Here is a 57,671-nt window from a genome sequence, read left to right as displayed (position 1 = left end):
ACGCTGAAGAACGTTGTCGTGGCGCTGACTCACCCCACCGGCAAGCGTGAGCTGTTGGTGATCGGCCTCCCTGGTGACCGAGAGGTTGACATGAAGCGTGTCGAAGCCTCCGTCTCGCCCGCCGAGGTTGAAATGGCAACGCCTGCCGATCTTGAGAAGCATCCTGAGCTTGTCGCCGGATACATCGGCCCGCAGGTCATCGGTCCGAATGCCTCCACCCGCGTTATTGACGAGGACGGTAATCCCTCTGGCTCGATCCGCTATCTGCTGGATCCTCGCGTGGTGGATGGCACCATGTGGATTACTGGCGCGAATGAGGTTGACACTCACGTCTTCTCCTTCGTGAAGGGCCGCGATTTTGACGCTGATGGCACTATTGAAGCCGCTGAGGTTCGCGAGGGCGATCCCGCTCCCGACGGTTCTGGCCCGCTTCACCTTGAGCGTGGTATCGAGATCGGCCACATCTTCCAGCTTGGCCGCAAGTATGCCAAGGCGCTTGGCCTGACCGTCCTGGACGAGAACGGCAAGAGCCAGATTGTCACCATGGGGTCCTATGGCATCGGCATCTCTCGCGTGCTCGCGGCTCTGGCAGAGTCGAACTGTGATGAGCGCGGTTTGGCTTGGCCTGCGCAGATTGCTCCCTTCGATGTTCACGTTCTGGCCACAGGTAAGGGTGAGGAAATCTTCGGCACTGCTGAGCAGCTTTCCGCTGAGCTTGACGCTGCTGGCTTGGACGTTCTCTACGACGATCGTGCGAAGGTGTCGGCAGGTGTGAAGTTCGCTGACTCTGAGCTGGTGGGTATCCCAATCACCTTGGTCATCGGTCGAGGTCTGGCCAACGGCACAGTTGAAATTCGTGATCGCGCCAGTGGGGATCGTGTCGAGGTTCCCGTGGGAGAGGCTGTTTCCGCCGTCCGTGACCTGCACGCACGTCTGCTTGGTAAGGAAGGAAAGTAAGATGGCGATCCGCGAGATTCGCATTATTGGTGACCCGATCCTTCGTACCCCCTGCGAGTGGATTACGGACATTGATAACAAGGTCAAGTCCTTGGTTGAGGACCTGCTCGAAGGTGTCGCCCTGGATGGTCGAGCCGGCTTGGCCGCCAACCAGATTGGTGTTGGCCTGCGCGCATTCTCCTACAACGTTGATGGCGAAATTGGCTACGTCCTGAACCCCAAGCTCGTTGAGGTCTCTGAGGACGAGTATCAGGACGGTGACGAAGGCTGCCTGTCCGTGCCCGACCTGTGGTACCCCACTCAGCGCGCTTGGTACGCCCGCGTTGAGGGCATCGACCTTGATGGCAAGCCGGTGGTGCTTGAAGGTGAAGAGCTCATGGCCCGCGCTCTCCAGCACGAGTGCGATCACCTAGAAGGCATGATCTACATTGATCGCTTGGATCGCGCGACCCGTAAGAAGGCTCTGCGCGACATCCGCAACAAGAACTACTGAGTGGAATACACAGAGTATTCCAAAAAATGAAGAGGGCTGCTACAGTGGGCGTATCAACGTAAGTTGATACGCCCACTGGCATTTTACTTTTACGTCAAAGGAGACGGAGAAATGTTTGCAAAAGGTGGGATGGTTCTCGACGTTGAGGGCCGATAGTTGCTGCGCAGTGAATCCCGTATATGCGCATATCTCCAGACGCACGTTATCGTGGGGCGTGTACCCGTGGGATATTGTCATCTCGCCATGGACGGTAACCTACCGTTCCTGGTAGTCCGTTAAGTCCGTGAAAGAAGCGTTTATGCGAGTGTTGCGTTGCTTCCCCTCCCTGCTCTTTCCTCTAGTTGGGGTCGTAATTCTATTGAGTTCATGTGTTAGCTCGATCGGATTTGCTCAGCCTTTGGAGAGTGTGGGGAGGGTTTCCCTTGATAAAATACTTTTTGCATTTGTCGCTAATCCATGGAGTAGTGACAGTCCTTTTGCGCGCGATAGTTACCTCGTTCTTATTGACGAGGAATTCAAGGCTACTGTTTTTCAGACCGACTTTTCTGAGGCTTCGCACCTAGTATGGGGCAAAGCTGGTATGTATCTTGCTGATTCCTCTAATGATTACCTGATAGATCATGATGGTCGCGTTCATGTGAAGAAGGCGAAGAAGGGGACTATCGCTAATGGTGCGGCTTTTTTGGCGCATGGAACCGCAGTGGTTTCGGTGACAAATGAAGGTTTTACTGATAGTGGCTATCGGCAGCACGTTGCGCTGTTAAATTCAGAGTCGACCGATCTTCGCACTATTGGAAAATATACAGATGTTTTTAGTGTCTGCGGTAATTCTGCCTATGTCTTGGGGGGTGAGCTCTCTAAGCTTCAGGATGAGGAAATTGAGCGTGAGAGAATATTCCTGCAGCAGGTGGTAAAAGACTCCGTCTTTGAGTATCGCGAGATTCGCCGTGTGTCTGCAGACCTGCATGAGGTAATATATGCCGGTCCTACTGCTCCTTGTGATGGGCGGAATATTTTTGTACTGGCGGATCAGGTCGAGTATCTGCCAGAAGAAAAGAAGCGCCTCGGTGACCCTGGGGAGTTTCCTCAATTTCAAAAAGATAGCCCTCTCACGCAATTTGAGCCGGGAAGTCATTCTTATGCGTCGATTGAACGCTGGAATGTTCAGACGGGGCAGAGGGATGTTATTCCTCTTCGTAGTGATGACGGTGAGTTTTTTAGGGTTGCTTCGGATGAAATATCGAATGCCTCGTATGGTGTCGGTTCGTACTTCGACGGAAAACTTCGCTGGATCTCTGGTGGAGGGATCCTTTATTCGACGGATGTGGCAACGGGAGTGACATCGCCAATCCATGGAATTAAGTTTCCCAATGCGTTCGAAAATAATAGGTATGCCATATTTTCGCAGGAGCGCGTAGATGTGTTGACTCACGCGCCCTATAGTGAGGAGCCGGTGGAAATTTTCAGTTATGACATCGCCTCGGGACATCTTCTTTCCCACCGCAAAGTTGATGGGCTCTGGGGAGACATTGATTACAGAACACAGATTATTCGAGGTTTTGCTGTTAATCCCACAACCTAGCTAGCCAAGTGGCGCCCTAGGAGACTATGATGGGCGTGTACACCGCGAAAAATCGTTGTGCAACCACCGCAGTGTTGTGACGAGGGCGTAGGGGAAGACGATCCTCACAACAAACCTGGAGGTCACAATGAGAGGGACATACACCCGTGGTGTACTTTTCGTGCATTCGGTTCCCCCTGCGCTCTGCCCACACATCCAGTGGGCCGTGGGTAATGCCCTCGAACAGGAGATCAAGCTCCAATGGAGCGACCAGCCTGCCGCCCCAGGCATGATGCGCTGCGAGTTCGCATGGGTTGGCCCCACAGGCTCTGGTGTCAGGATCGCCTCCGCATTGCGCGGCTGGGAGCACCTGCGATACGAAGTCACTGAAGAACCTACTGGCCAAACCGATGGTGGCCGCTGGTTCCACACTCCGTCACTGGGTATCTTCCACGCCCAGATCGACACTGTGGGTAATGTGGTCGTCCCGGAAGACCGCATTCGTGCCGCCATTGAACAGGCGACGGATATGCAGAGCCTGCGAGATGGCCTTGATCTCGCTTTGGGGCAAGCATGGGATGACGAGCTTGAACCCTTCCGTTATGCCGGCGCTGGGGCACCCGTGCGTTGGCTCAACCAGGTGGTCGGCTAAGCGTCCTTTCCATTCCACAAGCAGGGGCTACTTGCGTGATGCAGGTAGCTCCCGTTGTTTTCCCTGCAGGCATGACTGAAGACCCCTACGAGAGGGGCAGCCTCGCTTAGGCCCCTGGCAGGAGGCTACTCTAGTGCCATGGGCACTATTGGCGATCTCCTTGGCATTGATCTCGCGGCAGCCTTTGGGCAAGACACCCCCGAGGCAAGCGACCTCGACGAGGCGCAAGAAGAAGCACATGCGGCTGGTGTGCCTGTAAACGACGACTCCTTGCAAGCTCAAATGGGCCAGAGGGAGCAAAAACCCGACGCAGAGGGGGTCAACCCGCGTCACGAGGCTGTCCTTGCCGCCATTGTTGCCGAAACGAACCTTGAACCCTCCCGTGCTCGCCTTGACCTTACTCTTGCTGGCGATCTTGATCTTGACGACCTTGGACTGTATGCCGTTGTCGCCGCCATCGAACACGAACTACGTTTAACTTTCGCTGACGAGCACGTCCGTTCCTGGCAGACCTTGGGCGACATCCTCAACGCCGTTGATGCGGCGGAGAAAAAGAGCTAAACACTGAGCCACTTGAACTTCTGCACCCTCCACTCATGCACGCTACGCTGACTACAAGGGGGTGTTGCAATGGCGCACATTCACGGACAATATGCAGTCGCACGCCGCAGCGTTGTGCTGCCCACATGGCTGCTGAAAACGGCGACCGCAGTCACCGGCATGGCAATGGCAGCCTTCGTGCTCGTCCACATGCTCGGCAACCTCAAGGTCTTTCTCGATCCGCAAGGCGTTGACCTTTATGCGGCGTGGCTTCGAGAGGTCGGAGCCCCCGCGCTTCCACATGGCATGATCCTGTGGGCATTCCGCATTGTCATGGTCGGCTGCCTGATTATTCACCTTGGCGCAGTCCTCATTCTCTGGCAGCGCTCCGCATCTACACGCACGCGAGGTGCTCGCCGCATGGCGTGGCGCGGATACGGCGCAAAAGCGATGATGCCCACCGGCATCATCATGCTTCTCTTCATTAGCGCCCACATCCTTGATCTCACAGCGGGTGTCCTGATCGCCCCCGAAAGCTTTCAACACCCCACACCATCGGCTGACGGCGGCAGCGTCTTTCACGCAGTAGCAAACCTCAGTGCCTCCCTCGCCCGTCCCCTAGCGGCGATCGGCTACGGGGCTGCCCTCATTGCTTTAGGTATTCACCTTGCCCACGGCATAGGACTAGCCTGGCAGGACCTCGGCGGAGTGAACGAACGCGGGCGGAGGATCGCACGCCTGGTGGGCTATGCGCTTGCTTTGGCTATTGTCGCTGGAAATGGGGCCGTCATTCTTGGCGCGTGGATGGGAGTCTTCCAATGACAAATAGGAAACCGACATTACCCCCGGCACACGAGGCCACACGCCCTTGGCAGGACTACGTCCCGCTAGGGGAACAACGCATAGACGCCACCCAGGACGTGCCAACTTCTCCTCCACTTTTTCACCTCACTGAAGGCCACTCCCTTGACGCTCATCAACCTGAGGGGCCGCCTCGGAAGATGTGGGACGCCTTCGTTGCCCACGCCCGCCTGGTCAGCCCCGGCAATCGTCGCCGTTTTCGTATTGTCGTTGTTGGCACCGGCTTGGCTGGCGCCGGAGCGGCCGCAGCACTTGCAGAAATGGGATACCCCGTTGACGTTATCACCGCTCACGATACGCCCAGGCGCGCCCACTCGGTTGCAGCCCAAGGTGGTATTAACGCCGCTCGTGCGCGCCGAGTCGACGGGGATGCTCTAGCCCGCTTTGTTCGCGACACCGTTAAAGGTGGTGATTTCCGCGCCAGAGAGTCCGAAGCATGGCGACTGGGAGCTGAATCCACCCGCGTTATCGATCACCTCAATGCCCTGGGTGTTCCTTTTGCGCGCGAGTATGGGGGCTCTCTCTCAACTCGCAGTTTTGGAGGGGTGCAGGTTTCACGCACCTACTATTCACGAGGCCAGACCGGCCAGCAGCTTCAAGTGGCCGCTTCGAGCGCGCTCATGCGCCAGGTCGCACGCGGCCAAGCAACACTGTGGGTACGCCACGAAATGCTTGACATTGTCGTCGAGGACGGTCGTGCTCAAGGCGTCATTACCCGCGACCTGACAAACGGTGAACTCCGTTTCCATCCTGCGCACGCGGTGATTCTTGCCACCGGCGGCTACGGAAACGTCTACTTCCATTCGACTTTGGCAAAAAACTCATCAGCCACAGCTATTTGGCGGGCGCATCGGGCGGGTGCGGCTTTGGCCTCGCCGAGCTTCATCCAGTTCCACCCAACCGCGCTGCCAGTGTCGTCACAGTGGCAATCAAAGACCACGCTCATGTCGGAATCCTTACGCAATGATGGGCGTATCTGGGTCCCCCGCACAGTGGGGGAGGCGCGCCCGCCCTCGCAGATCCCCGAAGAGGAGCGTGACTACTACCTGGAGCGTCAATACCCAGCGTTTGGAAACCTTACGCCCCGCGATATTGCATCGCGCGCGGCGCGCGCACAAATCGACGCAGGACGAGGCGTGGGGCCTCTGCACAATTCCGTCTACCTGGACTTCCGTGACGCCCTCGAACGATTGGGGCGCACCGTTATCGCTGAACGCTACGGCAATCTCTTCGACATGTATCGGGACGCGACAGGTGAAGACCCCTACACCCAGCCGATGCGTATTGCGCCGGGCGCACACTTCACCATGGGTGGCCTATGGGTGGATTATCGACTCATGAGCACCATCCCAGGGCTTTTCGTCGCAGGTGAGGCCAACGCCGCCTACCACGGTGCCAATAGACTGGGCGCCAACTCTCTACTGGCAGCCTGCGTGGACGGTTCTTTTGTTATCCCACGGACGGTCCCTGACTATCTGGCAGGACTACTTGGTGAACCCCTTATCGATGAGGCATCTCCGGCAGTTGCCGACGCCTACCGGAGGGTCGAAGAACGCACGAACGCCCTCGTCAATAGTCAAGGACATACCCCGGCACAGCATTTCCACCGTGAACTTGGCGCGATTTTGTACCGAGACTGCGGTGTTGTGCGTGACAAAGCTGGCCTTGAGCGGGGGATCCGAGAGATCCGCAAGCTCAGGGAATCCTTCGCCACAGAAGTGCGGGTCACGGGGCATACGAAGGAATACAACCAGGATCTTGTCGAAGCAGCCCGCATTAGTGACTACCTGGAAATGGCGGAGCTGATCTGTGTCGATGCCTGGCATCGTGAGGAATCGTGCGGTGCTCATTTCCGTAGTGAATACTCCCGCGACGGTGAAGCAGCGCGTAATGACGAGCAGTGGATGAGCGTCTCAGCGTGGACAACAGTTGGGTGGGATAAAGTACCGCATTTCATTCACCACAGGGAATCCCTGTCCTTCGTTGACGTGACGGTTCAGCAAAGGAGCTACCAATGAGGCTGACACTACGTATTTGGCGTCAGGCAGGGCCGACCGCAAAAGGAGCCTTCCAGATCTACGAGTTGGATGGCTGCGATCCAGCGATGTCAGTGCTGGAACTCCTTGACCATCTCAACACCCAACTACGTCAACGCGGCCTTGCCCCGGTTGCTTTTGAATCAGACTGCCGTGAGGGAATCTGCGGTGCCTGCGGGCTGACGGTGGACGGACGCCCCCACGGTTGGCAGGATAATCTACCAGCCTGCCACCAGCGGATAGGGGACAGGCCAGAGAACACGACGATCACCCTAGAGCCACTGAGGACAGGGGTGTTTCCCGTGTTGCGTGACCTCGTCGTCGATAGAGGCGTGTTAGACGAGGTGACAATGGCTGGTGGCTTTGCCTCTGTTGATACCGGCCTTGCTGCAGATGCTGATGCGCTCCCTATCGCTCACGATGTGGCCGAGTACGCCCTCGATATGGCCGCCTGCATTGGATGCGGTGCCTGCGTGGCAGCCTGCCCGAATGGATCGGCCGCTCTGTATGCGGGCGCTCGAATTGCTCATCTCGCGGCCCTACCTGTGCCAGCTCTTGAACGAGGCCGAAGAGCACGCTCCATGGCGCTGACACTAGATGAGTTCTTTGGTTCCTGTTCAGGATACGGCGAGTGCGCAAAAGTCTGCCCTGCGGGTATCCCTCTGGGCGTGGTCGGGGCGCTCAGCCGGGAGCGGTGGGGAGCGTTCTTCCACCCAACGCGCACCTGACTGACGGAGGGCAAACCGGTAGGTTGATTCAAAGAAAACGCACTTAAGGCACTAGGATCGTCACCAGATAGACACCGGCGACGAGGCCCGTGACACGCGCGAAAGGACGACGCACATGGATGTGCGAATCGAACATGATCTCTTGGGCGACCGTGAGGTTCCCGCGAACGTCTACTGGGGAATCCACACCCTGCGAGCATTGGAAAACTATCGGATCTCAGGACATACCATCAATGAAGTCCCTGACTTAATCCGCGCCATTATCCAGGTCAAAAAGGCAGCGGCCCTGGCGAACAAAGAGCTACGTGTGATGACGCCTACGACGGCGGACGCGATTGTTGCCGCATGTGATGCGATCTTGCGTGACGGCCGGTGTATGGATCAGTTCCCTGTCGACCAATTCCAGGGTGGGGCGGGAACCTCGATGAATATGAACGCCAACGAGGTCATCGCTAACCTGGCGTGCGAACTTCTTGGCGAGGAACGCGGCCGCTACGACATTATTCACCCTAATGATGACGTCAATCGTTCCCAGTCCACTAATGATGCGTACCCGACAGCTTTTCGACTAGCGGTGCATGTTCGGGTTGCGGCGCTGCAGAAGGCTATTGATGAGTTAGCTGATGCTTTCGCACGAAAAGGTGAGGAATTTGCCCACGTACTCACGATGGGGCGCACCCAGCTACAGGATGCTGTGCCCATGACCTTAGGGCAAGAGATGACGGCCTTCGCTGTTACCTTGCGTGAGGAGGATGCGCGCTTAGTCAATAATGCTGATCTACTTCTGGAAACAAATCTTGGTGCTACTGCCATCGGCACGGGTCTCAACACGCCTCCCGGCTATCAGGACGCGGTAGTCCGACATCTTCAACGTATTACCGGCCTGCCGGTACGCGGCGCCGAATATCTTATCGAAGCAACCTCGGATACTGGCGCCTATGTGTCGATGCATGCGACCATCAAGCGCACTGCGGTGAAACTGTCAAAGATATGCAATGACCTGCGCCTTCTAGCTTCGGGACCGCGAGCAGGTTTGAACGAGATTAATCTGCCGGAAATGGCGGCGGGTTCTTCAATTATGCCGGCCAAGGTTAACCCTGTGATCCCTGAAGTCGTTAACCAGGTGTGCTTCAAGGTCATTGGTAATGATCAGACGGTCACGATGGCCGCCGAAGCTGGGCAATTGCAGCTCAATGTGATGGAGCCTGTGATCGCTCAGGCGCTCTTTGAGTCGATTCACTTGCTGATTAACGCCTGCGATACTTTGCGTGAGCGCTGTGTTGTGGGCCTGACAGCCAATGAAGAGGTCTGCCGTTCCTACGTCATGAATTCCATTGGTATCGTCACTTACTTCAATGACGTTATTGGACATCATCTTGGTGATGTTGTCGGGAAGAAAGCCGCAATGGAAGGGCGAAGCGTCCGTGACATCATTCTTGAAATGGGGCTGTTGTCGGAGGACGAAGTCGAGCAAATCCTTTCGCCAGAAAATCTTGCGAATCCTCAATATCGAGGCTCGGTCGTTGACGAATAGCCTGACTGTGAACTGCTAATCTCAAGACTTCCACCGGAAAGTGAGGACAAACATGGGTGCGTTGAGGATTCTTCCGATTGAGGAAACGGTGTCTTTCATTCAGGTGCTGGTAAATGCCCAGTGGCCACTTACAGTTGAGCGTGCACATGAATACGTCAAACAGGTGGGGTGGACCGTTGAACAACCAGACGCCGACGATGAGTATGTTCTGCCCGGAAGCTTCTGGATTGCCCCCGACGTTCGCTGCCGTCTGACTGTTCATTCCTACGGCGTCCCCGACCTGTTTTTTCACGTCTCGAATATCGTCGAACGGGAGGAACAACATCAGGCCACAGAAATTCTCACTGCTCACATGATTGGTCTCGAAAAAGAACTCACGAACCTCTACGGGCAGCCCTTCCGTTTCGCCAATGACGTCAATGCCCGAGAGTTCCGCTGGTGGAAGACACCCGCTGGCGTGTGGGTCCGCATCAACTACGGCACTGCCCGCCCCACGGTATCCATCACCGGACCTCGCCAAGAAAGCGAGCCAGAAGACCAGATTGTCGTTCCTGATACGAAGTCTTGTCTCCAAACGATCCAAACCTGGCTCAGCGCCCCGTGGCCGCTGCCAGTAGCGACCGTCCATGACTACGCCGACAGGGTGGGATGGACACCCGAGGAGGAGTCCTCAACAGAGTTTTACTCCACCCTCATATATGCCCTCTACGACGGAAACCTGCGCATCTTCTCGGAGGATTTCTTTGCCGAACCCGATGTTGGCGTCACCTATGGACGCCGCGGCGCAACACGGGTGCACTTCGATTTAGCGGCACATTGGTCAGAACGGACAGAAGCCGAGGCATGGCCTCTGATAAAAGAGCGCATGCGCGATGTTGAAGCTGCCATCACTGATCTCTACGGCCAACCCGAGAAAAGCACTCAAGGGGTCGACAATCAAAATTACGCGAAGTGGGACGTTACCCCGCATCTTTCCCTGTCTCTTTTCCACGGGCCGGGAAATAGCAACGTCACCATCGATTATCACGGTCCTGAAGATGAGCGGGCTACCGGCGTTCCGATCAACTACGAGGTTGATGACGTCCTGAGAATCATTGACGAGTGGACGCAGTCAATGGGCTCCATTGATCTTTTTGATGCGGCCGAAATTGCTAGCGGTATTGGCTGGTTCCCGGAAGACAGCAGCTGGCCCAAGATCTACTACACGCAGGTCTCTCCACCTGCCGAGCCTCGAGCGGCCATCCGGGATGAGAACCAGAAGGTGTGGCTGGTGACTTTTGACGTCGCTATGGGAGTCAAAGAACGCACGCCGGGACGTACTCCGGCAGACATTGAGCGAGTGATGACTTCGCTCGAAGTTGCGTTGACTCAGCGCTATGGCGTGGCGGAAGAATCCTCGCACTACGGCGGGCACTATCGCGATTGGGATACCAGGCGGGGGCTGCGGGTACGTATCGCCTATGGCCTGGGTATGAGCAGTGTCTGGATTTATGACCCGGCAAAGAAAGCCACGGTGGAGACCTTCATTACCGAACCTGCTGGGGTGAAGAAAACGCCACGATCTTCCGCTGCGACGGTTGAATCGCCTCAGGAAGGAAACACGTCGACTATGTCGACGGTGGCAATCGTGACGACTTTCCTGGCTGTCCTGGGAGGGATCCTGAAGTACTTTTTCTTCTGACAGAGCTTCCTCGCCACAGTGGCACAGGGGCTTTCCAGGAGTGCGCCCAAAGCAAGAGACACACCAGTGCAACAGGCAACCAGAGCGGGCGGCACTATGCCTATCGGCGCTTCCGTGCTCTTTGAGTGATACTGACTGGCTTTCAGTCCTGGAATAGTACGGGGGCTGCACCGTAACGGTGCAGCCCCCCGTAACTGTCAGGGTGCGACTACAGATCAGTCTCCGACCGGCCCAGCAGCCTCAATGGAGTTATTGAACAGGTCGTAACGCTGGATTGCCTGAGCAACCACGGAACGATCCATCACGCCACGGTCAGCCAGGGCCTTGAGGGTGCGGACCACCACGGACTCGGCATCAACCTTGAAGTAGCGGCGGGCGGCGCGGCGAGTATCAGACACGCCAAATCCGTCGGTGCCAAGGGTGATGTACTCGCCGGGAACCCACGGACGAATCTGGTCAGAAACCAGAGTGTCGTAGTCGGAGGTAGCAATGAAGGGGCCTTCGCTACCCGCAAGCTTCGAGGTCACGTAGGGCACGCGCTGTTCAGCATCGGGATTGAGGAAGTTGTACTCGTCAGCTTCGCGACCGTCGCGGCGCAGCTCGTTCCAGGAGGTCACCGACCACACGGCGGCGTCCACGCCCCATTCCTCAGCGAGGATACGGCGGGCATCGCGAGCCCACGGCACACCAACGCCTGAAGCGAGCAGCTGGACCTTGTGGCCATTGCCGGAGTGATCCTCCACCTTGTAGATGCCCTTGAGCAGGCCATCAACGTCAAGGTTCTCGGGCTCGGCAGGCTGCTGGATGGGCTCGTTGTAGACGGTGATGTAGTACAAGACGTTGGGATCGCGAGGATCGTTCTCGCCGTACATGCGCTGCAGGCCGTCCCAAATGATGTGGCGGATTTCGTAGGCGTAGGCTGGGTCGTAGGTGACGAAACCGTGGTTGGTGGCCGAGATGATGGGGGAGTGCCCATCAAGGTGCTGCAGGCCCTCACCAGTCAGAGTGGTGCGGCCAGCGGTAGCACCGATCACGAAACCACGAGCGAGCTGATCAGCGGCGGCCCAGAACTGGTCGCCGGTGCGCTGGAAGCCGAACATCGAGTAGAAGATGTAGAACGGCACCATCGGCAGGTTGTGGGTGGTGTAGGCAGTGCCCACAGCCTGCAAAGCAGCGGCTGAACCAGCCTCAGTAATACCCGTGTGGAGCACCTGACCCTGCTGGGATTCCTTGTAGGACAGCATGAGGTCAGCATCCACAGCAGTGTAGTTCTGGCCGTGAGTGTGGAAGATCTTCGCCGTGGGGAAGATGGCGTCCAGGCCGAAGGTGCGAGCCTCGTCGGGGATGATCGGCACCAGGTAACGGCCGATGTTCTTGTCCTTGAGCAGGTCCTTCAGTAGACGCACGAATGCCATGGTGGTGGCGACCTCAAGAGTGCCCGAACCCTTGGAAATAGCTTCGAAAGGACGAACCGGAAGTTCGGGGAGCTTGGGGTCGTAGTCGGTGCGACGCTCGGGCAGGTAGCCGCCGAGCTTCTCGCGACGTTCCTTCATGTACTGCAGGGCCGGGTGGTCCGCCGGAGGCATGTAGTAAGGCGGGCAGTAGGGATCGCGTTCAAGCTGCTCATCGGTGATCGGAATCTGCAGGCGGTCACGCAACTGCTTGGCGTCCTCGACGGTGAGCTTCTTCATCTGGTGGGTCGAGTTACGACCAGCGAAGGAAGAACCCAGGGCGTAGCCCTTAATGGTGTGGGCGAGGATGACGGTAGGCTGGCCGGTGTGCTCCATAGCAGCCTTGTAGGCGGCGTAGACCTTACGGTAGTCGTGACCGCCGCGCTGCAGAGCCCAGATCTGATCATCGGTCCAGTTCTGAACCATAGCCTTGGTGCGAGGATCACGTCCGAAGAAGTGCTCACGCACGTAGGCGCCATCGTTGGCCTTGAAGGTCTGGTAGTCGCCATCAAGGGTGTCATTCATGAGGTTAACGAGGGCGTTGTCCTTGTCAGCAGCCAAGAGCTGATCCCAGCCACGGCCCCAGATCACCTTGATGACGTTCCAGCCAGCACCCTTGAAGAAGGCTTCAAGCTCCTGGATGATCTTGCCGTTACCGCGAACCGGGCCGTCGAGACGCTGCAGGTTACAGTTGATGACGAAGGTCAGGTTGTCCAGGCCCTGCTGTGCGGCGAGCTGGAGCATGCCACGCGATTCGGGCTCGTCCATCTCACCGTCACCAATGAAGGCCCAGGTGTGCTGCTGGGAAGTGTCCTTCAGGCCGCGCATGTGCAGGTAACGGTCGAACCACGCCTGGTAGATAGCGGCAGCAGGGGCGATACCCAAGGAAACGCTGGGGAACTCCCAGAAGTCGGGCATCTGACGGGGGTGGGGGTAGGAAGGCAAGCCGTGCTCGGTGGAAACCTGCTGGCGGAAGCCGTCCATCTGCTCTTCGGTGAGGCGTCCTTCAAGGAAGGCGCGAGCGTAAGGACCGGGGGAGGCGTGACCCTGGAAGAAGATGTGGTCGCCGCCGCCGGGATGATGCTTACCGCGGAAGAAGTGGTTGAGGCCGACCTCGTACAACGTCGAAACGGAAGCGTAGGAGGAGATGTGGCCGCCGACCTTCACACCGGGGCGCTGAGCGCGGGTCACCTGGACGGCAGCGTTCCAGCGGATCCAACGGCGGTACTGGCGTTCCATTGCCTCATCGCCGGGGAAGTAGGGCTCTTGGTCAACGGGGATGGTGTTGACGTAGGGGGTGGTGTATTCCTGGGGGAGCTGCACGTCACGCTTGCGGGCCTCAGCCAGCATGTGCAGCAGAATGTAGCGAGCGCGAGGCCCGCCCTTTTCGTCGATAAGTCCCGACAGTGATTCCACCCATTCGGCGGTTTCTGCCGGATCGTTGTCAGGAACCTGGCTCAGCAGGCCGTTGACGACGGGATGACTATCGCTCATGTGGCTCATTCCCTCATTCCTTATGGCGACACGTTTTGGGCGCGTGCCGCACAGCGTCGTGCAGTACTGATGTTCCTATTGTCTCTTGTTCCGCGGGCTTTGGCGAGTGGCTGCGGGACTTAAAGCCCATGTGAAAAGTCTCAGTTTCCGGCGGAGGGACCGGCATGTCGTGGCAGCAGTGGCGGCTTTGTGGGCAGTGAGTGTGGGTGCAACGCTGCTAAGAGAGACGTATACCACGTTGATAAAGAGGTGCAGAAAAGTCTGCGCTTTGCTGACCAAAGGGGCCGCACTGCCTTACGATTAGGAGCGTGATTGCAATTCATGTGCCATGTGGGCATATTTTGGAAGGTGGTCGGAAGTCGTGGCGATGAGCCTTGGTTTCACAAAAGGACAAGTGATCCAGGAGTTCTACGTCGATGACGACGCCGACGAAGCGCTCCGCGAAGCAGTAGAGGCCGAAACCGGCAGCGAACTCGTTGATGGTGATTACGGTGATGTCGTTGACGGAACCATCATCTGGTGGCGAGAAGAAGACGCCGAAGAAGAGGACCTGACAGATCTTCTGGTTGATGCCATGTCCAATTTGGATGATGGCGGCCTCATCTGGGTGTTGATCCCCAAGCCCGGCCGCCCGGGCGCAATTCCCGTGGCAGACGTGGAAGAGTCAGCAAAGACCGCTGGCCTCAACACCACCTCCGCCGCTTCGGTGGGTGCCGATTGGGCGGGCATTCGCCTGACAGCCCGCTCGCGCAACCGCTGATTTCCCCTGACGTCGCCGCGTTCACCTTGTCGCCCCTGATTGACGAGGTGAACGCGGCCTTACTATGCCCTCAAATAAGATTGCGCGTTGGGTAATCTGTGTTGAGCTGGGTGCTCAGCGCTGGGCGTTCTGCGGCGGGGTGCCTTCGTGAGGTGGAGGGGGTTGTACGGAAATGTTGCTCTGCCGTGCTGTATTGGTTACCTGAGAGTTTGGGGACTGGGGTGTGTGTGGAGGTGTGGGTATCTGAGAAGACGATATTACGGCGACGGCAGGGCTGTTGTGATGCAGTTTGTGACCTAGATAAATGGCATGCAGACATAGGAACGGAATTGCTGCGCTAAGAAGGATATAGAGTCCGTAGAAGAGATAAGAAATATGGTAAATGTCGAATCCGGGAAGATAGCTGGATGCGACTCCCAGGAGGAGCATAAGAGGGGACGCGAAGCAGATGATTGAATAGATGGTGCGGTAGTTACCTCGAAGGGATATGAGGGCGCCAATGCCGGCCAAAACGTGGAGAATCCAGCCACCGTAAAACCAAAAAATTGCCCAGATCAGTAGGCCATATCCCTGTGTTGAAAAAGGGGCGTCGCGGGGGAAGGTGTCGGTAATTCCCACCAAGATAAGTGACAGAGGCCCAAGAAGGGGTGTGAGCAGTAGAAACGCACCGAACTTAGTAGCAAACCTAGAGGGTTGTATTGTCATAGAAAGCTCCAAAAAGGGGGGTCGAAAGGGGCACTGACGGGTTGTATCACTGCTCGGGCTACATCCTACTCAGAATCCAAAACAGTCGCGTTAGGTCTAAATCTTACGCAACACCACGCAAGATGTCCCCTGACGTGCACGATGGGAGTTGGGTGAGGTCTTGAGGGGCCGAATTTCCCTTAGGGTCTGACTGTGAGCTATACTTGTCCATTGTGCGCGTGAGCGCAACGGGCCTATAGCTCAGTTGGCTAGAGCAACTGGTTTACACCCAGTAGGTCGGGGGTTCGAGTCCCTCTGGGCCCACCATGATGGTCTTATACGAGCCATCGGCAACATGAATATCGGATGTAACTCCTTCGGCTGAAGCCGGGGAGTTTTTGCTATTTGCTTCCTGTCGGCTCAGGCCACCGTGGCCGCCTCACTTGTGGCCCGCACAGGCCTCGCCAAAAGAAGAAGGAGAGCGGCAGCAAGGAAGGCTAGCGGAGCACCTACTGCCGCATAGAGGAAGCCGCTTGTCCACGCGGGTTCTGCGGCCGAGGTGTCGGCTGCCTCACCAAGCGCCATGAAAGCACTCTGCGCGTACCCGAGGAAGCTCACGCCAAGCAGCCACAGAACAGCAACCGCGGCCTTTACGCTGCCGGTGATGGTGGCACTCGTTGCCAGGAGCCATGCGGCAGCAAGAAGGGCAAGTATTGCGAAGACCCACCCAAACGGCAGGATGAAGCCGAGCACGACAACGGCGAGAGGCCAGACAGCAAGGTGGATCCGCTGAATCGACGAAGACTCCGAATGCATGAAGACAGCTCACTTTCCGCCAGAAGCATGAGGTCGTCGTTGAGCTCAACACTGAAAGCCTATCGAGAGCGATTGACGGTGGGTAAGAGGGAGCGTTTTTCTTGTGTTGCTGCGTGCGGCTCGCCCCCGCGCGTTTGGATGTGCTGAGGCAATCGCAGTATGTGGGTGCTACTCTCGACGGACACTCTTCCTCGAACATACTCAGAAAGTGAGTCGTGCTCCATGCCAATCCGCAACTTTGTCAGCACTTTGCCTGTCCTCACTGTGCCCGATCTTGCTGCTGTCCAGCAGTGGTACGTTGCGCTCTTGGGTGAAGCGACCGTTGTGCCTGACGAAGGTGTTCTTGAATGGGAAGTCGCTCCTGGGCATTGGATTCAGCTTGCTGAAGAGACCGGCAGTAATTGTGCAGGTAGTGTGATTGTCGAAACCTCTGACCTGGCTGAACTACACGCCTCACTTCTTGGCGAAGGCTTCGACATCGGTGAGATTGTTGATTATGAGGTCGTGAAGTTCGCTGAACTCAACGATCCCGCTGGAAATACCATCCAGTTTGTCGAGGTCGTCGACAACGGTTAAGAAGTCGCAAAGGACCTTCCATGGCTCGTACTGTCGCCCAGGTGACGCCCGAACGTCTGGCAGAACTCGAAGCGGGTGCTCCCTCAACCCATCTCACCGAGATTTTGGCAATTACGCAGTCGCGGCTCGCTGCAAGTATTACTGACAATCAGATTCTTTTAGCGGCCATTGCACAGGTCGACTCATTGGGAATAGCCGCCCGAATGCGCAGCATTGGCCGGATTCTTCACGAACACCTCTCCGCTGACGAACTGGAAACACTAGCCAAGCATCCCTCAGACACCATTCGCGGGTGGACCTGTTTTGCCATTGTCCACGATGAGCGCGCCGCCAAGATTGATTGGCTTCTCGCAGCTCTCCGCCCGTTCGCCAACGACGAGCATTTTGGAGTGCGCGAGTGGAGTTGGCTTGCGGCCCGCCCTCGCCTTGTTGCCTCCCTTGACGAGGCTATCGCAGCCCTCTTTGCCTGGACCAGCGACGAATCAGCCAATATCCGCCGCTTCGTGAGCGAATCCCTACGGCCGCGCGGGGTGTGGGCGCAGCACATTGCCGAGTTGAAGTCCGACCCCCAGCGAGGACTGCCATTAATTGAACCCCTGCGCGCCGATCCGTCCGCCTATGTCCAAGACTCTGTGGCGAACTGGCTCAACGACGCTTCTAAAACTCAACCAGAATGGGTGGAAGAGACATGTGCGCGCTGGCTGGACGAGAGTCCCTGCGATAACACCCAGCGCATCGTGTCTCGCGCGTTACGCTCCCTCAAACGCTCATAGGAATACCGCTAGTAGGATCACCCGATGCACAAGATTTTTTCGATGCCCGTCGCCTCGGTCTACCCTCACTACCTCACGAAAGTCACGAAGAAAGGCCGCAGCGAGGAAGAACTCATGGCAGTCATCACCTGGCTGACTGGATTTACCGAGGAGGAGGTGCGAGGCCACCTTGCACAGGAAACCACCTTCGCTGACTTTTTCGAGGCTGCCCACCTCACTCCTCATGCTGTACTTATCACTGGCGTGGTGTGCGGCGTGCGGGTTGAGGAGGTTGAGGATCCCTTCATGCAAAAGATCCGATACCTTGACAAACTCGTCGATGAACTCGCCCGAGGCAAAGCGCTTGAGAAGGTTCTGCGGTCCTGACGACCACCTTCATGGGAAGTACGCTTTAGACAAGGCCCGCTGCCCACTGCGCGGCGCGTTCACTTTCTCCCGTCCGTAGGGGGCCTTTCATGCCTTCGACGAGGAAGTGCTCAAGGGGAAGATCGCTCTGGCGATAGCGTCGTGCCAAGAGTTTTCGACCCTCTTTCGCCGCCGATCCCGCAAACCAGCTTGTACTGGTGACCGTTGTGAAGAAGGCAATGCGAAGCTGCTCCGAGAAGGTGAGCGAGCTCAGCCATTCTCGTACACCTCGCTCCGCATCGCTGGCGCCGGTTTGGCGGCGAGTGTTTGTGCGCGATAGGCCGCGGCTGTGGGTCGGGGCTCCGATGATCAAGAGGCCGATCTCCGAAGGAATCTGATCGGGTGCCTCTGTCGCAGAACACTGGTCAACGTGGTGGCCAAGGGCGGACAGGGCATCGTTCAACACGTCTGCGATCTGTCGCGTGTTGCCAAACCATGACTCAACAACAATGAGTGTCTGCATCGCTTTCTCCCATCTTCATCCTTTTGGTACTGACAGTACCATATATAGGACTGCAAGTATCATATGGGTGAGGTCTTGCTACTCTGGGCGCATGCCTCGACAACGGATCAATGACCGCGAAACAGAACGCCGCATGCTCGATGCCGCCATCGAAATTGCCCAAGAGAGAGGCTTTCAGGCAAGCCTTGAGGGTATCGTCTTTGACGAGGTCGTACGCCGTGCCGGAGTCTCCCGAACGTCGGCTTACCGTCGCTGGCCTGCCCGTGAACTCTTCTACGGCGACATTCTCGTCGAACTCGCACACGGCACCGCACTCCGCGGGAGCGAAGAGAACGTGCTTCACCAACTTGTGCCAATCATCCGCGAGCGCGCTGCCTCATTAACAACTCACCAAGATCGGCAAAACCTCATCGTCGAAATCCTCAGAATCTCACTCCACGCTGACTACCGTGTCGCTAGCACCTCCCCTCAATGGAAAGCCTTTCATGCCCTGCTTGCCAGCCACTCAGGTCTTGCTGACCCAGAGCTGCGCGCACGTGTAGGCGAAGCGCTTCGCACCACACTTGAGGACTTCAACCAGAAGCGAGCACGCGTCTACGCCCAATTTGCGGCTCTCTTCGGGTACCGTCTGGTTCCACCCCTGGCAGGTCCTGATGGCTTTGACTTCATGAGCAGAGCACTTGGCGCGCTCTTCCTCGGACTCATCCAAAGTGAGGCCACATATGACACTAACGAGGCTCCTCGTCTGATGCGGCCTTTTGGAAGCAGCGAGCAAAGCGAATGGATTCCTGCCGTGTACATGCTGGCTGGAGCACTGCTGTCTTATGTCGAGCCAGACCCTCATGCGCAATGGGATAAGACCCGCGTCCAAGACTTTATTGCTGCGATGGAGTCATATCTCAACACCTCTGCGCACTCTTCATAGCGCGAAGAATGAACAAGGCTGGGGCTTTCACTTCACACTTGCCCCAGCCTTGTCTCATCTTTCTGTACTACTCCCACTCAACGGCCGCAGGATCAACGCCCTGTGCGCGAGCATTGCCATGAATGACCTCAACAAGCCACGCAGCCAAACCGGGAGCCACCTTCTCATAGTGAGCCTCAAAACGCGGATCCGCCGTGTACCCGCGAGCTATCAACACCTGCTTAGAGATGCTGACATCAAACCAGCGAGACAGATTCTGACGGTGCGCCTCAGCCAGGGCGTTGGCCTCGTCAGACCCGGGCTTCACCCCGCGCGCCATCGCATCAGCCAAACGCGACTCCAACTCGTCCAGCTCACGTTTTGCCTGCGCCCAATCCGCCGCCGACATGCTCGCCTGGCGGCGCTGACTCTCGGCCCAGTCCGGGGTATCGCCCCAACGAACGTGGGCCTCAGCCTCGTACTCAGGGGACCAATCCTCACCAAAAAGCGCGGCTTTTTCCTCGGTGGTCAAGGGCGTGTTACTCATCGTCATCTCCTCTAAAAGTGTCTCAACAGAATCCATGAGCGAATGCAGGTGCATGGCCTTTTCCCGCAGGAGTTCCAACTGCGCGCGCACATGTGACACCGCATCTCCTGGGGAGTCCAACACCTGGCGGATAACCTCCAGGCTCATGCCAGTCTCGCGATACACCAACGCATGACGAACCCGCTCCACATCAGCATCGGTATAGATCCGATGCCCCGCCCACGTTCGCTCAGATGGGCTGGCCAGGCCGATTGCATCCCAGTGATGCAGGGTACGTACCGTGATCCCGTACAGGCGGGCGACCTCGCCAATGGTGTATTCGCCAGAAGGCTGCGTTTCGCTCATGACCACCACTTTCGACTATGACGCAACGTCAGGTGCAAGTCTGCCAGTTCCAACGTGACATCACGCAAAACACTCCCCACGCGCTCAAGAGGTGAAGTCAGCAGGTTTACACTGACAAAAGCACACCCACAACACGCTGAAAGACCCTCCAAGGAGGCCACCAGTGAACACCACGTCGGCCACCACTCCCGCCACTGACAGGCGCACCCAAAAACTGCCGGTATTTCGATCAAACATGGCAGCCTCTTGGCGCTCCCTACTCTTCTGGAGCATCTTCCTCCTAGCCGCAGTGATACTTCTCCTGCCTTTTCACACGACCTTCACCACCCCATCGGTGCTTGCAGCCGTCAACCGTCTGCCTTGGGTCATCTACTGGACCCTGCGCTTTGACCAGATCCACACGGGGCCCGGCTACGTTCAAGCGATGATCTTCAGCGGTATAGGATTCCTGGCCATGATCGCTGCGGGAATCCAATGGGGAAGTGCAGCAATCGCAGGAGCTGAAGAGGACGGCACTCTTCATACCGTCATAGGCCGTGGCGTTGGCCCCATTCAATACTGCCTTGAGGCCAGCGCCGCAGTTCTAACACGTCTGAGCATCATCGCGCTCATCACCTATGTGGCGATTCGCTGGCTGAATAAGCCCCTTGGAGTCGGGCTCAAGACACGACTACTAGGGCAGACAACAATCGTGTGGCTAGGGCTTGGAGCACTCGTCGCTGCAATCGCCATCCTTGTCGGTGCCTATATCGGCAAGCGCCTTTGGGCAGTTACGGCGGGAATAATTGTCACCGTATCGAGCTACACGGTAGACGCCATATCGCGCCTGAATCCCAACTGGCATTGGATCGCTGATCTCTCCCCAGTGGATTGGGCATTCGGAGACAACCCGCTGTGGAAGGGCTTAGACGGCTGGGGCGAAATAAGCCTCTGGGTGTTAGCTCTCATGCTCACTGTCGCCGCGGCGATACTCTTCCGACAGAGGGAAGGTGGCGAGTGAATCAAGCAGATAAAAATCATTCACGAGGCGGACGCTTCAAACCCCCAGCAGCGCTGCGCAACCTCATTATCCGCACCGAGGACCACCCGTCTATGCCTCGGGTCATTATCGGTAGTCTCGGTGCCGCACTGACAATCGCATTGATCGCCCTATTGGACACGAGTTCGCACTACCCGCTGCTCGCAACTGCTTTCGGATCGTCTTGCGTGCTGGTTTTTACGCTGCCAGAGTCAACAGTTTCTCAACCCATCAACGTTGCCGGTGGGCACGTCGTCACCACCATCTGCGGCCTCGTGGCCGTGCATTTCCTGCCCATACGCTGGTGGAGCATCGGTATGACACTAGCCGTATCAATCATCCTCATGGCGCTGCTACGTGTCACCCACCCGCCAGCAGGAGCGAACCCTCTGGTTGTCATGAGTGCGGCTACCCCATGGAGCTACCTGCTGTGGCCAATGTGCGTGGGCATCGCAATCGTTATTGTGATGGGGCTGATCTACCACCGACTCACCGGAACGACCTACCCTGCACCCGTTGAGCGGTAGTCATACGGATCTGGCACGACAAGCAAGTAGACGCTGAAGTGAGCGACCCAAAGGGAGGGTGATCACTGCGTCGATCCGAGTTATCGACCCTGGAGTTCTTCGGCTGTATCAGTTAAGTATCCTCGAGCCTTACGTACCTCGAAAGGAGCTGAGCGCTCCCGGGTGATCATTGCACCTGGGACTGTGAGAACCTCCCCAGTGACAGGGTGTGTAACGGTGGCTGTCCATGTGGTTTCCAAGGCGACGGTCTGTGAGGTGAAGGGCTGTTGGTAGGTGTGGCGTAGTCGTGAAATGGGGTAGGGGCCTGACGGATCGGTGGTGATCAGGGGAGGGAGGCCATCACCGAAGTCGTACTTGTAGGAGCTTGCCGAAAAGCTCACGGTGACGTCGTAGCCCAGGATGTGGAGTGTTTCTGAGCGGGTGGGTTGGGTGGCATGGACCAGGGTGGGGACGCCAACGTAGGCGCGCAGGTGGGGTTGGACTTGTAGTCCTGCACCTTCGATTCTTGCTTGTGACAGGGCGTGGTAGAGAAGGTCGATGGGTGGGATCTCTTCTGGTGGTGATTCGTCGGGGAAGTTGATGGGGCAGATGTCGCTGTCTCCCCAGATGCCGCCGTTTATCTGGCCGCTGCAGCCCAGGTTGACGTTCTTAGGTAGTGCGCGTCGGCCAAGCTCGGCCTGAACTTCACCGGGAGCAAGATCAGGGGCGGAGTATGCTCCATCGCGGAGTTTTTCTCTTTCTAAGACGACATCAACGATGCCGCGATCGTTAGCACTTCTGGCAGAACCAAGAACGGAGATTTCTGATTCGTCGCCGGATTTATTGTCGTCGAGAGGAAAGAGTAGGGGAGCATCCGTAAACAGAATTGGAGCGAATAAGCATGTGAGTAAAGAGAGAGGGATGGAAGGCATCATTGACTTTGTTCATCCTCCGCATCAGCGCCCGTGATCTTCCATATTCCATCAAATTGACGCATCTGAACATGGAATTGAGCTTTCTCACTAGGGTATTGTTTTAATGTTGTGCCGTTGTAGAGGTTGTGCCTATCAGACTCAATATGCAGGATCGTATCCCACAACCCCGGATAGTTGGTCGATTCAAAGGCTGGTTCAATGCTGAGGACGCGATTGTTAACGTGTTCTCCCCAACCTCCTACTGCGGTGCGCTTGTCTGTTTCGTCGGCTACGGCTGTGCACCATCCGCATGATTCGGCACTGATCGAACGCAGCAGGCTGGTGTCTCCGCTCAACCACGTGTAATCAAGAACCTCAACAAAGTATTCCGCGAAAGCCTCAGCTCCGTTTTGATCGTAGACCTTCGCCACCTCAGGAAGTTCAGGAGGCGTGATTTCGTAAATGCTTTTAGGTCGTAGAAGTTTTCCCTCCGGGCTGACCTCGTAATGGCCGGACATGACTTTGTCTGCACTGCGCGTCATTCCAGACTGGGCATCGTCTGCCGAATGTGCAGATTGGAAGAAGGGTATTTCCGATATGGGCCGGTCATCTTGGGCGCAGCCTGCAAGAAGGCTCCCCGAAGTCATGATAACGACGGCGAAGATTGCAGCAGTCTTTTGTGATGCGCGGAACTTACTCATATAGCCACGCTACAACGCCACATTCTGTTTCCGAAGGCGAATAGAAAATCTGTGGATAACTTTAAGGTGCGGACTTAATGCGCGGGCCTGTCCTCTCATAAGAGCAGCAGGCCCGAGCATCGAGAACAGGCAGCGACGAGATTAGGGGTTACTTGCCTGGCGCGTCAAGGGTTTCGTCTCGATCGCGGGTTTCCTCGTCAGCTTCGCTTAGTGCGCTGTCATCGTCCGTTTCAGGGCTACTGTCATCGGTGGTACTGCGGACTTCTTCTCCCGCGACAAGGCGTCCTGACGAACCCGTACCCAGCTGCTCCAGAGCCAGGCGGCCCACCATCTGCTGGTTGGTGGTGGTGCGCTCGGATCGCGCATTGGAGACGAAGCTAATGAACCAGTGCAGCAAGGTACCGACCTGCGCCTTGAAGCCCACAATGTAGAGCAGGTGCAGGAAACACCATGCGAACCAGGCGGGGAAGCCGGTGAGTTTTAGGTTGCCCATGCTCACCACGGCCTTGAATCGGGCGATGGTGGCCATGGAACCCTTGTCCTTGTATGCAAAAGCGGTGGCCTTGGGTGCGCGGCCGTTGGTGCGGGCAACGATCTGGTCGGCTACAAAATCGGCCGCCTGAATGGCCCCCTGAGCCACACCGGGCACGCCCGGCACGGACATGAGGTCACCAATGACGAAGATTTCTGGGTGGCCGGGGATGGTCAAGTCAGGGGCGACGACCACGCGGCCAGCGCGGTCAAGTTCCACGCCGGTGCGTTCGGAGAGGACTTTGCCCAGTTCGGAGCCCTGCACGCCGGCAGCCCACACCTTACACACGGTGTCGATGCGGGTTTCCTCGCCAGAATCGAGGGACTTAATGGTCACCGACTCACCGTCAACATTGGTGACAATGCTGCGCGGGCGAACCTCGACCCCCAGTTTTTCGAGGGCGTCGCGCGTGGCATCGCCCAGTTTTTCACCAAAGACGGGCAGGGGGCGGTCCGCACCGTCCATGAGGATAACGCGCGCCTTTGCGGGATCGAAATTGCGGAACTCGCCGCGCAGAGTGTGGGAGGCGAGCTCTCGGATCTGCCCGGCCATCTCCACTCCCGTGGGGCCAGCGCCAACGACGACGAAGGTCAGGAGCTTTTCGATCTCTCCCGGATCGGTTTCCAGTTCGGCCAGTTCGAACGCGCCAAAGATGCGGGCTCGCAGTTCGAGGGCATCGTCAATGCTCTTCATGCCGGGAGCGAAGACCGCGAAGTGGTCGTTGCCGAAGTAGGACTGCCCAGCACCAGCCGCGACAATGAGAATGTCGTAGGGGGTTTGCTCGGGGCGGTTGTGGTTACGCCAGTGGACGATGCGGTTTTCGGTATCAATGTCGACAACCAGGCCCAGGATCACCTGCACGTTCTTCTGTTTACGCAGGATTTCGCGGGTGGAGGGGGCGATCTCGCCCGCGGAGAGGATGCCGGTGGCCACCTGGTAGAGCAGGGGCTGGAAGAGGTGGTGGCTAGTTTTTGCGATCAGCGTGATATCCACATTGGCTTTGCGGAGCTTACGGGTGGCAAAGAGGCCGCCAAAGCCTGAGCCAATGACCACGATACGCGGGGTAGACATGATTCCTCCTGAATTAGAACATGTCCATCTTATCTATTTTGAGGTGCTGAGAGCAGGGGAGTGGGATGAGGGGAGGGGCACACTTGGAGCAGGGCATGAAGTGTCATGCGCAGCTCAAGGGGTCCTCCAGAGCCTGCGAACAACTGCTATACGAAGTGGAAGCAGTCAGGCAAAATTGTCATATGAGCGCATCCCAGGGGCGTGAGGGCAGGACAAGGATTCTGGCCAACTTAGCGTGATAAGCCGAGAAAGGAGTCAAAGAAGTTGAGGGGAGGGCATTTTTGGCGGACATGGTCCCTGCTGAGGATGATCGCTGCGTGGGTCGCCATCGCCTTTATGTTGTTTGTTACTGCTGGACTCGCTATCTGGTGGTTTTTTATCAATGATCCACTGACTCCGGGGGCTGATCTATTTGTTGGCGAAAATGGAGTGGACCCACTGAAGTTCGTCCAGACTATTCTGGCGATTGTCGGTGGTGTAGGCGCAGTGGGCTATCTCGTCATTAAGTATCGCGAGCGTTCTGACGCGGAATCCTCAAAGGTAGATCAGCGACTCCTTGAAGCAGTGACCCAGCTAGGTTCCGACTCTCCGCAAGTGCGTATTGCTGGAGTGTATGCCTTGGCTGATATTGCCGATACTTTCCAAGGGCCGTACAAGCAACGCGTCGTCGACATTCTGTGCGGTTACTTGCGTACAGATCGATCCGATGGTGATGCCCAGCAGTCAGATACTTCCGCGCCAATCCGTTTCCTTGACGCGGCAGTAGAATCAACGGTCCTTAGCGTAATCGGATCCCATGTGGATCGGTGGTGTTCCGTCACGCGCAGTTGGAGTGAGTGTAACTTCGATATCCATGGCGCTGTACTGCACGAGGATATACCTTTCGGAGAAACCAGATGGGAGGGAATATTCAATGCCAAGAGAATCCAAATTTTGGGACAGGCAGATTTTAGCGAGGCGTGGTTTGATCATGGGCCCGACTTTAGTAAGGCGTTGTTTGATGCTCGGGCGTTCTTTGGATGGGCGTCTTTTGGTAAGAGGGCGATCTTTAGTGGATCGTCGTTTAAAGAGGATGCGAACTTTGGTGGGGCGTCGTTTGGCAAGGGGGTGGATTTTACCGGAACGCGGTATGGCGAGGGAAGCGTGCTGACTGAGCTGCAGCAGGAATGGCTTCGACGTGAGATCGCTGAAGAACAGTAACAAGATGGGCACGTTGAAGAAGATACTGCTCAAGAACCAAGCAATGAATCTGGTGTTGACAATGCTGAAGAGAATGACAATGCCGGTTCCGTTGCTGACGACACTCTTGGGGAAAGTGGTGCCGCCGACGAAAAGTCGACGGATAACAACTGAGTGGATCAGAAGCGCTGGGCTGGAAGTAGACAGAGCCTAAAAGAAACAGTCAGCGCCTAGAAAATCGAATTCACGGCCTTGCCGGGATCAGACCAGAAGTCCTCCCAGGTGCCCAATTCGTGCAGTTCATGGTGCTCGGTATCCCAGATGAAAAGCTGCCGCGTTTTCCCATGCCAGAGCACCTGGTACATGTCGTCGTAGTGTTCGAAGCTGTCACACAGCAGGAGGTACTTCTTCCGGCGGATCGTCAGGGGCCGCAGATTCAAGAAATCCAGGAACTCAATCCAAGTGACAGTCTCTTCCTCAGGGAAAGAAAGACGCCGATCCTCAGAACTGACCAGATCCACAAGCTCCTGAGGAAGTGTGAAGGGCTTGAGCTCGCGTTCCTTCTCCGCCTGGTTATGCCACTCCTCAGGCTCTAGGGATCGCAGGTACTCTGCCAGCTTCAGATCCTTTGTCTTCAAAGCCGCAGTGTATGGCCGCTCGCCTGTACGATCTGCGATCGTCACATCAGCCCCATGCTCGACCAGGAAGCGCACAACCTCCGACTGTCCATGACGGGTGGCACTTAAGACAGCCGTCGGCGCATAGGGCTCGACCATGTCGGGCTCGTGATAGTTCACATCAACGCCGCGAGCCAAGAGTTCTGCCAGCGCCTCTCGATTGTCTGTCCACGCCAGCACGCGGAACAGGTTGCCCGCAAAGTCGCGCACCGGAATGCCAATATCCTCCAGCACAGCAATATTCTCAAAGCGCCCCTCATACCCAACAGCGGAATACAGAGCCTTCTTCTGCTCGGCACTCAGCGTGCCTACCTGATCGCGGAATAACTCAATGACTTCGCGACCGGCATAACGCGCCGCCAACTGCAGCAACGCAACGCCGTCAGTCCCGGAAATATCCTGTTCACGCAGCCATCGACAGACCTCCGGCTGGTTGAGGATGACCGCTACCTGCAACAGGCTCAAGGTCGTGCCGTCTGTTGTCCGAACCGGCGCCAACGCCTCACTACTGGCCGCGACCGCAGCCTGCAAGGCGGGCAGATCGCCCTCGACAATATGGCGAACAACCTCTGGCACGGGACGCAGACGATAGATCCCCAGGCGCAGCGCCTCGCCCTCGTTAGACTCCCGAGACAAGGGGAATCCGGAGTTCGTGAACAATGATCGCTCCAACGTAGGCCTCCTCCGTTCTTGTTACAGTAGCGCTCGCAACTTCACGCAGCGCCCCAAAGAGATCGTCGTTAATGACCCACTCCAGGGAATCGAGGGCGTCCTCGCCGCCGCTGCTTGCTTCCACATGCTCGGGATCAAGACGGCGCAGGCCAGCACCCCCGATCCACAGCTCACCATCGTGAACCGTGTAGCGCGTGCTCAATAGTTTCCACGCGGCATTGAGTGCCACCGAATCCACCCGAAGACACACCTTGTACAGCAGGTCAGAGGTCGTGTGGTTCTCCCACCAGAACAGCGGAATCTGCCACCGGGTAATCAACTCGTCAGGTAGGTAGTCGTGACGTCGTAGTTCCACGTCTACTCCTTACGCGCATCCTCCAATAGTTCGCGTGCCCGGGTCGGGTCGGGTTTCCCCGTTGAGGTCACAGGCAGCGCATCTACCCAGCGTACACAGCGAACCTGCTCCCAGGGGGCCAATTCACCCGCCAGAGCCTCGCGCAATGCACGCGCATCAGGCAGCACAGAACCATTAGGCAGCACAGAATCATCAGGCAGCGCGGCACCGTCAGACAGGCCAGTACCAGAGCCAGACATATCGGCAGTAATACCAGCTGCAGGCACCAGTAGCGCCCCCACAATCTGCCCCCAACGCTCGTCATCCACGCCCACCACCAGGGCGTCAGCAACGCTGTCCAAACGACGCAAGGCCTCTTCCACGCGGCGAGGTGGCACCATTTCAGCAGCGGTGTGAATCATGCGGGACGCGCGCCCAACAATATGAACGAAACCCTGGGCATCCAAGGTTCCAAGGTCGCCGGTTCGCAGCCAGTCCCCGTTACGTGACGCTTCAGTGTCGCCAGGGCGGCGATAGTAGGCGTCGCTCACGCCAGGTCCGCTCACCTCAATCTCACCAATGACATTCGGTGCCGTGATCGCGCGGCCTTCAGCATCCACCAGACGTAGATCAAGGTAGGGGAACGGCTGGCCAATCGCGCCGGGATGCTCAGCGAACACATCGGCAGCCAGCATGGTGCCAGCCCCGGCTGTCTCCGTCATACCCCACACATGGATCGGGGCTAGGCCAATCCCACGAAGTTTGGCCTCCAAGTCGACACTCATCGCATCCCCACCAATCAACGGATTGCGATAAGAGCTGAGGTCCGCTCCCATGCGCGCCTGCGCGTCCACCAGCAGGTGACACATAATTGGCACCAGGAACATCTGGCTCACTCGATAGCGCTCAACAGAGGCCAACACCAGCTCAGGATCAAAACCTGAGAAGACCACCAGCGTTCCGCCGTGGCTGAATGCGTCCAAGGTCGTGCCGTTAAAACCGCCAATATGCGAAAGGGGAGCGCACACGCCCACCACATCCGTGCCCGGGTTGTACTCGAAGCCGTCACGGAACGAGGCAGACCCCCACCACAGGTTCGCATGCGTTAACTCCACGCCGCGCGGAGTCCCAGACGAGCCGGAGGTGTAGACAATGGCGGCCAACTCCTCACCGCATGCGGGCGGCAAGCCCTCAACCGGGGTGGCGGCGGCGACCTCGTCAGCGAATTCCTCAAAGGTCAGCACCGGGCAGGGCAGGGACGGCCCACCCCAGCCGGACGAGGCCTGCGATGCAGGCATAGCAGCGTACTCCAGCAATGGCTCAACGGGCGGCCGCTGCGCAGAGGAAAGCAGGGCACGAACCTCGTCAGTGGTAATGACCAACGCAGGCGCGCAATCCTCCAGCAACTCCAGCAACTGCCCGGCTGGGAGGCGGGGCGACAGCGGCACCGTGACACTGTGATTCCACGATCCTGCCACGTGCACAACAAAATGCCACGGAGAATTCGGGCCGCACACGACCACGCGTTCGCCAGCGCCGACCCCGCGCGCAGCCAAAACTGTGGCAGTCTGACGCACGCGCTCCGCGCTGGTTGCCACATCCCACGTCATGCCAGTGTCTGCCCAGATGAGCGAGGGGCGCCGTGGGTGCTGCAGAGCAGCACGCAGAAGAGCTCGGGCGGGGGAGAGGTCTGGTGTCGGGCTCACTGTCCGGCTGCCTCGCGCTGCAACAGGCGCTCCAGCACAGAACCGGCCTCTTGCTGCGTCGAACCCGAGGAGCCAAGATGAGCCAGGTGCTCGGGAATCTCAAAGCCGCGCGCACGCATACCCTTGGCCCACAGGCTGCCCGCACGGTAGGAGGAACGCACCAGTGGCCCAGCCATGACGCCAGCGAAGCCCATCTCTTCAGCGAGCTTCGACAGCTCAACAAACTCCTGAGGGTGCACCCAGCGGTCCACAGGATGATGCAGTGGAGAGGGGCGCAGGTACTGGGTGAGGGTGAGCAGATCGCAACCCGAATCATGCAGGTCCTGCATGGTTGTCTCGATCTCTTCACGGGTTTCACCCATACCCAGGATCAGGTTGGACTTGGTCACCATGCCGCCATCGTGAGCGCGTTGGATCATGGCCAGGGATCGCTCATATCGGAAGGCGGGGCGGATCTTGGAAAAGATTCGCGGCACCGTTTCCAGGTTGTGGGCGAATACCTCGGGGCGAGCAGCAATGACCTGGTCAATGGCGTCAGCGCCACCGCGGAAGTCATCCACCAGCAGCTCAACGCCGGTGCCAGGGCTCATCTCGTGAATGAGGCGGCAGGTTTCGGCGTAGAGCCATGAGGCGCCGTCGGGTAGATCGTCGCGAGCAACACCGGTGATCGTCGCGTAGCGGAGGCCCAGTTCGGTAACGGACTGGGCAATACGCCGGGGCTCGTCCTGGTCGTATTCGGTGGGCTTACCGGTTGCAATGTCGCAAAAATCGCATCGGCGTGTGCACAGGGCTCCGCCGAGAAGGAAGGTAGCTTCGCGGTCTTCCCAACATTCGTAGATATTGGGGCAGCCTGCTTCGGCGCAGACTGTGTGGAGGCTGCGTGAGCGGGAGAGCTCGCGCATGTCCGTGTAGTTCTGGTTGACGCGTGCGGTGGTTTTAATCCAGGCCGGTTTGTCTTCGATGGGGGTTTGAGAGTTGCGCACCTCAACGCGCAAGAGCTTGCGTCCCTCGGGATCGGGCAGGGTGCTCATTCGTTCCCTCCAAAGAAGTGAGTCAGAGTAGTGGAATCCACGGTGTGCACGCTCTCAATGGGGCGGGCCAGGCATGGGGTGATGGATGTCAGCATGTGGCCTACCAGTGCGTCGGCTGCGGCGGGCACGCTGGTGGTGATGCCTTCTGTTGATAGTGACGCTACATCAGCATCATCAAGGCCGCAGGGAATGATGCCGGTGAAAGCTGAGTCAAAATCAATGTGGACATTGAGGGCAATGCCATGCAAAGTTGCACCTCGGGCCACCTTTAGTCCAATGGCGCAGATCTTGCGGTCCGGGGTGCCGGGTGTGCGAAGCCACACGCCAGCGCGGCCGTCAATGCGACATACGTCAAGGTTCCACTCCTTCTGGAGGGTGGTGAGGACGCCATTTTCGACGGCGCGAATCCATGCGACGGTGTCGACAGGATCGCCCGAGAGTTTGACCACGGGGTAGCACACGAGCTGGCCGGGGCCGTGCCAGGTGACTGAGCCTGCGCGGTCAACGGGAATGACAGGCAGGGATGAGTCAGGGATGTGGTGGTCTTTGGTGTGTCGCCCGGCCGTGTAGGTGGGGGTGAATTCGCCGAGGATGAGGGCGTCTTCGCCGCCTTCGAGGACATCGGTGTGGAGCTTGCGCTGAAGCTGGTCTACTTCCGTGTAGTCCGTCAGCCCAAGGGGGAGAAGATCGAAAATGCGCACGCCCCAATGGTAGCCCCGAGGTGCGTTTGCGTTCCATTTGCGTAAGGGTGAGAAACGATAAGTTTTCGAATGTTTGACGAGGGCGTCGCTGCGGGTCGGGGTGGGGGGAAATGTGTCGAGTGTCGCGGAGCGGGGCGGCACATACCCGGCTATTGTGACTATATGTCAGAAAAATCTTGCGATGTTGCGACTCGCACCTGCCGCCCCTGCATTCTCAAGACCTTGGCCATCATTGCCTTGTCCTGGGCGATCCTTGGACTTCTTGCAGGTGTGGGCTTCCGTGAACTCACCCGCCATGCGACCTCTGATCCAGGAAGCCTTGGCTTGGTGCATAGCCATACCCTCGTGCTCGGCATGTTCATGTCCCTCATGCTCCTTGTCCTTGAAAAGCTCTTCCTTCTTTCGGATTGGAAGTTTTTCAAGCCGAGCCTGGCTGTGTGGAATATCGGTCTGCTAGTCACCGTTGTCATGCTCTTCGTGCAGGGCCTGCGCTCCCTGTGGGAGCTAGAACACTCTGCTGCGCTGGCGGGCGTAGCTGGTCTTGGTCACATTGCTCTGACGATTGGTTTTTTCATGCTCTTCCGTGCACTCTTTGTAGCATTGAAGAAGGAAAAGTGACCTCAGGGACTAGTGAATATGGGGGAAGGAGGGCAGAAGCTTCCCTTCCCCCATATTCACGTCGAAACCTTAGCTTGTGCACGAAAATATGCCTCCCCGCCCTGAGGTTTCGTGCGCAAGCTAAGGTTTCGACGAGGGGGCGAGGGTAAATGTGACGGGGAAATGACATGCTGGGGCAATCTGACTATTTAGGGGGCCTTCTGTTGAGGTGAGGCCCTTCTCCTAATAATCTGACAGTATGTCAGAAAAGAATGGTGGAACACAGGTGACAACACGTCGTGACTTCACGCATGAGGCAGCGGACATAGTGGATGCAGCACTTGAACATCCCAATGCTCACCTTGCCGCACCCACAGACATCACCCACCTTGACCTCACCCGCCAAAGCGACGGTGACATCTCGGAGGCAAGCGCGACTCGCGCCCCCGAAAACCCAGTGAACACGCACCGATGGTGGACCCTGGGCGTCCTCGCGCTCAGCGTCTCCCTCATCGTCATCGACGGCACCATCGTCAACGTCGCCCTGCCTGTCATCATTGCAGCCCTGTCCCTCAGTGCCGCACAAGCAGCATGGGTCACCACGATCTACGCCCTCGTATTCTCCGCTCTGCTCATTATCTCGGGCCGACTTGGCGACCGCTACGGCCGTAAAACCACGTTGATCGTCGGTATCGTCATCTTCGTTATCGCCTCACTCATGGCCTCGACCTCCCAAGGCGCCACGGGCATGCTCGCCGCACGCGCCCTCCAAGGCGTCGGCGGCGCCCTCGTTCTTCCCAGCACACTCTCCACCGTCAACGCCACCTTCTTCGGACGCGACCGGCGCATCGCCTTCGCCGTCTGGGGAGCCGTCATCGCCGGCATGGCCGCCGTGGGCCCACTCCTGGGCGGATGGATCACCACCGGCTTCCATTGGAGCTGGATCTTCACCATCAACCTCCCCATCGGTATCCTCCTCGTCGCAGGCGCGCTCGCTTTCGTCCCTCAAACTAAAGGCCACGGAGCGACAGGCAGCGACATTCCCGGCTTCCTCACCTCCAGCCTGGGCCTAGCCGCTCTTGTCTTTGGCCTCATCCAAGGCCGCGACTACGGCTGGTTTGTTGGCAAAAACGATGCCTCGGGGTGGGTACTTTCACCGGCTTTCCTCGCCCTCGTGTGCGGAGTGGGCCTCTTGTCACTCTTCATTCGTATCGAACACGAGCGTGCCCTTGCAGACAAACCCGTCCTCTTCGACCTGAGCCTCTTCCACTACCGCTCCTTCAGTTGGGGCAACATTGCGGCAATGGTCGTCGCCATGGGGGAATTTGGCCTCCTCTTCGTGCTCCCCCTGCACCTGCAAAACGTTATGGGCCTCAGTGCCATGCAGGCAGGATGGATCCTCACCGCAATGGCAGCAGGTGCCTTCATCTCCGGTGGCATGGCAGCCCCACTCGCTCAAAAGATTGGTCCCTCCCGCGTAGCCACTCTCGGCCTGGGGTTGGAAGCAGCAGGGCTCGCCCTTACCGCGCTCGTTCTCTCTCCAGACTCTGCTCCATGGCACATCGCCGCCCTCCTAGCGATCTACGGTCTGGGCCTCGGGCTCGCATCCGCCCAGCTCACATCCGTGATCCTGGCAGACGTTCCCCTCGCACAATCAGGTGTCGCCTCAGCCGCCCAATCCACTGTTCGACAGGTCGGTACGGCCATGGGTATCGCTGTCGCCTCAACGCTCTTCGTTGCCACTCTTGATGCGGGAGCTCAAGGAAGCCTCAGCGACATCGACGCTCTGCCTCAAGAAGCCGCCGTTGGTATCGAGCAAAGCATTGCCCCCAGCCTGGGACATGTCCTCCACGGCATTGAGAATCCCGACGCCACAGGCAGCTCGGGTGCTTCCTCAACCGCCCAAGAGACGGTGAAACGCATGGATCACACGACTCGACAGGCCATTGCCACTCAGATCCGTACCGTCTCCACAAGCGCTGCGCGCCAAACCATCGGCGTGGCTGCAGGAATTATCCTTATCGGCGTACTGGCCACACTGCGGCTTCCTCGTCAGAGCGGCCGACACTAAGCCCTTCCGCCACGCCTGGCGGGCGATATCCTTAGACCTATGGCAGAAAAATGGACAGTCGCAGACGTCATGGCGCTCATGGAACGTTGGTACCCGGCCTCAACCGCTGAAAGCTGGGACAAAGTCGGCCTTATCCTGGGCGATCCCGCCCGCATTGTTGAGCGAATCCACCTGGCCGTTGACCCCGTCAGCGCCGTCATCGACGAGGCCGTCAACGATGGGGCAGACATGCTCATCACCCACCACCCGCTCTACCTCCGGGGAGCCTCCTTCCTGCCCGAAACCGACCCCAAGGGCTCCATGGTCGCCCGCCTCATCCGCGCCGACATTGCCCTCTTTAATGCGCACACCAACGCTGACGTCGCCCACGACGGCGTGGCCCACGCCCTGGCAGACCTCGTCGGACTGCGCGATGCTGAACCCCTCGACCACGCTGGATTTGACGAGGACGGACGCCCCATTGGCCTGGGGCGCATCGGAACCGTCACGCCCATGAGTTTTGGCGAGTTTGCTGACCTCGTTGCCTCTGTCCTTCCCGCAGGCCCCACGGGACTGCTCGTTGGCGGCGACGAACACGCACGCATTGAAACGGTCGCCGTCTCAGGCGGGGCAGGGGACCATTTCCTCGACACCGCGCGCGCCAAAGGCGCGGACGTGTACCTGACTGCTGACCTACGCCACCACCCTGCCTCTGAGCACCTAGAAGGCGGCGCACCCTACCTGCTGTGTGCCAGCCACTGGGCGAGTGAATGGCCCTGGCTACCACGACTGGCCAGCAAACTAAGGACAGCCGCACAAGAGGCGAATGTGGCGATCAGCGTCGAAGTCTCTACCATTGTCACCGAACCCTGGACGAGCTACCGCCAGATCACCCCCAGCCGCAAGACCACCAGCACCCCCAGTGGAGGACTCTCATGACATTCTCACCCAAGGACCAACTGCTCCTTCTGGAACTGGCGAGCCTGGACAAGCGAGCCTCCGCCTTGAGCCACACCCGCGAATCTCACCCCACTCACGACATCTTGCGTGAACTTGCCGGACGCGCCGACGACCTGCGGCGCGCCGCCGTGGGGCAGAGCGCTGCCATTGCTGACTGTGAACGAGAAGTCGCCCAGATTGAAGCCGACGTTGAAAAGGTCACCACCCGTCGCGCCCTCCAGCAAGGACGTATTGAACGCAACGAGGTGCCCCTGCGTGACGTCACCCCCATGCAGCACGAGATTGCACGCATGACTGAACGTCTCTCCGACCTTGAAGAAGATCAACTCGCCGCTGAAGAGCGCTTGGAGGCTGCACGCGCAGCCCTCGCCGCCATGCACAACGAGGCCACCGCTATCGCCGCTGACGTTGAAGCAGCAAAGGCACGTTTTACTGAGGACATGGCGGAGGTTGAGCAGGAAATGCGCGACGTCCAGGCCGAACGTGATGCCCTGGTGGCAACCTTCCCCGCCGGGCTGATCGGTGAATACGACTATGCTGTGCAGCGCAATGGCGCACTCGCCATTGTTGAAGTTCGTGACGGCGTGGTGGTCAGCCCCGGTGCGCACCTGTCACCAGCAGAACTCGAAGCCGTGAGGCTTGCCCCCGCCGATGAGTTGTACTGGACGGAAGACACCTACCAGATTGTCGTGCGTACAAGCTGAGGTATCGGTCGGTCTGTGTAGCCCGCTCGCCATTTCATCGTGACGGGCTACCACTTGAGGGCGCGCTGCCATGATGAGGAAAACCTCTCACAGTGGCGCGCCCTGTTCTTTCAGTTCGTGACGAGCGTGACAGTGCGCGTCACTCCACCCTTCTTTGTGACCGTAGGCTCAGAAAATTCGACATCTGTCACGCAATGCTCAACGCCTTTTGCGTCACGGACCGGCGCCATTGAGGTTGCCGACGCAACCGCAGTTTCGGCGTCAGCCTCGTCAGTGGGCAACGCTCCCATACGCAAAAGGAAGCCGGTGAGCAGGCCACGCCATTGCTTGGCCTCGTGGGACACCACCGAACGCTTCCCTGCGGCTTCACGGACGACCCCCACTTGCCACACGGTTGCCCACGGAGCGGGGCAGGCATTGCGGTAAGGCCCAGAACGCATATCGAGGATGACACCGCCGTCGTACTCCGCCTGTAAAGCAGCATCCAGATGGGGACGCCATGAGGCAGCAAGACCACCAATGATGGGTAGTTTCACACCCATACTCAGGCGGTGGTCCGGAATGAGATCACCAACCTGTAACACCCCGAACAATCCCGAGAAGATACGGATTGCCCGTCGGGTAGATTCAGCGGCGTCGGCGTCGTGAAGCAAAGAGGGAAGGTCAGCGGCATTGAAAAGTACACCAGTGAAAACTTCCTCACTGGCAGCACACGGGTTAGTCAACAACGCTGCATTCAACTCCAAATCCGCTCGGGACTTTGCCCCTAAACCCAAGATGGCCGCAGCGTCCTCGCCACTACCAAGTCCCATCAGGGCATCTGCCACGCGTTGGCGGTGAGCGTTGAGGTCCGGGTGGGACAAACTCTCCCACCTGAGGGCAGGACCTGATAGGGGAGTGCGCTTACCTTCTGATGGGGGGAGCCAAATCTGCATGCCCTCAACAGTAGAGGAAAAGTGAAGCAGGATCAGCCTCAGGGCTCAGGCGCGAGCAGATCACAGGCTAGAATGGGTGGGCGGATGAGTCAGCCAGGCGGCCGCGGGCGTGAAAACGCGCGAGGAACGTCCGGGCTCCGCAGGGCAAGGTGGTGGCTAACGGCCACCCGGGGTGACCCGCGGGCAAGTGCAACAGAGAGTAGACCGCCATCAGCTTCGGCTGGAGGTAAGGGTGAAAGGGTGGTGTAAGAGACCACCAGTGGCGCAGGTGACTGTGCCAGCTAGGTAAACCCCACCTGGAGCAAAACCGAGCAGCAGGCGTTCGAGGGCGGCCCGCCCAATGCCTGCGGGTAGGTTGCTTGAGGCTTGCGGTAACGCAAGCCCTAGAGAGATGGTCGCCACCCGGCTGCTGGTAACGGCGAAGGGAACAGAACCCGGCGTATCGGCTGACTCATCCGCCAAAAAAGGGTGGCACCCCAATGGCTGGGGCACCACCCTTCAAGGCACTCTGAAAGCGATAAGGCCTCAGCCCTGCGCCTTGCGCGCAGCATGATAGGCAGCTCCAACGATACCTGCCGTATTGAACAAAACAGCGGGAACCATCGGGGTTTTCAACTCAAGCAACGGCATGAACTTCTCATGCTTCTTGGACACGCCACCACCCACAACAAAAAGGTCGGGGGAGAAGAGCATCTCCACATGCGAGTAGTAGCGCTGAAGGCGCTTCGCCCACTTCTTCCACGACAGATCCTGCAGGGTCTTTTGACCTGCAGAGGCCCGCTTTTCAGCGTCGTAACCATCAATTTCCAGGTGGCCGAGCTCCGTATTGGGAACAAGCACGCCGTCAACGATGATAGCCGAACCAATACCTGTGCCTTGAGTGGTGACGATGACAGTTCCCTGCACATCTTTAGCTGCCCCGTATGCCACTTCAGCGATGCCAGCAGCATCAGCGTCGTTGAGAGTAACGACCGGACGGCCCAGGTGCTTTTCCATGAGCTCATCAACATTCATGCCAGCCCATGCCGGGTCGAGGTTTGCCATGAATGGCACGACTCCGTGGATGACAGGCGCAGGCACGGCAACACCTACGGCAATATCCGGGCCAACTTCAAGCTGCTCAAGGAGCTGGCGACACACTTCAGCGACAGCCTCGGGGGTGGCAGGCTTGGGGGTTTCAATCCTGATGCGTTCAGTGGTGAACTCACCGGTTTCCAGATCAACGACGGCGGCCTTGACGCCAGAGCCACCAATATCAATTCCACATGCGGTTGATGCCATGAGCGCTTCTCCTTTGCACACTCAAGTGACGTGTCACAGACAGATTAGCCGACGTTGGCGCGCAAATCATGTTCCTGGGCTCACTAAAAGGGGAACGAACGGGCATGTCCACAATCCGTACCTCATTCACATATCTTGCGACACGCGTCACATTCACTGCTAGCGTGGGCAATATGACACTCCTTCAGGAACATTCAGATGATAGTCAGGCCGAGCAAGAGGTCGTCGTCCTCTGTAATCCTGATGGGGCTCCGCGCGGAACAGCGCTCAAAGCAGAGGTTCACACAACGCAGACTCCTCTTCATCGGGCATTCTCCTGCTACATCTTCGACGAAGACGCCCACCTACTTTTGACGCGCAGAGCCGTAGGGAAGAAAACATGGCCAGGCGTATGGACCAACTCTGTGTGCGGACATCCTTCGCCCGGCGAAAGCGATGAGGAAGCAATCTATCGCCGTCTCGCCGAAGAACTCGGCGCAAGTGCCAACGCCCACCCGCATCCTGTCCTGCCGTTTTTCTCATATGAGGCAGTAGACGCTTCAGGAATTATGGAAAGAGAGTTCTGCCCGGTCTATCGCCTCGATATCCAACGGCAGCAGCTTGGCCTCGACCCCAATCCTGATGAGGTGGCGCAAATTCTTTGGGTTCCTTTCGACAAAGTCGTGCGCACTGCGACATTCATCCCAGAACTACTCAGCCCATGGATGGTTGAGCAACTCTCACAATGGCCGGATACAGTATGACCGGCTACGCGAATACTCTCGACGTTTCACTTCTTCTGGCGGAAGTTGAAGCCCTCCTCGTTGAACGACTCAACGAGCAGGCCCTCCACGCCACATACCCTCAATCACGCGTCCTGTGGAATCTGCTTCGGCAGACCATTATTGGGGGTAAAAAGGTGCGCCCGTATCTGGCTCTTCTCGTTGCCACCTGCGGCGGGACCGTTAACGATGCTGAGCATCTGAAACGGGCGTGCGCTGCGGGTGCGGCGCTTGAACTCCTCCACGCTGGCCTCATCATTCAAGATGATGTCATGGACGGGGATGCTGTTCGTCGAGGTTCACCAACAGTTCCCGCCCTCTTGGAAGAACATTCGAACGGGCAAGGACTTTCAGATCCACGGCGCTTCGCTGCCTCTGCCGCAACCATTGTTGGCGATCTTGCGCTGACTGGCGGTTATCGTTTGCTCGTGGACTGTGGGAGTTATGCGCCGCGCCTCGTGGACATCTTCGATCGAGCAATCCGTGATACTGCAGAAGGTCAGTACCTTGACGTACTCAATGTGGAGCGCTCTGACGAGGCGGACGTTCTTGCGCTTGAACGGCTCAAAACGGGCGTCTACTCATTTGAGGCTCCTGTAGAGCTTGGGGCAGTGCTAGCTGACCTCCCGAAAAAGACGCGCAACACCCTGAAGCAAGGAGCACGCGATCTTGGTATTGCCTTCCAGATCGTTGACGATATCCTCGGCGTCTTTGGGGATCCTTCTGTGACGGGCAAGTCAGCATCCTCAGACCTGTGGTCACGCAAACGCACCATCTTGTCCCTTCACGCCCACCAGCAAGACGATCCGCACTGGCAGCGGATTTGGGAGGAACTTGGCCACGACCACGATCAGGACACGCGAGGCGAACTGGAATCTCAAGCACGCGAATGCCTGGTCAATTGTGGCGCCTTAGAACACGCTCGGCAGTTGAGCGCGCGCTTCCACCAGAGGGCACGCGAGCACTTCAACTCGGGGATGATACCCGGTAGCCTTTCGGCCCAGTTGCTTGCCTTCACCGACAGTCTGGAAAAGAGGCAATCATGATGAGCGGATTTGAACTCTATTCCTCGGTATCTCACGAGGTCGCCGCAGGGGTTATCTCGCGCTATTCGACCTCCTTTGGTGCCGCGGTGACTCTTCTTGAGGAGCCTGTCCGCAGCCGTGTTCGAGACATTTACGCGATGGTGCGTGTTGCCGACGAGGTCGTTGATGGTGCTGCCCCATTGCCTGCCGCTACGCTGCGTGCGTTGCTTGACGACTACGAGCAGGCGGTACTGACCGCATGCGAAAGAGGTTTTTCTACCGATCTTGTTGTTCATGCCTTCGCGCAAACGGCCCGCGAGTGCGAAATAGGTCCCGACCTCATTGCACCCTTTTTTGCTTCCATGCGGGCTGACCTTGAGCCAGAAACTCATGATGTGACAACCTTGGCCGACTACGTCTATGGCTCGGCTGAAGTTGTGGGCCTGATGTGTCTCAAAGCGTTCCTTGTTGAACATCCCCATCCCCAAGCGTGGGAGCGTCTTTCGCCAGGAGCACGACGTCTGGGAGCAGCCTTCCAGAAAGTGAATTTCTTGCGGGATCTTGCTGCTGATGAGAATGAACTCGGACGTCACTACCTGCCCGGAACGAACGCCCAGCACCTTAATGAGGAATCAAAAAAGGCACTTATTGCTGACATTTATGCGGACTTGGATGCCGCAGATCGGGTGATTTCTAAGCTCCCCTCGTCGTCACGCGTTGCTGTCCGAGCGGCCTATCTTCTTTTCCGTGAGCTCACGGCTGCCTTGGAGGCGACGCCAGCGGAGGAGATTGCGCGCCGGCGCATTCGCGTTTCTGATCCCCGAAAGGCTGCCCTGGTTGCACAGGCCTATATTGATGAGCGTGTGAAACCTCGTTGGAGGCGTTTGCAGGCTACTAGCCGGAGGGCACGATCATGAGGAGGAGCCCATTGAAGCACTCAACTCGCCACCCTCATGTCATGCGCCGTCCCCAGCACGGCACTCCTCCTCGAGCCGTGGTCATTGGCGGAGGCCTTGCAGGACTTGCCAGTGCAGGTCTTCTTGCTCGGGATGGCTACGAGGTTGATCTCATTGAGGCACGCGAGACAGTGGGAGGGCGTGTCGACACCTGTGAGATTGAGGGTTTCACCTTTGATATTGGCCCAACCTGGTACCTCATGGGGGAGGTGATGGAGCACTTCTTCGCATTGATGGGGGCAGACATCGCCGACTACTGCAGTTTTGAACCCCTCACCCCCGCCTACCGACTCTTTCGTGACACCGGCGAATACATTGACGTTGTCAGCGGACGTGAAGAGGTTGCCCGACTCTTCGAGAGCCGCGAGCCTGGGGCTGGGCAGCGCATTCGGGAGCATCTTGCCTCCGCTGAACGCACCTACACCCTGGCGCTGAAATACTTCCTTTACACAAATTTCGAAGCCTTATCGCCCTGGTGCCGCCGCGAGATTCTTCGTGATGTTCCGACCCTCATTCGCCTGCTCACGGAATCCTTAGAAACTCACGCAGATAAAGTGGTCGCTGATCCGGTCCTGCGGCAGATGTTGACCTTCCACGCTGTTTTCCTGTCTGCAGCCCCAGCCATGTTGCCATCGATGTATCACCTCATGGCGCATTTGGACCTAAATGATGGTGTTGTTTACCCCGTCGGTGGCATGCGGACACTGGTGGATGCAGTGGAGTCGGTCGTGAAGAACGCCGGGGTGCGTATCCATACCTCGACGCGTGCCGAAGAGATCCTTACCCAGCCGGGTGGGCGAGGCCGGTGCCGTGCCACAGCGAGAGGGGTACGCATCCGCCACGCTGATGGGCGGGTGGAGGAAATGGACGCTGACACCGTCGTCTCCACCATTGACTTGTGGGCATCAGAGACGCGCCTCCTCCCATCCGAGTTACAAACCTACCCGCAGGCCTATTGGGAGAAATCACGCAACGGTATTGGTACGGTGCTTGCCATGATCGGGGTGAAGGGGGAACTCCCTGAGCTCGCGCATCATTCGTTCTTCTTCACATCGGATTGGGAAAAGAATTTCTCGCAGATTTTCGGTGAGCACCCCAGCATCCCTGATCCGGCATCAATCTACGTGTGCCGAAGTAGCGCAACCGACGTTACCGCTGCTCCAGAAGGGCATGAAACCTTGTTCATTCTGGTCCCAGTCCCCGCCGATGACCTCATTGGCCACGGTTCAATTGATCTCGATTGCTTGGGAGATGAACCCTGCCGCGCAGGGGATGATGTCGTTGAGCAGGTCATTGATGCGGCGATTGCACAGGTGAGTTCTTGGGCGAATATTCCCGATCTGGCTGAGCGCGTGGTGGTGCGTCGGACTCTTGGGCCAGCCGACCACAGTGCACGATACGGATCCTTCCACGGTAATGCTTTCGGGCCTGCGCACGTGCTGTCTCAATCGGCGTTTATGCGCGCACGTTCGCGCAGCAGCCACGTTGATTCTCTTCTTTTTGCTGGGCAAACGACCGCCCCTGGGATCGGCGTACCGATGGCCTTCATTAGCGCCGAGAACGTCCTCAAGCGTCTGCATGGAGACACTAGCGCCCTGCCTATCCCTGAACCACCTGACGCGCCTCGCCACAGCGTGATGCAGCAGTGGCATGACAATAACCGAGGCCGCTGACAATGGGGACAGGGTGGGTCTATGGCGTGGCCATCCTTGCAAGTAGTTGTGGCATGGCTGTCATTGATCGCCGGTGGAAATTGGCGTTTTTTCGTGACGCTGCCACAAGCATTGCTGTGCTTATGGGAAGTGTGTGTGCGTTCCTCCTATGGGACCTTCTGGGGATCGCCACCGGGGTATTTTTCCGGGGTCCAGGGCCGTGGATGACAGGCTGGCAAATCGCCCCGGAGATCCCGGTTGAGGAGGTGCTGTTCTTGGGCTTCCTCACCCAGCTTTCTGTAGTTCTAGATGCCGCCATGGAACGCCTTGCCGGTTTGGGAGAACGGCTTCGGCGGCTCATGGGTGGGGGAGTGTGGCTTGGTGCTGGCGTATTCCTTCTCATCGTCGTTTCGTCGACCGCTTGGTTTGCCGTACAAGGATCGGGTGGAATCCGCTGGGATGCTCAGTCGTGGACGTATCTTGTGGTCATTGTTCCGATCACCGCCCTTGCTGTGTTCGTTGGATGTTTTCTGTCCCGAGGGCGGCCGCGCGCGCCACTGGCGGCAGGAGCGAGCGTAGTTGTCATGTGCCTACTGACTGCGCTCTTTGATTCTTTTATTGTTTCGGCAGGCATTGTTGGCTACGACTGGTCATTGACATCGGGTGTGATGATGGGGAGCGCTCCTCTTGAGGACTGCGGCTACGCCATCACAGCGGCAGTATGCGCCCCGGCAGTGTGGAAAGCCCTGCATCAGCGAAGGAAGGTGGATCAGTGAAAACTCTGTCCGTACTGCTATCGACGTCTCGTCCTCTTTCGTGGATCAACACCGCCTATCCCTTCGCCGTCGTCTACTGGCTACTCACTCGCCAGATTGATGCGACACTTGTTGTGGGAACACTGTTTTTCCTCATTCCTTACAACCTCATGATGTATGGAATTAATGACGTCTTCGATTACGAGTCTGATCTGCGTAACCCGCGTAAGGGTGGTGTTGAAGGGGCACTTGTTGGCCGTCACCACCATCGTTCGATTCTGTGGGCAGCAGGGATATCTACCGCAATCCCTGCCCTTGCTTTAGTGCTGATGAATAGCTGGTTCAGCAGTGTTGTGCTGGTGATTGTTCTTTTTGCTGTGTACGCCTACTCGGCGCCAGGTCTGCGTTTCAAAGAGGTTCCTTTTCTTGATTCAGCAACCTCAGCTACGCATTTTGTGGGCCCGGCAGTGTACGCAGTCGCAGTTGCTGCGGGTCGTGTCGGGGGCGAGGTTCTCACTGCCCCTCTGGCCGCGATCTTGGTGGCATTCTTTGCCTGGTCAATGGCATCTCAAGCTTTCGGCGCGGTTCAAGACATTGTGCCCGATCGAGAGGCAGGACTTGCCTCGATTGCCACAGTCATTGGTGCGCGCTGGACTGTGAGGGTTGCTGCCATCGGGTATGTGCTCGCAAGCGTGTGTCTTCTCCTCGGAGCCCTTCTCGCAGGTGAGGAAGCGCCAGCTCTACGGGGTGCTCTGACTATCGCTAGCATCGCCCCGCTGGTGTACGCCCTGTCCGTGAGCCCTTGGTGGTCAGTTTCAGATGCAGAATCTGAAACGAGTCATGCCGGCTGGAGTCGTTTTTTGTGGCTGAACTACGTGGTGGGCTTCGCGCTGAGCATGCTCATTATTGTGACGGTACGGTACTTTTCCTGAACCGCTATTTCTCATAGAACTGACGCCCTTGCACGACAGCAAGGGCGTCAGCGATCAAAGCGACGAAGGTTCAGGACTGGGTGAGAATCCGTGCGCCATCTTCAGTAACAACGACCGTGTGCTCGAACTGTGCCGTGCGGGCGCGGTCGGCAGTGACCACTGTCCACCCGTCATCCCATTGCTCCCAATCAATGGTGCCCAGGGTCAGCATGGGTTCGACGGTGAAGACCATTCCCACTTCCATAATCGTGTTGTGGGCGGGGGAAGCATCGTAATGGGGCACAATCAGGCCCGAGTGGAATGCTTCGCCGACGCCGTGGCCCGTGTAGTCACGGACAACGCCGTAATTGAAACGCTTAGCGTAGGCTTCGATGACGCGTCCGATGACGTTAATCTCACGCCCAGGAGCAATAGCTTTAATGCCTCGCATCATGGCGTTCCTCGTGCGGTCGATGAGGAGCTGGGATTCTTCGTCTACTTCACCAACGGTGAACATAGCGCAGGTGTCACCGTGCACGCCGTCAATATATGCAGTGATATCGACGTTGACAATGTCGCCGTCTTCGAGAGGACGGTCATCGGGAATGCCGTGGCAGATCACCTCGTTGACGGAGGTGCACAAAGACTTGGGGAAGCCCATGTACCCCAGGCAGGACGGGTAAGCGCCTTGCGAGATCACATATTCGTGGCCAATGCGATCAAGCTCATCGGTGGTCACTCCCGGCTTCACGGCTTCTCCAACAAGGGCGAGGGCGTCAGCGGCGATCTTGCCCGCGCGGGCGATCTTTTCAATAACCTCGGGAGATTTCACATCCCCTGCGGTGACGACTTCAGGCCCGTCATGGAACATGTACTCGGGGCGCTCAATGTGGGCAGGAACCTCCCGCGTGGGGGAGATAACGCCGGGAGTCAAGGTGCCCAAAGGAGCGCGTCGTGCAAGAGTATCCAAAGAAGTCATAGTCCTAGCCTAAACCTGCAACACGGGCCGAACTCCCAGCGCAGGGCTTTTTCCACGGTGGTATGCCACACCCCAACAGCAACGCCATCACGTAACAGCCTGCCGATGTCACTGAGCGTGGTAGTGATCCTCTGAAGGGAAGGAACCGTTTTCAACGCTCGCAATATAGTCGGCCGCAGCTTCCCTGAGAGCCGCACCGAGCTCAGCGAAGCGTCGCACGAACCGTGGAGTCCACTCCGTCATTCCTGCCATATCCGACCACACGAGAACCTGACCATCAGTGTCAGGCCCAGCCCCAATACCAATGGTTGGGATATCCAATGCCTGAGTGATCTCAGCGGCGATATCGGCCGGCACCATCTCCAACACGAGCGCAAAAACACCAGCTTCTTGGAGGGCCAGCGCGTCCGCCAGCATCTGCGCGCGTTGCTCTCCACGGCCCTGCATACGAGGCCCACCCAAAGCATGCTCAGATTGGGGCGTGTAGCCCAAGTGCCCCATAACAGGAATCGCCCCAGCGGTCAGTGTACGAACGGCCTCCACACGAGCCGCGCCGCCCTCAAGCTTGATCGCGTGCGCCCCCGCTTTCATCAAACGCACCGCATTGGCGTAGCCTTCACGCGCGTCGGCCTCGTAGGAGCCAAAAGGCATGTCTCCCACAATCAACGCTCGCGAAGTGCCCCGAGCCACCGCCCCCACATGATGAACCATGTCGTCAATGGTGACCGGCAGGGTACTGGAGTAACCCAACATGACGTTGCCCACCGAATCTCCCACGAGCAACATATCCACCCCAGCCTCATCAAAGATGCGAGCGGTGAGGGCATCATAAGCCGTGAGCATCGTCAACTTGCGTCCTTCGGTCTTTGCCGCGCTCAGGTGATGAAGGCGCACACGCTTAGGACGAGGTGCCGTCCCAGCCTTATCAGAAGTGACGTTCTGACCCGTAGCGGCAGTCTGAGATGCGGCATCAGGCTGAAGATACTGCGCTGAAGACATGAAAATGCTCCTTCATACATGGACGCGATCCAAAAACAGTCTAGCCGCGCAAACTACTCGACACCTGCCTCACCTTGCGACCGCACGCGGTGATAACAGCACTTCGCCCATGGGGGTAACACTGTCGCCTGCTCCTAAGCACCCCGACAGCGACCTCGACGCTACGAGTATCACGCATCAACCAGGATTACACGCGAACTCACGGGGCACTATCATGGGGAGCTGTGCATGCGCTCATCATGTGACATGTCGGGGTTTGACATGTCGGGCGCATCCTTGTCATTCATATCCCCGATCGAGGAAGCAGGACATGGCCGACACCGCCACTGACCTCAACCCGCTCGACGAGACCGCGGTCAACGCCCTCGTCGAACACGCACTGGCCAACATCGCCGCAGCCGACAACCTGGACGCCCTCAAGGCCGTCCGCAGCGCTGTCCTGGGAGATAACGCTCCGCTGGTTGCCGCCAACCGCACCATTGGCTCCCTTGCCCCCCAAGACCGCGGCATAGCCGGAAAGAACCTCGGTGGCGCTCGCGGGCGCATTAACGAGGCTCTCGCAGCCCGCAGCGAGGTCCTGCAGGCCGCCCATGACGCCCAGGTGCTCATTGACGAGGCGATCGACGTTACTGTCCCCACCCGCCGCGTGGCACTGGGCGCACGTCACCCGCTAGAAACCCTGATGGATGAGGTCGCTGACTTCTTCGTCGCGATGGGGTGGGAGATCGCTGAAGGTCCTGAGGTCGAGCACGAGTGGTTCAACTTCGACTCCCTCAACTTCGACATTGACCACCCAGCTCGCCAGATGCAAGACACTTTCTATGTTGATGGCACCTCAATCGGCGCCGATACTGCGGACGCTGGCCACCTGGTGATGCGCACGCACACCTCGCCCGTCCAGTCCCATGCGATGCTTGAACGTGGCGTGCCCCTTTACATTGCCTGCCCCGGCAAGGTCTTCCGCTCTGATGCCTTGGATGCCACCCACACGCCGGTCTTTCACCAGATTGAGGGCCTCGCGGTGGACAAGGGGCTGACCATGGCTCACCTCAAAGGCGTGCTTGACCACTTTGCTCGGGCAATGTTTGGCCCCGAAGCAAAGACACGCCTGCGTCCGTCCTTCTTCCCCTTTACCGAGCCCAGCGCCGAGATGGACCTGTGGTTCCCTCAGAAGAAGGGTGGCCCTGGCTGGATCGAATGGGGTGGCTGCGGCATGGTGAACCCCAATGTGCTGCGTGCCAACGGTATTGACCCTGAGGAGTACACGGGCTTCGCATTTGGTATGGGCATCGAGCGCACGCTCATGCTGCGCCACGGCATTGCTGATATGCACGACATTGTGGAAGGCGACGTGCGTTTCTCCGCGCAGTTCGGCCTGAACGGAAAGGGAGCCTGAGATGCCATTGATTCCCCTGAGCTGGCTGGCCGATCATGTTGACGTGGCCCCCGGCACTGATGCTGCTGCCCTGGCTGCCGCCCTCGTGCGCGTCGGTCTGGAGGAAGAGACCATTCACCCTGCGCGCGTGACCGGCCCTCTGGTGGTGGGCAAGGTGTTGACCTTGGTGAAGGAAGAACAATCCAACGGCAAGGTCATTAACTATTGCCGCGTGGATGTTGGTGAGCATAATGACGCTCCTGGCACCGGCAAGGAACCCTCTGACCTGCCAAGCCGCGGCATTATCTGCGGTGCGCATAACTTCGTTGAGGGTGACCTCGTTGTTGTTTCTCTGCCGGGCGCAGTCCTGCCTGGTCCCTTCCCGATTGCTGCGCGTAAGACCTACGGGCATATTTCTGACGGCATGATCTGCTCTCAGCGTGAATTGGGTTTGGGTGAGGACCACGACGGCATTATTGTGCTGACGAAAATGTTCCCTGACCGTGAGATTCCCGCTCCGGGCACGGATGTTATTCCCTTCCTGGGGCTGGGTGAAGAGGTTCTGGAAATCAACGTCACCCCTGACCGCGGGTACTGCTTCTCGATGCGTGGTGTGGCTCGCGAGTATGCGCACTCCACGGGCGCTGCTTTCCGCGATCCGGGCCTTCGGTCGGACCTTCCTGCTGCGAACGCCGCTGGCTTCCCCGTTGTGGTGAAGGACGAGGCTCCTATCCGCGGTCGTGTCGGCTGCGATCGTTTCGTCACGCGAATTGTGCGCGGCATTAACCCCGCTGCCCCGACACCTCGGTGGATGGTTGAGCGTCTCGAAATGGCCGGCATGCGTTCGGTGTCCCTGGCTGTTGATATTACGAACTACGTGATGCTTGACCTGGGTCAGCCTATGCACGCCTACGACCTGGCTGCTGTTGAGGCTCCGATTGTTGTGCGCCGCGCTCAAGCGGGGGAGACCTTGACGACCCTTGATGAGGTTGAGCGTGTCCTTGACGAGCAAGACCTTCTCATCACAGACTCTCCCAACGGAGAGGACGGCAGCCGCATTATTGGTATTGCGGGTGTCATGGGTGGCCGCTACTCCGAAGTTGAGGATTCCACAGTTGATGTGCTGCTGGAGGCCGCTCACTTTGATGCTATTTCGATCGCGCGTTCTTCGCGTCGCCACCGCCTACATTCAGAGGCAGCGAAGCGTTTTGAGCGTGGCACTGATCCGCTACTGCCTGCAGTTGCCGCGCAGCGTGCTGTGGAGCTGCTCGTTGAGTATGGCGGGGGCACCGCTGACGAAGCTGTCTTTGACTACAACGAACTACCCGCTGCGACGGTCATTACCTACCCGCTGGCCGAGGCTGAGCGTCTCACCGGCGTTTCCCATGAGCCTGCACGTCAGCGTGAGCTGCTCGAAACTATCGGCTGTGTGGTGGAGGGCACCGATTCGGATGTTTCTTGGCAGGTGACTGTTCCAAGCTGGCGTCCTGACCTGGTGGGCCCCGCCCACCTTGTGGAGGAGATCGCTCGCCTGGATGGCTACGACAATATTCCTTCCATCCTGCCGGCGGCTCCTGCCGGACGTGGACTCACGCTTGGACAGAAGGCGCGCCGTTGGGCGGCAGAGACCCTTGTTCAGGCTGGCATGGTTGAGGTTGAATGCTACCCCTTCGTGTCGGATTCCTTTGATCGTCAGGGCATGGGTGAGGCCGATCCGCGCCGCCAGGCTCTGCGCTTGCGTAATCCTTTGGCCGATGACGCCCCTCTGCTGCGCACGTCTGTTCTTGACACCCTGCTGGACGTCGCGGGCCGTAACGTGTCGCGTGGCATGCCCGCGGTTGCGGTCTTTGAAGTGGCGAAGGTTGCTCGTCCTGCTGGTACTGTTGCCGCTGTTCTGCCTTCCGCTGAGCAACGTCCCGCTGATGAGGTTATTGCGGCCCTGAGTGCCGGAACACCTTCTCAGCCCTGGCATGTGGGTGGCGTGATGGCGGGCACCGCAACATTGCCGGGAGTTTTGGGAACCCAACGCCATGTTGACTGGGCAGATGCTGTTGAGGCAGTGCGTCGTATCGCCTCCGCTCTGGGAGTGCGCGTTGAGGTGACGCGCGCATGGGATCCTGCCCCTCCGGCTGTCAAGGGGGCGCCTGTGCCGACGCCGGCAACGGATCCTGTTGAGGTAGCACCCTGGCATCCTGGCCGCGTTGCCCGGATTTTTGTGCGCTCTGGCCGTGATTTGGTGGATGTCGCGCTGGCCGGTGAGCTCCTTCCCGCAGCCTGCAAGGCCTTTGGCCTTCCTGCCCGTTCCGTGGCATTCGAGTGTGACCTGGATGCGTTAATTGGCGTGATGTCCGCTTCTGCTTTGCAGGTCAAGCCTGTTTCCACCTATCCGGTGGCGAAGGAAGACGTTGCCCTTGTGGTGCCTGCGAATATTCCGGTGGCTCGTGTTGAACAGGTCATCCGGCAGGCCGCTGGTGCTGTTGCAGAGGACGTGTCTCTCTTTGACATTTACGAGGGCGACCAGGTCGAAGAAGGTTTCCGTTCTTTGGCGTTCGCATTGCGTTTGCGCGCAGATCACACCTTGACTGCCGAAGAAACTGCGAAGGTACGCGCCGATATTGTTGCGAAGGCATCAAAGACACTCGGTGCCTCATTGCGAGCCTAGATGCTGATTGTTTCGCCTCGGCAAGGTGTGAAGCTGCTGACTGTTCAGGGCTTTTGACCCCTTGCCGGGGTGAAACACATGGGAGGATATATCCATGCGAATCCTGGTTACTGCCGCATCAAAACATGGTGCAACTCGAGAAATTGCCGACCGCATTGCTCAGCGGCTTGGTGATGCTGGTCATGAGGTGACTTGTCAGGCACCTGAAGATGTGACATCGGTGGATGATTTTGACGCTGTTGTCTGCGGCTCGGCTGTGTATATGACGCAGTGGATGTCCTCTGCGCAGGAGTTTGTTTCTCGTTTTGAGGATCAATTGGCGGAGCGTCCGTTCTGGGCTTTTTCGGTTGGTATGGCAGGCGTTCCTAAGCATGCTCCTCAGGATCCCTCCCGTATTGGTCCGGTGTTGTTGCGGGTACGCGCCGAGGGGCATCAGGCATTCCCCGGTCGTTACAAGCCTGAGCTTTTGAATCTGCGTGAGCGTTCCATTGCCAGACTGGCGGGCGCTGTTGAAGGCGATTTCCGTGATTGGAACGCTGTTCAGGCGTGGACGGATGGCATTATTCGTTCCTTGGCCTCTGATACTGAGTGACACGTTCTCTGTGAGTTCCCCCGCGCTGTAGGCGCGGGGGAACTTTTATTGGCGCGGAAAGGGGCCGTTTTATCTCGTGTCTGCTTGGTGGAGTGAGCTTTGTGATCCTTCGGGGGTACTCTGGGCCACACGAATTAGCAATATGCGAAGCGGCGTATTATTATTCATTCTGTTGTTGTTCGTGACTGAGGCGCGTTCAACCGACATCTCATGACATTCGATTAAAGGAGTTCGCGATGGTGGATGCGGCAATCCCCACAACCCGTGCAGCTAGGCATGGGTTAATTCGTGAACTTCTCGCAGAACACACCATCAGCTCCCAAGAGCAACTGAGGAGTATCCTCGCTGAGCGAGGCATTGAGACCACGCAGGCCACACTCTCGCGTGACCTCATGGATCTTCGTGCCACGAAGGTGCGCAGTAAGGAAGGACACCAGATCTATTCGGTGCCTGATGTGGATGGCAGCGCCACCCACGAGGTGGAGGCATCGCACACGAAACTTGCACGCTGGTGCCAAGAACTCCTTATCGCGAGCGACCGCGTAGGAAACCAGCTTGTGCTGCGCACCCCTGTTGGGGCCGCTAATTTGCTGGGATCAGCTATCGATGCTTCACGAATGGAGCAGGTTGCAGGAACGATTGCTGGCGACGACACCCTGCTGATCATTTGCCGCAGTGATGATGGCGCACTGCAGACTCAACACCATCTCATGACGCTTGCAGCCGCAGGCGACTGAAACGCACACAACACAAAAGGACACACTATGGGGCTCCATAAAGATCGCATCGTCCTGGCCTACTCTGGCGGCCTTGATACCTCCGTCGCTATCGGCTGGATTCAAGAACAGACCGGTCGCGAGGTCGTGGCAGTTGCGGTTGATGTCGGCCAGGGCGGCGAAGACTTGCAGGTCATTCGCCAACGAGCCTTGGACTGTGGTGCAGTGGAGGCCTATGTGGCAGATGCGCGCGATGAGTTCGCAGAGGAATACTGCATGCCTGCACTCAAAGCGAATGCTCTCTATGAGGGCAAGTACCCCCTGGTATCTGCTCTTTCGCGTCCTGTGATTACCAAGCATCTTGTGCGGGCCGCACGCCAATTCGGTGCGACGACCGTCGCCCACGGTTGCACAGGTAAGGGAAACGACCAGGTGCGATTTGAGGTTTCCATTACCTCCATGGCTCCTGACCTGGACTGTATCGCTCCTGTACGTGATCTCGCGCTGACGCGTGATGTTGCAATTGACTACGCCGAGCGACACAACCTCCCCATTGAGACAACAAAGCACAATCCCTTCTCTATTGACCAAAACGTGTGGGGTCGTGCTATCGAGACGGGTTACCTCGAAGACATCTGGAACGCTCCCACAAAGGACGTTTACACCTACACCGACGATCCCACCTACCCACCCCTGCCTGATGAGGTCATCATCTCCTTTAAAGAAGGTGTGCCTGTGGCCATTGATGGCCGCCCTGTGACGCCTCTTGAGGCCATTCAAGAACTCAACCGCCGTGCCGGCGCTCAAGGCATCGGCCGTATCGACATGGTTGAAGACCGTCTGGTCGGTATCAAATCTCGTGAAATCTACGAGGCCCCTGGAGCTATTGCCCTCATTACCGCCCATGCTGAGCTTGAGAGCGTGACATTGGAACGCGAACTCCACCGCTACAAGCGGACCATGGAACAGCGGTGGGGTGAACTGGTTTACGAGGCTCAGTGGTTCTCGCCTCTGAAGAAGGGAATGGATACCTTCATTGACTACACCCAGCAGTACGTCACAGGTGACATTCGTATGACTCTCCATGGCGGTCGCGCCGTTGTGACGGGGCGCCGTTCAGAGACCTCTCTCTATGACTTTAACCTCGCCACCTATGAAAGTGGCGATACCTTCGATCAATCCCATTCCCGTGGATTTATCGAGATTTACGGCATGACCTCGAAACTTGCAGCAGCACGAGATGTCCGTTTTGGCCGGGGCATTGACTTTGGAACGGGAAATCTGAACGCTGATAACTGACGCATATGCCTGATGCGAGATGTGTCCTTGGGCGTTAGCTCAGCAGGACTCATTGAGGTAACGAAATGGCGGGTGTGCTCCTCTTAGCGGGGCTGCGCCCGCCATTTTGTTATCAACCGTTTATCGATGTGTTCTACTTCGCGCGCTTCTTGCTCCACAATGGTGCCTGATGCGACTAGCGTGTAACCCGGCATGGCAATGCAGCTTCCGTCGGCTGCGGGCCATAGTCCAGCGCCTCAGACCTCGGAAGATAGAAGCGCGAGTTGGAGGAAAGGCGTGAAGAGCGTGTCGACCCACGTCGAGGTGCATGAGAAGGCTGACGGTTACAGTACGAACCTATCGGTTGCTTCGCCGCGTCGTACCTTCCACCTGATCGGTGAGGTGATTGCCCTTTTCTCTAGTGCTACCTGGCAACGCCTGCGAAAGGCGATGAACTCGAAGGCCCAGCCACTTGCTCATCTCACCTTGCCGGCGATGGGCGTATGGGTTTTCTACATTACTTTTGCCGGTCAAGGCGTTCGTAATGTTATTGGATGGAAACCTTTTGGTCTTCTTGCCGCCATTTCATGTCTCGTTTTAGTACTGCAGTTCATTGCAGCGGGGCGGATTCTTACTCTTCGGCGGATTCCTACCACAATCGCTGCCTTTGTACTGTGGTGCTCTCTGAGCGTTATATGGTCGTTCTATCCACTTGAGACGATGATGGCTAGTGCATTGATGAGCGCGACGAGTATCGCAGGCGTCATGATTGCAGTAGCCTTTCCTCCACGTCAGCTCCTCGATATTCTCACGCGCTCATTGCAGTGGATGATTGGCCTGAGTCTTGCTCTGGAACTCTACGTTGCAGCGGTTCTTCAGGAACGCCTAGCCCCCTTGTACATGCGCGAGTGGGAGCACATTCCCGATTCCTACTATTGGATCCACGGACTTCTTTTTCAGGGAGGTCCAATCCAAGGGGTTTTCGCTAATCGCAATCCTCTTGCTTTCGGGGCTGCTCTTCTCCTGTTGTGCATCGTTTTTCAGCATCTGCAGCACCGTTCCTCCTGGCAGCGCACGCTGCTATGGGCGGGTGCGAGCCTCGCTACCTTAGCTCTGACACGTTCAGCAACCGTTATCGTGTGCCTCCTCGTGTGCGTCATCGTGATGGGCGTGGGGTTGTCTTTGCGTTCAGTTCCAAGCGCTCAACGTCGTCATGTCTTGCGAGGCGTGGGCGTGGTGGCTCTTGTGTGTGCACTAGTTGCGCTTGTCTATGCAGACGCCATCTTTATGTTGCTAGGACGCAGCACGGATATGACTGGGCGAGGCGTGATCTGGGAACGGGTTTTAGCACTGTGGGCGGAACGTCCAATCCTTGGGTGGGGATGGATTATGTATTGGGCGCCGTGGATTCCCATGTTCCGCACGCTTGTGATCCGTCCTGATGGCACACCAACAATGCAGGCACATAATGCTTACATCGAGGCACTCTTCCAAACGGGTATCATCGGTGCGGCCTTGGTTCTTCTCGCCGTCGTGTGGGTTCTTTATGGTGTGGGAAAGGCTGCGGTGCGATCCATTGGCGGCGACCTGACAGGGCTGTGGGCTTTTTGTCTTGCTGTGGCCCTCATCGTCCAGTCTGTGACAGAGGCGCGTTTACTCTCTGAAGGTAACTGGGTGCTTTTTGTTGCGATGGCGACATGGCTGAGTCTTTACCGTACGGTTCCCTCGCCTGCATGGGGTGCTTCAGAGCGTGACATTCGTGGTGAAGGGCCCAGTGACAAAAAGCTGCGTGCTTTTGACCGCGAGCTTTCTCGAAGGGTCTGACACCGCACGATTCGTACAGATGTTCACGAATGTCTCGCGTTGCAGGGCGGGGGTTCATATAGCGGACGAGGCCGAGGCCGAACTAACCCTTTTGGCGTTGAAAAAGGCATGATGGAGGCATGACTGATTCAGCTTCCACTCCCAACTCCGCTTCACGTACTTCTTCCTCGTCGGCGTCTTCTGGACTGTGGGGTGGTCGTTTCACGGGCGGTCCTTCTGCTGCTCTTGCCGCATTATCGGTGTCCACTCATTTTGACTGGCGACTTGCCCAAGCAGATATCCAAGGATCTCGTGCGCATGCGCGTGCTCTTGCGGTGGCGGGGCTGCTTACAGACGACGAGCTGTCCTCTATGTTGGCGGGGCTGGATAGCCTTTCGGCCGATATTGCGAGCGGCACCTTTGCCCCTTCTGAGCAGGACGAGGACGTCCACTCCGCCCTTGAGCGCGGACTTATTGAGCGTGTTGGTCCGCACGTAGGCGGAAAACTTCGTGCTGGTCGTTCTCGTAATGATCAGATCGCGACTCTCATTCGTATGTATCTGCGTGATGAAGCGCGCTACCTTGCTGGGCTTGTTGGCGATGTTGTTGAGGCCTTACTTGAGCAGGCGCGCACAGCAGGTACCCGTGTTATGCCTGGACGCACCCACCTGCAGCATGCACAGCCTGTTTTGATTGCTCATCATCTGGCGGCTCATGCGTGGCCTCTTCTGCGTGACCTGGATCGATTGCAAGATTGGGATCGTCGCGCCAGCGAATCCCCGTACGGTTCGGGCGCGTTGGCGGGCAATACCTTGGGGATGAATCCTCAGGCTATTGCTGAGGAGCTAGGGTTCACGTCGTCGGTAGCTAATTCGATTGACGGCACGGCATCTCGAGATATTGCCGCTGAGTTTTCCTTCATTATGGCGATGATCGGTGTTGATATTTCGCGTTTGTGCGAGGAGATCGTCATTTGGAACACGAAGGAGTTTGACTACATCACTCTTGATGATGCTTTCTCGACGGGCTCGTCAATTATGCCGCAGAAGAAGAATCCTGATGTGGCTGAGCTTGGGCGAGGTAAGGCTGGCCGATTGATCGGTGACTTGATGTCCCTGTTGACCATGCTGAAGGGGATTCCTTTGGCCTATGACCGTGATCTTCAGGAAGATAAAGAGCCTGTTTTTGATCAGATTGACACGCTCAGTGTGTTGCTTCCCGCAGTGTCGGGCATGATCGCCACGATGCGCGTGAACTATGAACGTATGGAATCTCTTGCCCCGCAGGGTTTTTCGTTGGCAACTGACATTGCTGAGTGGCTGGTACGTCAAGGTGTTCCTTTCCGTGAGGCGCACGAGATCTCGGGAGCCTGTGTGCGTATTGCTGAGAGCAGGGGAGTGGAGCTGTGGGATCTGACTGATGATGAGTTTGCGCAGGCGTCCCCGGCATTAACCCCTGCTGTGCGTGAGGTGTTGAGCGTGGAAGGTTCCGTTAGCGCGCGTAGTGCTCGTGGTGGTACTGCCCCGATTCGCGTTGCCGAACAGCTTGACGAGGCTGCCGCTGAACTGGCTCGCGCTCGTCAGTGGGGAAAGCAGTAGGGGCCGGAGGCATTTGCGGTGTGGAGTTTTATGCGTAGCGTGACGCTTCCCTTCCCGCCTGGCTAGACTGGACGAGGCTTACAGTATGTAGGTCATAGATAAACCCGCCCCATGTGAAGAGGGCATGACTGTGAAGGACCGTATCGTGACGGATATTCTGGACGAACTCCAGTGGCGCGGCCTGCTGGCCCAGCACACCGACCTTGAGGCGCTGCGCGCCCACCTGGCTTCGGGACCCGTCACCTTCTATTGCGGTTTTGATCCGACTGCCGCTTCCTTGCACCATGGTCACCTTGTGCAGGTGCTGGTTATGCGTCATCTTCAGCTTGCTGGCCACCGCCCCCTTGCTTTGGTGGGTGGTGCAACAGGGCAGATTGGCGATCCTCGTCAGTCGGGTGAGCGCGTCCTCAACTCCACTGAGGTTGTTGCTGAGTGGACTCAGCGACTCAAAGAACAGATTGCTCGCTTCTTGAGCTTCGAGGGTGATAACGCTGCCGTCATGGTGAATAACCTTGACTGGACTGGCCCAATGTCCGCTATTGATCTGCTGCGTACTGTTGGTAAGTACTTCCGCGTGGGTACCATGCTCAATAAGGACATCGTGGCGCGTCGCCTGGCGTCGGATGAAGGCATTTCCTACACGGAGTTCAGTTACCAGGTGCTTCAGGCTAATGACTACTTGGAGCTTTTCCGCCGCTACGGGTGCACCCTGGAAACGGGGGGCAATGATCAGTGGGGCAATATGGTGGGCGGTGTCGACCTTATTCACAAGGTCGAGGGTGCCTCCACTCATGTTATGACGACGCCGATCATCACCAAGGCTGATGGCACGAAGTTCGGTAAGTCTGAAGGCGGTGCCATCTGGCTCGATCCTGAGTTGATGACCCCTTACGCCTTCTACCAGTTCTGGCTGCAGGTGGCCGACGAGGACGTCATCCGTTTCCTCAAGATCTTCACCTTCCTTGATCGTGCTCGTATTGAAGAGCTTGAGGTAGAGGTTGCTGAGCGTCCGCACCAGCGGGCTGCTCAGAAGGAACTTGCTGCTCGTGTGACTGAGCTTGTGCACGGAGCCGATGAGTTGGCGCGTGTGCAGGCAGCAACCCAGGCTCTGTGGGGTGGTGCTGATCTGCGTGAGGTTGATGGGGCAACCCTTGTTTCCGCTACTGCAGACTTGCCCCGTGCCACCTTGAAGCTGGGGGAGTCCACCATTGTGGATGCTCTTGAAGCAACTGGACTGGAAAAGGGCCGAGGTGCTGCACGTCGTACTGTGGCATCAGGTGGCGCCTACCTCAACAATGTCAAGGTTGAGGACGAAGACGCGCCTATCACTCAGGCAGATTGTCTACCCGGTGGGGTGGTTCTTGTCCGCAAGGGACGCAAGAATCTTGCCGTCGTGAACTTCGAGTGATGTCGTAGGACACACTTTCAACTGAAAGACTGTCAAGGGGAAGAGGCCTGAGACCTCTTCCCCGCCACTTCGTTTTTCGTTGGAATCATGAGGAAAAACCCGCGTTCACTGGAGTGTGCGCGTCCTCACGGCGAACGGATTTGACGTGGGTGCGGCGAGGTCTGTAATGTTTTCTTCGTTGCGCCGGACGGCACGGAGTCACGGGAGTGGTTATCCGGGGAATATGGCGCAGAACCTGTCACCTCAATGTTTGTGGGATGCGTGTGTGTCTTGTGAGCTTGTGTGTGGGTGTTGTTTGTGAACTCGATAGTGTGTCTTGACATTTTTTGTTGTTTTTATGCCTGTTTTTTGTTTTTGAGTTTGTTGTTTGG

At 57.8% G+C, this 57,671-nt stretch carries 52 protein-coding genes, 1 tRNA gene and 1 other RNA gene (1 of these 54 running past the window's edge); 38 read left to right on the top strand and 16 right to left on the bottom strand.

Annotated features, from left to right (window positions below; translation table 11 throughout):
• From EII11_RS06970 to EII11_RS06925, 10 genes are all read left to right on the top strand, one after another.
• Positions 1-957: the 3' portion of a proline--tRNA ligase gene (locus tag EII11_RS06970; RefSeq protein WP_124870650.1), read on the top strand. 858 nt of this gene lie to the left of the window's left edge; 957 of the gene's 1,815 nt are visible here — the last part of the coding sequence; its start codon lies off the left edge, out of view; it ends in the stop codon at positions 955-957.
• Position 958: 1 nt separating this feature from the next.
• Positions 959-1,450 (top strand): peptide deformylase, encoded by a 492-nt coding sequence (gene def, locus EII11_RS06965; RefSeq protein WP_124870647.1) that lies wholly within the window; start codon positions 959-961, stop codon positions 1,448-1,450.
• A gap of 283 nt (positions 1,451-1,733) precedes the next feature.
• Entirely contained in the window at positions 1,734-3,032 is a 1,299-nt protein-coding gene (locus EII11_RS06960) for a hypothetical protein (RefSeq protein WP_165867093.1), read from the top strand.
• Positions 3,033-3,159: 127 nt separating this feature from the next.
• The gene (locus EII11_RS06955; protein ID WP_124870643.1) at positions 3,160-3,663 is read left to right on the top strand and encodes a DUF3145 domain-containing protein; all 504 of its coding nucleotides are present in this window, start codon (positions 3,160-3,162) and stop codon (positions 3,661-3,663) included.
• 138 nt (positions 3,664-3,801) lie between these two features.
• Positions 3,802-4,224: an acyl carrier protein gene (locus EII11_RS06950; RefSeq protein WP_124870641.1), complete on the top strand. Its 423-nt coding sequence runs from the start codon at positions 3,802-3,804 to the stop codon at positions 4,222-4,224.
• Positions 4,225-4,293: 69 nt separating this feature from the next.
• The gene (locus EII11_RS06945; RefSeq protein WP_124870638.1) at positions 4,294-5,025 is read left to right on the top strand and encodes a succinate dehydrogenase cytochrome b subunit; all 732 of its coding nucleotides are present in this window, start codon (positions 4,294-4,296) and stop codon (positions 5,023-5,025) included.
• Positions 5,026-5,204: 179 nt separating this feature from the next.
• Positions 5,205-7,082, top strand: coding sequence for a fumarate reductase/succinate dehydrogenase flavoprotein subunit (locus EII11_RS06940; protein ID WP_420820446.1), 1,878 nt, complete (start codon positions 5,205-5,207; stop codon positions 7,080-7,082).
• The gene (locus EII11_RS06935; protein WP_124870634.1) at positions 7,079-7,828 is read left to right on the top strand and encodes a succinate dehydrogenase/fumarate reductase iron-sulfur subunit; all 750 of its coding nucleotides are present in this window, start codon (positions 7,079-7,081) and stop codon (positions 7,826-7,828) included. The genes EII11_RS06940 and EII11_RS06935 overlap by 4 nt, the downstream gene beginning before the upstream one ends.
• A gap of 115 nt (positions 7,829-7,943) precedes the next feature.
• Positions 7,944-9,362, top strand: a complete 1,419-nt coding sequence (gene aspA, locus EII11_RS06930; protein ID WP_124870630.1) for an aspartate ammonia-lyase — start codon at positions 7,944-7,946, stop codon at positions 9,360-9,362.
• A gap of 52 nt (positions 9,363-9,414) precedes the next feature.
• Positions 9,415-11,043 carry a DUF6301 family protein gene (locus EII11_RS06925; RefSeq protein ID WP_124870626.1) on the top strand — a complete coding sequence of 543 codons (1,629 nt, stop codon included), beginning with the start codon at positions 9,415-9,417 and terminating at the stop codon, positions 11,041-11,043.
• A 215-nt stretch (positions 11,044-11,258) separates the two neighbouring features.
• Here the strand turns inward: EII11_RS06925 and aceE are convergent, their stop codons facing one another.
• The gene (gene aceE, locus EII11_RS06920) at positions 11,259-13,997 is read right to left on the bottom strand and encodes a pyruvate dehydrogenase (acetyl-transferring), homodimeric type (protein ID WP_124870623.1); all 2,739 of its coding nucleotides are present in this window, start codon (positions 13,995-13,997) and stop codon (positions 11,259-11,261) included.
• 352 nt (positions 13,998-14,349) lie between these two features.
• On the opposite strand from aceE, the gene EII11_RS06915 reads away from it, so the two are divergent.
• Together EII11_RS06915 and EII11_RS06910 are read left to right on the top strand one after the other, a co-directional pair.
• On the top strand, positions 14,350-14,748 hold the full coding sequence (locus tag EII11_RS06915) for a DUF3052 domain-containing protein (RefSeq protein ID WP_124870620.1): 399 nt from the start codon (positions 14,350-14,352) through the stop codon (positions 14,746-14,748).
• A 934-nt stretch (positions 14,749-15,682) separates the two neighbouring features.
• Positions 15,683-15,759 (top strand) — tRNA-Val (locus EII11_RS06910).
• Between the two features lie 93 nt (positions 15,760-15,852).
• On the opposite strand, the gene EII11_RS06905 is transcribed toward EII11_RS06910, so the two are convergent.
• Entirely contained in the window at positions 15,853-16,248 is a 396-nt protein-coding gene (locus EII11_RS06905; protein WP_124870617.1) for a hypothetical protein, read from the bottom strand.
• A 222-nt stretch (positions 16,249-16,470) separates the two neighbouring features.
• Between EII11_RS06905 and EII11_RS06900 the strand changes: the two genes are divergently transcribed.
• From EII11_RS06900 to EII11_RS06890, 3 genes are read left to right on the top strand one after another with little or no spacing between them, the layout of a single operon-like run.
• Positions 16,471-16,824: a VOC family protein gene (locus tag EII11_RS06900; protein WP_124870614.1), complete on the top strand. Its 354-nt coding sequence runs from the start codon at positions 16,471-16,473 to the stop codon at positions 16,822-16,824.
• A 20-nt stretch (positions 16,825-16,844) separates the two neighbouring features.
• Positions 16,845-17,597, top strand: coding sequence for a DNA alkylation repair protein (locus tag EII11_RS06895; RefSeq protein WP_124870611.1), 753 nt, complete (start codon positions 16,845-16,847; stop codon positions 17,595-17,597).
• A 24-nt stretch (positions 17,598-17,621) separates the two neighbouring features.
• Entirely contained in the window at positions 17,622-17,963 is a 342-nt protein-coding gene (locus EII11_RS06890) for a DUF2200 domain-containing protein (protein WP_124870608.1), read from the top strand.
• Between the two features lie 25 nt (positions 17,964-17,988).
• Here the strand turns inward: EII11_RS06890 and EII11_RS06885 are convergent, their stop codons facing one another.
• A complete protein-coding gene (locus EII11_RS06885; protein WP_124870606.1) occupies positions 17,989-18,465 on the bottom strand; it encodes a flavodoxin family protein in 477 nt (158 codons plus the stop codon).
• A 91-nt stretch (positions 18,466-18,556) separates the two neighbouring features.
• Between EII11_RS06885 and EII11_RS06880 the strand changes: the two genes are divergently transcribed.
• Positions 18,557-19,390: a TetR/AcrR family transcriptional regulator gene (locus EII11_RS06880; protein ID WP_124870603.1), complete on the top strand. Its 834-nt coding sequence runs from the start codon at positions 18,557-18,559 to the stop codon at positions 19,388-19,390.
• A gap of 67 nt (positions 19,391-19,457) precedes the next feature.
• Here EII11_RS06880 and EII11_RS06875 read toward each other — a convergent pair whose 3' ends face one another.
• Positions 19,458-20,261 carry a MerR family transcriptional regulator gene (locus EII11_RS06875; protein WP_124870600.1) on the bottom strand — a complete coding sequence of 268 codons (804 nt, stop codon included), beginning with the start codon at positions 20,259-20,261 and terminating at the stop codon, positions 19,458-19,460.
• 163 nt (positions 20,262-20,424) lie between these two features.
• Between EII11_RS06875 and EII11_RS06870 the strand changes: the two genes are divergently transcribed.
• Positions 20,425-21,261, top strand: a complete 837-nt coding sequence (locus EII11_RS06870) for a hypothetical protein (protein ID WP_124870598.1) — start codon at positions 20,425-20,427, stop codon at positions 21,259-21,261.
• On the top strand, positions 21,258-21,806 hold the full coding sequence (locus tag EII11_RS06865) for an HPP family protein (protein WP_124870595.1): 549 nt from the start codon (positions 21,258-21,260) through the stop codon (positions 21,804-21,806). The genes EII11_RS06870 and EII11_RS06865 overlap by 4 nt, the downstream gene beginning before the upstream one ends.
• An 80-nt stretch (positions 21,807-21,886) precedes the next feature.
• On the opposite strand, the gene EII11_RS06860 is transcribed toward EII11_RS06865, so the two are convergent.
• From EII11_RS06860 to EII11_RS06850, 3 genes are all read right to left on the bottom strand, one after another.
• Positions 21,887-22,720, bottom strand: coding sequence for a hypothetical protein (locus tag EII11_RS06860; RefSeq protein WP_124870591.1), 834 nt, complete (start codon positions 22,718-22,720; stop codon positions 21,887-21,889).
• Positions 22,717-23,400: a DUF6318 family protein gene (locus EII11_RS06855; protein ID WP_124870588.1), complete on the bottom strand. Its 684-nt coding sequence runs from the start codon at positions 23,398-23,400 to the stop codon at positions 22,717-22,719. The genes EII11_RS06860 and EII11_RS06855 overlap by 4 nt, the downstream gene beginning before the upstream one ends.
• 148 nt (positions 23,401-23,548) lie before the next feature.
• Positions 23,549-25,003, bottom strand: coding sequence for an NAD(P)/FAD-dependent oxidoreductase (locus EII11_RS06850; protein ID WP_124870585.1), 1,455 nt, complete (start codon positions 25,001-25,003; stop codon positions 23,549-23,551).
• A gap of 264 nt (positions 25,004-25,267) precedes the next feature.
• Between EII11_RS06850 and EII11_RS06845 the strand changes: the two genes are divergently transcribed.
• Positions 25,268-26,203, top strand: coding sequence for a pentapeptide repeat-containing protein (locus EII11_RS06845; protein WP_124870582.1), 936 nt, complete (start codon positions 25,268-25,270; stop codon positions 26,201-26,203).
• A gap of 209 nt (positions 26,204-26,412) precedes the next feature.
• Here the strand turns inward: EII11_RS06845 and EII11_RS06840 are convergent, their stop codons facing one another.
• Genes EII11_RS06840 through lipB form a run of 5 tightly spaced genes read right to left on the bottom strand, consistent with a single transcriptional unit; the run spans position 26,413 to position 31,303 of the window.
• Complete coding sequence (locus tag EII11_RS06840; protein WP_124870579.1) at positions 26,413-27,519, bottom strand: ankyrin repeat domain-containing protein; 1,107 nt, start codon at positions 27,517-27,519, stop codon at positions 26,413-26,415.
• Positions 27,479-27,886 (bottom strand): hypothetical protein, encoded by a 408-nt coding sequence (locus tag EII11_RS06835; protein ID WP_124870577.1) that lies wholly within the window; start codon positions 27,884-27,886, stop codon positions 27,479-27,481. Before EII11_RS06835 ends, EII11_RS06840 begins: the two co-directional genes overlap by 41 nt.
• Before the next feature lie 2 nt (positions 27,887-27,888).
• Entirely contained in the window at positions 27,889-29,571 is a 1,683-nt protein-coding gene (locus EII11_RS06830; protein ID WP_240623096.1) for a class I adenylate-forming enzyme family protein, read from the bottom strand.
• Complete coding sequence (lipA, locus tag EII11_RS06825; protein WP_124870574.1) at positions 29,568-30,602, bottom strand: lipoyl synthase; 1,035 nt, start codon at positions 30,600-30,602, stop codon at positions 29,568-29,570. Before lipA ends, EII11_RS06830 begins: the two co-directional genes overlap by 4 nt.
• Positions 30,599-31,303 carry a lipoyl(octanoyl) transferase LipB gene (lipB, locus tag EII11_RS06820; protein ID WP_124870571.1) on the bottom strand — a complete coding sequence of 235 codons (705 nt, stop codon included), beginning with the start codon at positions 31,301-31,303 and terminating at the stop codon, positions 30,599-30,601. Before lipB ends, lipA begins: the two co-directional genes overlap by 4 nt.
• Before the next feature lie 162 nt (positions 31,304-31,465).
• On the opposite strand from lipB, the gene EII11_RS06815 reads away from it, so the two are divergent.
• The 4 genes from EII11_RS06815 (at position 31,466) to EII11_RS06800 (ending at position 35,614) form a co-directional block, all read left to right on the top strand.
• Positions 31,466-31,921 (top strand): DUF2871 family protein, encoded by a 456-nt coding sequence (locus EII11_RS06815; RefSeq protein ID WP_165867092.1) that lies wholly within the window; start codon positions 31,466-31,468, stop codon positions 31,919-31,921.
• A 238-nt stretch (positions 31,922-32,159) separates the two neighbouring features.
• On the top strand, positions 32,160-33,971 hold the full coding sequence (locus EII11_RS06810) for a DHA2 family efflux MFS transporter permease subunit (RefSeq protein WP_124870565.1): 1,812 nt from the start codon (positions 32,160-32,162) through the stop codon (positions 33,969-33,971).
• A gap of 39 nt (positions 33,972-34,010) precedes the next feature.
• Positions 34,011-34,889 carry a Nif3-like dinuclear metal center hexameric protein gene (locus EII11_RS06805; RefSeq protein WP_240623095.1) on the top strand — a complete coding sequence of 293 codons (879 nt, stop codon included), beginning with the start codon at positions 34,011-34,013 and terminating at the stop codon, positions 34,887-34,889.
• Positions 34,886-35,614, top strand: a complete 729-nt coding sequence (locus EII11_RS06800; RefSeq protein WP_124870562.1) for a zinc ribbon domain-containing protein — start codon at positions 34,886-34,888, stop codon at positions 35,612-35,614. Before EII11_RS06805 ends, EII11_RS06800 begins: the two co-directional genes overlap by 4 nt.
• Before the next feature lie 110 nt (positions 35,615-35,724).
• On the opposite strand, the gene EII11_RS06795 is transcribed toward EII11_RS06800, so the two are convergent.
• A complete protein-coding gene (locus tag EII11_RS06795) occupies positions 35,725-36,549 on the bottom strand; it encodes a YaaA family protein (RefSeq protein ID WP_124870559.1) in 825 nt (274 codons plus the stop codon).
• 85 nt (positions 36,550-36,634) lie between these two features.
• Between EII11_RS06795 and rnpB the strand changes: the two genes are divergently transcribed.
• Positions 36,635-37,007, top strand: an RNA gene (rnpB, locus tag EII11_RS06790) — RNase P RNA component class A.
• A gap of 67 nt (positions 37,008-37,074) precedes the next feature.
• Here rnpB and ppgK read toward each other — a convergent pair.
• Positions 37,075-37,830, bottom strand: a complete 756-nt coding sequence (gene ppgK / locus EII11_RS06785) for a polyphosphate--glucose phosphotransferase (RefSeq protein ID WP_124870556.1) — start codon at positions 37,828-37,830, stop codon at positions 37,075-37,077.
• A 173-nt stretch (positions 37,831-38,003) separates the two neighbouring features.
• Between ppgK and idi the strand changes: the two genes are divergently transcribed.
• The 6 genes from idi to EII11_RS06755 are packed head-to-tail and all read left to right on the top strand — an operon-like array spanning position 38,004 to position 43,911.
• A complete protein-coding gene (idi, locus tag EII11_RS06780; protein WP_124870552.1) occupies positions 38,004-38,573 on the top strand; it encodes an isopentenyl-diphosphate Delta-isomerase in 570 nt (189 codons plus the stop codon).
• Positions 38,555-39,637, top strand: a complete 1,083-nt coding sequence (locus tag EII11_RS06775) for a polyprenyl synthetase family protein (protein WP_124870549.1) — start codon at positions 38,555-38,557, stop codon at positions 39,635-39,637. Before idi ends, EII11_RS06775 begins: the two co-directional genes overlap by 19 nt.
• Positions 39,634-40,533 (top strand): phytoene/squalene synthase family protein, encoded by a 900-nt coding sequence (locus EII11_RS06770; protein WP_124870546.1) that lies wholly within the window; start codon positions 39,634-39,636, stop codon positions 40,531-40,533. The genes EII11_RS06775 and EII11_RS06770 overlap by 4 nt, the downstream gene beginning before the upstream one ends.
• An 11-nt stretch (positions 40,534-40,544) precedes the next feature.
• A complete protein-coding gene (crtI, locus tag EII11_RS06765; RefSeq protein ID WP_205649261.1) occupies positions 40,545-42,245 on the top strand; it encodes a phytoene desaturase family protein in 1,701 nt (566 codons plus the stop codon).
• A 2-nt stretch (positions 42,246-42,247) separates the two neighbouring features.
• Positions 42,248-43,000, top strand: coding sequence for a lycopene cyclase domain-containing protein (locus EII11_RS10765; RefSeq protein WP_276310956.1), 753 nt, complete (start codon positions 42,248-42,250; stop codon positions 42,998-43,000).
• On the top strand, positions 42,997-43,911 hold the full coding sequence (locus EII11_RS06755) for a prenyltransferase (protein ID WP_205649259.1): 915 nt from the start codon (positions 42,997-42,999) through the stop codon (positions 43,909-43,911). The genes EII11_RS10765 and EII11_RS06755 overlap by 4 nt, the downstream gene beginning before the upstream one ends.
• Positions 43,912-43,981: 70 nt before the next feature.
• Here the strand turns inward: EII11_RS06755 and map are convergent, their stop codons facing one another.
• Positions 43,982-44,869 (bottom strand): type I methionyl aminopeptidase, encoded by an 888-nt coding sequence (gene map, locus EII11_RS06750; RefSeq protein ID WP_124870540.1) that lies wholly within the window; start codon positions 44,867-44,869, stop codon positions 43,982-43,984.
• A gap of 108 nt (positions 44,870-44,977) precedes the next feature.
• Positions 44,978-45,868 carry a 3-methyl-2-oxobutanoate hydroxymethyltransferase gene (panB, locus tag EII11_RS06745; protein ID WP_124870537.1) on the bottom strand — a complete coding sequence of 297 codons (891 nt, stop codon included), beginning with the start codon at positions 45,866-45,868 and terminating at the stop codon, positions 44,978-44,980.
• Positions 45,869-46,178: 310 nt separating this feature from the next.
• Here panB and pheS point away from each other — a divergent pair, with 310 nt between their 5' ends.
• The 8 genes from pheS to tyrS all read left to right on the top strand — a co-directional run bounded on the left by pheS (position 46,179) and on the right by tyrS (position 57,300).
• Complete coding sequence (gene pheS, locus EII11_RS06740) at positions 46,179-47,264, top strand: phenylalanine--tRNA ligase subunit alpha (RefSeq protein ID WP_124870534.1); 1,086 nt, start codon at positions 46,179-46,181, stop codon at positions 47,262-47,264.
• 1 nt (position 47,265) lies between these two features.
• Positions 47,266-49,905 carry a phenylalanine--tRNA ligase subunit beta gene (pheT, locus tag EII11_RS06735; protein ID WP_124870531.1) on the top strand — a complete coding sequence of 880 codons (2,640 nt, stop codon included), beginning with the start codon at positions 47,266-47,268 and terminating at the stop codon, positions 49,903-49,905.
• A gap of 94 nt (positions 49,906-49,999) precedes the next feature.
• A complete protein-coding gene (locus EII11_RS06730) occupies positions 50,000-50,497 on the top strand; it encodes a flavodoxin domain-containing protein (protein ID WP_124870528.1) in 498 nt (165 codons plus the stop codon).
• A 236-nt stretch (positions 50,498-50,733) separates the two neighbouring features.
• Positions 50,734-51,234 carry an arginine repressor gene (argR, locus tag EII11_RS06725; RefSeq protein WP_124870525.1) on the top strand — a complete coding sequence of 167 codons (501 nt, stop codon included), beginning with the start codon at positions 50,734-50,736 and terminating at the stop codon, positions 51,232-51,234.
• Positions 51,235-51,261: 27 nt separating this feature from the next.
• Positions 51,262-52,512, top strand: coding sequence for an argininosuccinate synthase (locus EII11_RS06720; protein ID WP_124870522.1), 1,251 nt, complete (start codon positions 51,262-51,264; stop codon positions 52,510-52,512).
• A gap of 285 nt (positions 52,513-52,797) precedes the next feature.
• Complete coding sequence (locus tag EII11_RS06715) at positions 52,798-54,315, top strand: O-antigen ligase family protein (protein WP_240623094.1); 1,518 nt, start codon at positions 52,798-52,800, stop codon at positions 54,313-54,315.
• 119 nt (positions 54,316-54,434) lie between these two features.
• The gene (gene argH / locus EII11_RS06710) at positions 54,435-55,892 is read left to right on the top strand and encodes an argininosuccinate lyase (protein ID WP_124870520.1); all 1,458 of its coding nucleotides are present in this window, start codon (positions 54,435-54,437) and stop codon (positions 55,890-55,892) included.
• A gap of 145 nt (positions 55,893-56,037) precedes the next feature.
• Complete coding sequence (gene tyrS / locus EII11_RS06705; RefSeq protein ID WP_124870785.1) at positions 56,038-57,300, top strand: tyrosine--tRNA ligase; 1,263 nt, start codon at positions 56,038-56,040, stop codon at positions 57,298-57,300.
• Positions 57,301-57,671: the final 371 nt, after the last annotated feature.

The sequence above is a fragment of the Schaalia canis genome (assembly GCF_003858455.1).
GTDB classification, from domain to species: domain Bacteria; phylum Actinomycetota; class Actinomycetes; order Actinomycetales; family Actinomycetaceae; genus Pauljensenia; species Pauljensenia canis.
This window is presented reverse-complemented; position numbering and strand designations above follow the sequence as displayed.

Coding starts and splice junctions, on each gene's coding strand:
- EII11_RS06850 (WP_124870585.1), bottom strand. CDS start 25,003: ATGTCTACCCCGCGTATCGTGGTCATTGGCTCAGGCTTTGGCGGCCTC.
- EII11_RS06810 (WP_124870565.1), top strand. CDS start 32,160: ATGTCAGAAAAGAATGGTGGAACACAGGTGACAACACGTCGTGACTTC.
- EII11_RS10765 (WP_276310956.1), top strand. CDS start 42,248: ATGGGGACAGGGTGGGTCTATGGCGTGGCCATCCTTGCAAGTAGTTGT.
- ppgK (WP_124870556.1), bottom strand. CDS start 37,830: ATGGCATCAACCGCATGTGGAATTGATATTGGTGGCTCTGGCGTCAAG.
- panB (WP_124870537.1), bottom strand. CDS start 45,868: ATGTCTTCAGCGCAGTATCTTCAGCCTGATGCCGCATCTCAGACTGCC.
- aspA (WP_124870630.1), top strand. CDS start 7,944: ATGGATGTGCGAATCGAACATGATCTCTTGGGCGACCGTGAGGTTCCC.
- EII11_RS06875 (WP_124870600.1), bottom strand. CDS start 20,261: ATGAGCGAAACGCAGCCTTCTGGCGAATACACCATTGGCGAGGTCGCC.
- EII11_RS06935 (WP_124870634.1), top strand. CDS start 7,079: ATGAGGCTGACACTACGTATTTGGCGTCAGGCAGGGCCGACCGCAAAA.
- lipA (WP_124870574.1), bottom strand. CDS start 30,602: ATGAGCACCCTGCCCGATCCCGAGGGACGCAAGCTCTTGCGCGTTGAG.
- EII11_RS06945 (WP_124870638.1), top strand. CDS start 4,294: ATGGCGCACATTCACGGACAATATGCAGTCGCACGCCGCAGCGTTGTG.
- EII11_RS06890 (WP_124870608.1), top strand. CDS start 17,622: ATGCACAAGATTTTTTCGATGCCCGTCGCCTCGGTCTACCCTCACTAC.
- EII11_RS06730 (WP_124870528.1), top strand. CDS start 50,000: ATGCGAATCCTGGTTACTGCCGCATCAAAACATGGTGCAACTCGAGAA.
- EII11_RS06880 (WP_124870603.1), top strand. CDS start 18,557: ATGCCTCGACAACGGATCAATGACCGCGAAACAGAACGCCGCATGCTC.
- EII11_RS06860 (WP_124870591.1), bottom strand. CDS start 22,720: ATGATGCCTTCCATCCCTCTCTCTTTACTCACATGCTTATTCGCTCCA.
- EII11_RS06720 (WP_124870522.1), top strand. CDS start 51,262: ATGGGGCTCCATAAAGATCGCATCGTCCTGGCCTACTCTGGCGGCCTT.
- EII11_RS06770 (WP_124870546.1), top strand. CDS start 39,634: ATGATGAGCGGATTTGAACTCTATTCCTCGGTATCTCACGAGGTCGCC.
- map (WP_124870540.1), bottom strand. CDS start 44,869: ATGACTTCTTTGGATACTCTTGCACGACGCGCTCCTTTGGGCACCTTG.
- EII11_RS06885 (WP_124870606.1), bottom strand. CDS start 18,465: ATGCAGACACTCATTGTTGTTGAGTCATGGTTTGGCAACACGCGACAG.
- argH (WP_124870520.1), top strand. CDS start 54,435: ATGACTGATTCAGCTTCCACTCCCAACTCCGCTTCACGTACTTCTTCC.
- pheT (WP_124870531.1), top strand. CDS start 47,266: ATGCCATTGATTCCCCTGAGCTGGCTGGCCGATCATGTTGACGTGGCC.
- EII11_RS06905 (WP_124870617.1), bottom strand. CDS start 16,248: ATGCATTCGGAGTCTTCGTCGATTCAGCGGATCCACCTTGCTGTCTGG.
- def (WP_124870647.1), top strand. CDS start 959: ATGGCGATCCGCGAGATTCGCATTATTGGTGACCCGATCCTTCGTACC.
- EII11_RS06900 (WP_124870614.1), top strand. CDS start 16,471: ATGCCAATCCGCAACTTTGTCAGCACTTTGCCTGTCCTCACTGTGCCC.
- aceE (WP_124870623.1), bottom strand. CDS start 13,997: ATGAGCCACATGAGCGATAGTCATCCCGTCGTCAACGGCCTGCTGAGC.
- EII11_RS06855 (WP_124870588.1), bottom strand. CDS start 23,400: ATGAGTAAGTTCCGCGCATCACAAAAGACTGCTGCAATCTTCGCCGTC.
- idi (WP_124870552.1), top strand. CDS start 38,004: ATGACACTCCTTCAGGAACATTCAGATGATAGTCAGGCCGAGCAAGAG.
- argR (WP_124870525.1), top strand. CDS start 50,734: ATGGTGGATGCGGCAATCCCCACAACCCGTGCAGCTAGGCATGGGTTA.
- EII11_RS06775 (WP_124870549.1), top strand. CDS start 38,555: ATGGCCGGATACAGTATGACCGGCTACGCGAATACTCTCGACGTTTCA.
- EII11_RS06800 (WP_124870562.1), top strand. CDS start 34,886: ATGACATTCTCACCCAAGGACCAACTGCTCCTTCTGGAACTGGCGAGC.
- EII11_RS06795 (WP_124870559.1), bottom strand. CDS start 36,549: ATGCAGATTTGGCTCCCCCCATCAGAAGGTAAGCGCACTCCCCTATCA.
- EII11_RS06815 (WP_165867092.1), top strand. CDS start 31,466: ATGTCAGAAAAATCTTGCGATGTTGCGACTCGCACCTGCCGCCCCTGC.
- EII11_RS06805 (WP_240623095.1), top strand. CDS start 34,011: ATGGCAGAAAAATGGACAGTCGCAGACGTCATGGCGCTCATGGAACGT.
- EII11_RS06955 (WP_124870643.1), top strand. CDS start 3,160: ATGAGAGGGACATACACCCGTGGTGTACTTTTCGTGCATTCGGTTCCC.
- EII11_RS06940 (WP_420820446.1), top strand. CDS start 5,205: ATGTGGGACGCCTTCGTTGCCCACGCCCGCCTGGTCAGCCCCGGCAAT.
- EII11_RS06950 (WP_124870641.1), top strand. CDS start 3,802: ATGGGCACTATTGGCGATCTCCTTGGCATTGATCTCGCGGCAGCCTTT.
- EII11_RS06895 (WP_124870611.1), top strand. CDS start 16,845: ATGGCTCGTACTGTCGCCCAGGTGACGCCCGAACGTCTGGCAGAACTC.
- EII11_RS06925 (WP_124870626.1), top strand. CDS start 9,415: ATGGGTGCGTTGAGGATTCTTCCGATTGAGGAAACGGTGTCTTTCATT.
- pheS (WP_124870534.1), top strand. CDS start 46,179: ATGGCCGACACCGCCACTGACCTCAACCCGCTCGACGAGACCGCGGTC.